The following is a 54584-nucleotide window of genomic DNA, read 5'->3' on the forward strand; positions in this document are numbered from 1 at the left end:
TCACGGTGCTGTCGACCATCCGAAGCTTGTCTGGCGCGATCCCCGCATGGTTCGAGCCGCGTCCAGGATATCCTCCCACAGCCCCGCGAGGGTCCAGCGACGGAACTGGCGGTAGACCGACGACCACCTGCCGAACTCCTGGGGCAGGTCACGCCAAGGCGCGCCGGTTCGCGTTCGGCGCGGCCTCGGACCGGTGGCGGCTCACGCCTCACTCCAGAAAACACCATCCCGAACAAGACGATGATCCGCAGGCTTCCGCCCATTCGGGTGCCGGACGGCACGAATGAAGCCCTCGAAGAAGGCCCACTCATCGTCGGATATCAGGTTGCGCGCCAAGATCATCTCCTACGGAGTGATGAGCTTGAAGCAGAGGTCGCAGGCCGGGGGAAGCCCTTTTGTCAACACGATGTAGATGGCGGCCCCTTTTCCACCATGGCTTCGATGAACGGACCGCCGTTCTTGCCTGCCTGTTCAACGATGGCCGAGACTTGCGTGCAGCCAAGCCGGGGCACCGCGACCCGTTGACGAGAATGAGACCCGCCTCATGGATGCCGATGCGCCCGGCGCTGCCGTGGTCGTTCACGACATGGCGGCTGGCCTGGAGACAGGGCGCCCGGTGGCTCGCCGCGCCGGCAAGAAACAGGGCGACGGTGCCCGCGCCGCAACGGGCCTCGACATGGCCGCGCCGCCGCCCCTGCGAGATCGACCGTCCGCCCGTTCGGAACCGTCCGCGATGGATGAATGCACAAGGATCGCCAGCGGTCTGCCGTCGCAGCCGTCGATGCGCAGCACGCCAAGCGCGGGATCGGAAAAAGCCCGCATCTTCCGTCCCCACCCACCAGCCATGCGGGGCCTCCAGGTCGCGGTTGTTGCTGACCCGGCTCGTGCCGGGGCAGATGATCCTGCCGCTGGCTTCGGACCCATTCGGAGCGGGGCATGAGCTGTTCGGTTGGGCGGGCCGCGATGTCGATCCGGATGTGGTGACATGCCGCTTGGCTGGATCATGGCGGGCGGCCGCATCGTTCTGGGCCGTGCGGCGGGCGTGCTGCTTGCCCCTCGCGCGGCGTTGGCGATGTCGGGCTGATCGCGCAGCCTCCACCGGTGATGCTGATGATCGGCCATACCATGAGGCGCATGTGGCTCCTGTCCCAGCCCATTGTTGCGCGTTCAGAGAACACCACACTGCCGTCTGTCCGCACTGCTGCTGGCAACTCCGCCCTGACGCAGGAGCAGGGGCGAGCAGGCCGCCCGCGCGCCTGTGAAACCCAACAGCGAATTCGCCGTGGCCTGCGGAGGGGGCATGGGTGCCCGCATGAGGGCCCACCGCATCCTTTACCCCGCGGTCGGACGGAGATCGGGCGCGGCGTCCTGAACCAACACCGCCCCGCCGCCAATGCGGTCAAGCGGCGGGGGCACACATGGGGTGAGGTTCTCGCCCCGCCCCTTCAACTCAGCCAGCGTTCGAACCAGTCGAGGGTTCGCTGCCAGGCCAGTTCCGCGGCTTCCTCGTCATAGCGCGGGGTGGAATCGTTGTGGAAGCCGTGATTGGTGCCCGGATAGACATGCGCCTCGTAGGTCTTGCCATGCGCCTGCAGCGCCGCCTCATAGGCGGGCCAGCCGGCGTTGACGTTCTCGTCATGCTCGGCGAAATGCAGGAGCAGCGGGGCGCTGATCCTCGGCACGTCCTCGACCGGGGCCTGCCGGCCGTAGAAGGGCACCGCCGCGGCAAGCTCGGGATAGGCCACCGCAGCCGCGTTCGACACCCCACCGCCATAGCAGAAGCCGGTGATGCCGACCTTGTCGGTGGTCATATCGCTGGCCAGCAGCCAGTCGATGGCGGCGAAGAAATCGTTCATCAGCAGCGTCGGATCGACCTGCTGCTGCAATTCGCGGCCGCGGTCGTCATTGCCGGGATAGCCGCCCTGCGAACTCAGCCCGTCCGGCGCCAGCGCCAGGAAACCCGCCTTGGCCAGGCGGCGGGCGACATCCTCGATATAGGGGTTCAGGCCGCGATTCTCATGCACCACGACCACGCCCGGCACCGGGCCCGCCGCGCCCGAGGGCCGCACCAGATAGCCGCGCACCTCTCCGTGGCCCTCGGGCGAGGGATAGGTGACGTATTCCGCGACGATATCGGGATCGGTGAAGGCGACCTGCTGGGCCAGCGCATAGTTCGGGCGCAGCATCCCCAGCAGCGCCGTGGCGGTCAGCCCGCCCACCGCGAACTTGCCGGCACGGTCCAGGAATTCACGCTTGGTGATACGGCCATGTGCGTAGAAATCGTAAAGCTCCAGCAGCTCCTGCGGAAAATCCTTCGCGGTCAATCTGGTCATCTCATCGCTCCCTGTTGTCCTGCGGCTGGGGCCATTCTGCCACAGAACCGCCCCGGCATGCGCTTTCGCGTCGCCGCTTTTCGGCCCATCCAGCCGGGAAGCCGATCATCATGCCGTGATCGGGGGCCGCGGCTCAGCCCTTCAGCGCGGTCAGCTGGCGCAGGTCCCGCTCGGCGCGGCCCGCCGCCAGCGCGTCCAGATCCGCGACACCGAAGGCCAGGCCGGATCCCAGGGCCGGGCAGGCCAGCGCCGGAACCGCCTGGTCCCGCGCCCGCTCGGCCAGCAGATGCCGGTTCAGCCGCGCCGAGGGCGCCGGGTCGCCGACCGGCAGCACCGGATGCGCCGCACCCGACCACAGCAGCGTCTGCAATGCCTGGTTCAAGAGGCCCGGACGGCCCGCGAAAGGCTGGATCCGCTCCAGCTCGGCAAAGCCGGCCGGGCCCTCGCCCAGCCGCGCCAGCAGCGGCCGGAAGATCCGCGCGTCGCCATCGACCGGGCCGATGCGGGTCTGGAAGACCAGCCCGCCCGGCGCGGGCGCACCCGGCAGCAGCCGCCAGCTCCAGCGCCGCAGCAGGTCCAGATGCGCGGGACCGTCCAGCGGCGCTGCAGGCCGGGCGAACAGGTCGTAGCGCAGCGCCTGGTTGCGGGCCATGTCCTTCAGCGTCTCGCGCAGCGCGATCTCTCGGATCGGGGCGATCACCTGGGCGGCATCAGCGGGCAGCGAGACCGCGTCGATATTCTCGATCGGGGTGGCGCTGCCGATCCAGCCCAGATCGGCGGCGGAAAACAGCCCGGCCACCTCGCGAAAGGACAGCGGGCGGAACACCGCGTTCAGATATTCATGCGCGACATAGGCGGGCGGATCGGCCAGCAGCTTGTCCAGCGTCGGGCCGGCATGGGGATAGAGCTGGAAGAAGCCGGCCCCGGCATCACGCATGGCGCTCAGCGCGCGCAGGCCCTCGGCCACCGGATCGGGCCTGTGGGCGACGGACCGGAAGACTTCGTGGAAGGCGCGGAAGGCGGCGCCTCCGGGCTCGCTCATGTAATGGACGGCGGCGATGCCCATGGGCGCCAGGTGCCGGGCGATGAAATCCGCGATGGCCGAGCGCACGGCATCGCCCACCCAGGACAGGACGCCATGCGTCACGATATAGTCGAATTCGCCCGCCACCAGGCCGGGATCGCGGATGTCGCCGCAGATGAAATCGAGATTCTCCAGCCCCGCCGCGGCGGCGCGGGCGCGGGCGGTCTCGATATGTCCGGGGTCGATGTCGATGCCGGTCAGGCGCATCCCCGGATTGGCCGCCGCCAGCACCGCCGCGGCATAGCCCTGCCCGCAGCCGATCTCGCACCAGCGCGCGCGGGCGGGATCGGGCGCGGCACGGCCCAGGGCGGCCGCGACCGAGGCGATCCAGGCCGGTGCCTGTTCGCGGTGGAAGAAGGCGGGATAGGCGGTCCCGCGAAAATAGTCCTGTGCGGGGTCGCGGGTCATGGGCGCTCCTGAAGGGAAACGGCGCTGTTCCGGGTGACGCGCCGGTCATGGGGCGTCATATCATAGAAAATCACTCGGAAACAAATGCCGGAATCTCCGGCCCCTGCGCTTGCCGTGGGTGCAGAAGCCGCCGGGCAGTCGGGCGGCTTCCGGCGGGATCGCCGCGTTCAGCCCCAGACCTCGACGAATTCCCGCCATTCCCGCGCGGCCATGCCGCTGTCTTCCTGCGTCACCACCTCGCCCGCCAGGCGGCGCTTCAGCACGGCGGCGGCCTGGGCGGACAGGCTGACCGCGTCCAGGCGATAGTCGCGGAAGGCGGCGAAGGCGGCGGGGACCCAGTCGGCGACGATGCCGCACAGCGCCTCGGCATAGGCGCGGATCTCGTATTGCGCATGGGGATCGGCGCGCAGACGCAGGAAATGCAGAAGATTGTGCAGATCCACCTTCCAGTACCACTGGGTATAGATATTGGCGGGCAGGTTCATCCGCGCCAGTTCGCGCGCCAGGCCCTGCTGGCCGTCCTGGCTCAGCATCGATTCGTAGTGGTCGTAGCTGCGCATCGCATCCTCGCGCAGCAGGGCCAGGACGCGCTGCGCCTCCTCGCCCTCAAGCACCTCGCCCCGGCCCTGGTTGTTGACGCTGGACTGGGCGGCCAGATGCTCGGGCGCGGGGATGTAGAATTCGCGGTCCAGGATCGAATAGCGCGCCGAATATTCGTTCACGTTCGCGGTGCGGTGGCGGATCCACTGGCGGGCGACGAAGACCGGCAGCTTGACGTGCAGCTTGACCTCGCACATCTCGAAGGGGGTCGAATGCCAGTGCCGCATCAGGTAGCGGATCAGCCCCTGATCGTTCTGCACCGACTTGGTGCCGCGCCCATAGCTGACCCGCGCCGCCTGGCAGATCGCCGCATCGTCGCCCATATAGTCGATCACCCGGACGAAACCGTGATCCAGCACCGGATGGGCGGTATAGAGATGCCGCTCCATCCCCTCGGACACCACGCGCAGGGTCTGGCCCGGCGCCTGGCGCAGCGCGTCGATTTCGGCCTGCTGTTCGGGGGTGACTGGCGTATTCATGGTGGTTCGTCCCTGAGAGTGCACATGATCTTGTGCCACCGCCTCCCGAGTCGTTCAACCCCGATCCGGCAGCCCGCGGTCGGACCTGCGGGTGGGAACGCCGCGCGGGGCGATGCGTTTGCCTGGGCTGCGTTTGCCTAGCGGGGGCGGCTGTGGCAGTCTGGCCGCCGGAACGAAGGAGAGCATGATGGAAATCCGCTATCTGCACACCATGGTGCGCGTGCAGGACCTGGACAGGACGATGGCGTTCTTCAGGCTGCTGGGGCTGGAGGAAACGCGGCGCATCGACAATGACAAGGGCCGCTTCACGCTGGTCTTCATGGCGCCTCCGGGCCAGCCGGAATGCCCGGTCGAGCTGACCTGGAACTGGGACGGCGACGAGGGCCTGCCCTCGGACAGCCGCCATTTCGGCCACCTGGCCTATCGGGTCGGCAATATCTACGAGCTGTGCCAGAAGCTGATGGATGCCGGCGTGACCATCAACCGCCCGCCGCGCGACGGGCACATGGCCTTCGTGCGCAGCCCGGACAACGTCTCGATCGAGCTGTTGCAGGAGGGCGATTCCCTGCCCCCGCAGGAACCCTGGGCCAGCATGGAGAATACCGGCCACTGGTAGCAATATCAGGGCGGCGCGCCCCCTCACACAAAGGCGCGCCGCCCCATCGCGGCCCCGGCAGCGCCGAGGGAACGGGGCAAGCCCCGCCGCGGGCCGCGATCAGTAGATATAGCGGATCTGCTCGGTCCAGAACCGTTCGATCCGGCGGGTCTGCAGGTTGACCATCTCGATCGGCGGGTCGTCCAGCACGCCGGACATCGACAGCCCCTCCGCATGGCGCATGAACAGCTCGCGCACGATGTCGCGCACCTCCTGCCCCTGCGGCGTCAGCCGGACCCGGACCGAGCGGCGGTCCATGTCGCAGCGTTCATGGCTGACATAGCCCATCGAGACGAGCTTCTTCAGGTTGTAGCTGACATTCGAGCCCTGATACATCCCGCGAGAGCGCAATTCGCCCGCCGTCACCTCGGCCGTGCCCAGGTTGTAGAGCAGCAGGGCCTGCACCGGGGTCAGGTCGTTGCGCCGCAGCCGCTCGAACTCGTCCTTCACCAGATCCAGCATCAGCCGGTGCATCCGCTCCAGCAGTTGCAGCGTTTCCAGATAGGCCTCGGTGGTTTCGGGCGCGTGGTCGGCTGCGGGCGCCTGGGTCGGCGCGCGGCTTGCCTGGGGGATGTGCGATAGCATGGCGGGTGTGGGTCCAGTCTTGCGTCTCATTCCAGGCACTATGGCCCAGAAAACCGAATCTTCGGTTAATGGCCGCGAAGATGGTCCCGCACCCCCCAACCTCAGGACCGGCGCGGCCCCCCGAAACGCTCGGCCGCATGGGCCGCGATCCGCTCCAGCAGCGCGGCAAGCCCGGCCGGGCCCGCCGGCTTGTCGCCCGCGCCGATGCGGGCGGTGATCCACAGATACAGGTCCTGGTCGTTTTCCTGCAGCAGCTGCTCATAGCCGTCCAGCTCGGCCGCCGACAGCTCGGCCAGGGGCCCGTCCGAGAACGGCCCCAGGATCAGGTCCATCTCCTTCATGCCGCGCCGCCAGCTGCGCATCCGCAGGCGCCGCAAGCGAATGTCCCGCGTCTCTTCCTCGGCCATCGCGACTGCTCCTTTCATCGCCGCGCCCTTGCTTGCCGATCCGGACCCGAGGGCTTATGCCTTCGATCGGGTTTTCATCAGCGGGGGCGCCATCATGGGCTTTCTTTCGGACAGGCTGGCGCGGGTCAAGCCGTCGCCGACCATCGCCATGACCACGCGCGCAGCGGAACTGCGCGCCGCAGGGCGCGACATCATCGGCCTGTCGGCCGGAGAGCCCGATTTCGACACCCCCGCCCATATCCGCGAGGCGGCGAAGGCCGCCATCGACCAGGGTCATACGCGCTATACCGCCGTCGACGGCACCCCCTCGCTGAAACGCGCCATCGCCGCGAAATTCGCGCGCGAGAACGGGCTGGACTACGCCCCCGCGCAGGTGACGGTAGGCACCGGCGGCAAGCAGATCCTCTATAACGCGCTGGTGGCGACGCTGAACGAGGGCGACGAGGTCGTCATCCCCGCGCCCTATTGGGTCAGCTATCCCGACATGGTGCTGCTGGCTGGCGGCCGGCCGGTCATCGTGGAATGCGGCATCGAGGACGGCTTCCGCCTGTCCCCCGAGGCGCTGGCCGCCGCGATCACGCCCCGGACGAAATGGCTGATCCTGAACTCGCCCTCGAATCCCTCGGGCGCGGGATATGACCGGGCGCAGATGCAGGCGCTGACCGATGTGCTGCTGGATCACCCGCAGGTCTGGGTGCTGTCGGACGACATCTATGAACACCTGGTCTTCGACGGGTTCGACTTCGTCACCCCCGCCCAGGTCGAGCCGCGCCTGAAGGACCGGGTGCTGACCATGAACGGCGTCTCCAAGGCCTATGCGATGACCGGCTGGCGCATCGGCTACGGCGCCGGCCCCGAGATGCTGATCCGGGCGATGGCCAAGCTGCAGTCGCAATCGACCTCCAACCCCTGCTCGATCAGCCAATATGCGGCCGAGGCGGCGCTGGAAGGCCCGCAGGACTATATCGCCGACAGCCGCGCCGTGTTCCAGCGCCGCCGCGACCTGGTCGTGGCCGTGCTGAACGAATGCCCCGGCATCGCCTGCCCGACCCCGCAGGGCGCCTTCTATGTCTATCCCTCGATCGCCGGGCTGATCGGGCGGAGCTCGGCCGCGGGCACGCGGATCGACAGCGACGAGGCCTTCGCCAATGCGCTGCTGGAAGAAACCGGCGTCGCCGTGGTCTTCGGCGCGGCCTTCGGCCTCAGCCCCCATTTCCGCATCTCCTACGCGACCGGCGACGAGCAGCTGGCCGAGGCGGTGGCGCGAATCCGCCGGTTCTGCGAGGGCTGCAACTGATCCGGGGCACGGGCGTTTCCCAAGGGCACGAGCAGACAGAAGGAGACGAGATGTTGTCCCCCCAAGCCCTTGCCCGGAACGCCCTGGTGGTGGTGGCCGACGGCCATTGCGCCATCCTGCTGCGCAACCGCGCCAGGCACGGCCTGGAGCTGGAAGAGACCCGCCGGCTGACCCAGCAGGACCTGACCGATGGCGAACTGGTCGAGAATTCCTCGCGCGACATCGACGAGGCGGCCTTCGCCGCGCGGCTGGCCGATCACCTGAACGGGCTGGTCCTCAAGCAGAAGGTCGAGGAACTGGCGATCATCGCCGACCCCTCGACCCTGGGCGAGATGCGCAAGAAATATCACAAGGAACTGGAACAGCGCCTGAAACGCGAAATCGCCAAGACGCTGACCAATGCCGACGTGAAGACCATCGAGGCGGCGCTGGCCTAGCCCCCCGATCCCCGCCTCCGGCCGCTTCTTCGTTGTCCAAATACCCGCGCCGCAGGCACGCCGCCCGAAACGGGCGGCGTTCGCCTATCGCGCGCCCCGGCCCCCATCTTCGCGCGGCGCCTGCCCCGCGCCCGGATCATCGCCAGGGGGCGGATGATCAGGATCCGAGGTCAGATGGCAGGGGATCTTGAAACGCCGGTTCTTCTCGGCCCGGCGTTGCGACCAGCGCTCCAGCCAGGCCGACCAGCGTTCGCGAAGCCCCCGCCCGCCCATGCCCGTATGCCCTACAGCGCCGTCCAGCCGCCATCGGCGCTGATCGTGGTGCCGGTGATCTGGGCCGCCGCCTCGCTGCACAGGAAGACGGCGGTGTCGCCCAGCTGCTCGACGGTGACAAAATCCTTCGAGGGCTGGCGCTCCAGCATCACCTTCTCGATCACCTCTTCGCGGCTCATGCCGTATTCCTTCATCGTGTCCGGGATCTGCGCCTCGACCAGCGGGGTCAGCACATAGCCGGGACAGATGGCGTTGCAGGTGATCGGCTCGCGCGCGCATTCCAGCGCCGTGACCTTGGTCAGGCCGACCACGCCATGCTTGGCCGCGACATAGGCCGACTTGTAGGGGCTGGCGGTCAGCCCGTGGGCCGAGGCGACGTTGATCACCCGCCCCCAGCCCGCCTTGCGCATCAGGGGCAGCGCCGCCGCCGTGCAATGGAAGGCCGAGGACAGGTTGATCGCGATGATCGCGTCCCATTTCTCGGCCGGGAAATCCTGGATCGGCGCGACATGCTGGATGCCGGCATTGTTCACCAGGATGTCGCAGGCGCCCGCCTGCTCGACCAGGGCGCGGCATTCGCCGGCATTCGACATGTCGGCCTTGATATAGCGCGCCGTCACGCCATGTTCGGCCGCCAGTTCCGCGGCAAGCGCGTGATCCTCGTCCCGGTCGGTGAAGCTGTTCAGCACCAGGTCCGCACCGGCCCTGGCCAGCTGCCGCGCCACCCCCAGGCCGATCCCGGAATTCGATCCGGTGACGATCGCGGTCTTGCCTTCAAGGAACTTCTCGAACATCGCACTCTCCCTGGCTGCGTGTCGGGCGGGCCGTCATCGGGGCCGCCATGCGGGGGCGAGGATGGGCAAAAAAAAGCGCCCGCACAAGGCGGGCGCAAGTCATGAGGCAGGTTTCATACAGGCAAGAAACCTATCGAGCAGTAAGGCATTTATACGCGAACGACCGTCCGAGTCCAAGGCTGTTCTTCGGGCCGCCATTGACGCCCCCGGACTCAGCCTGTTGAAATCGCGGCGAAATGAAGAACAACGAGGCAGCGGGCAATGCGAATCTTCAAAATCCCTAACAAAAGCGCGATCAAACGCAGGTTCTTGCGGATTTTCGCCGTCGTTTCGACTGTTGCAGCAATGCCGCTGACAAGCCTCGCCGAGCCCGCCCATGGCATTGCTATGTATGGAGAACCTGCCTTGCCAGCGGGCTTCGAGTCGCTTCCCTATGCGAATCCCCAGGCCCCGAAGGGCGGCACGATTCGCCTGGCCGAACCGGGGGGATTCGATTCCCTGAAGCCCTGGGTGCTGAAGGGAAACGCCGCCTGGGGCGTCGGCGTGCACCTGGCCGAGACACTGATGTATCGCTCTCTGGACGAGCCGTTCACGCTTTACGGATTGCTGGCCGAGTCGGTCGAAACCGATTCCGAACGCAGCTGGGTCGAGTTCACGCTGCGCCCTGAGGCCCGGTTTTCGGACGGTTCGCCCGTCACTGTCGAAGATGTGATCTGGTCCTATCAGACCCTGGGGACCCAGGGTCATCCGCGCTATCACGGCGCCTGGTCCAAGGTCGAGACGATCGAGCAGACCGGCGAACGCAAGCTGCGGCTGACCTTCAACACGAAGGACCGCGAATTGCCGATGCTGATGGGCCTGCGCCCGGTGCTGAAGAAGGCGCAATGGGAGGGCAAGGATTTCGCGCAATCGGGGCTGGAGGCGCCGATCGGCTCGGGGCCCTATGTCGTCGACCGCGTCGATCCCGGCCGCTCGATCACCTTCCGCCGCAATCCCGACTATTGGGGCAAGGACCTGCCGCTGAACCGCGGGCTGCACAATCTCGACGTGATCCGCTACGACTATTTCGGCGATGCCAATGCCATGTTCGAGGCCTTCAAGGCCGGCGAGGTGGACATCTGGCGCGAGCTGTCCTCGCGCAAATGGGAAACCGAGTTCAACTTTCCCCGCATCACCAGCGGCCAGGCGCTGAAGGCCGAGATCCCCAATCAGCGCCCCTCGGGCATCATCGGCCTGGTCATGAACAGCCGCAACCCGCTTTTCGCCGACTGGCGCGTCCGCCAGGCGATGATCGAGGCGTTCAATTTCCAGTTCATCAACAACACGTTGAACGGCGGCGTCGATCCGCGCATCACCTCGTATTTCTCGAATTCGGCGCTGGCGATGCAGCCCGGACCGGCCGAGGGGCGCGAGCGGGAATTGCTGGAACCCTTCGCCGAACAGCTGCTGCCCGGCACGCTGGAGGGCTATGCCCTGCCCGAGGGCAACGACCGCGCGCTGGACCGTCCCGGCCTGCGCCGTGCCCTGGCGCTGCTGGAGGAGGCGGGCTGGACCGTCCAGGACGGCCGCATGGCCGATGCCAACGGCCGGCCGCTGAGCTTCGAGATCCTGCTGAACCAGTCCGGCAGCGCGATGCGCACCGCCTCGGAAACCCAGCAGATCGTCGACATCTATACCGAAGCACTGCGCCATCTGGGCATCACCCCGCGCGTCACCCTGCTGGATGCCGCGCAATTCGTGGAACGGACCAACAATTTCCAGTTCGACATGACCTGGTTCGAACGCGGCCTGTCGCTGTCGCCGGGCAACGAGCAGTTGCTCTATTGGGGCGCGGCGGGCGTCGAGCAGCCGGGCAGCCGCAACTGGATGGGCATGGACAGCCCCGCCGCCGAGGCGATGATCGAGGCGATGGTGAATGCCGAAAGCGACGAGGATTTCACCGCCGCCGTCCGGGCGCTGGACCGGGTGCTGACCGCCGGGCGCCACGTGATCCCGGTCAGCTTTTCGCCAAACTCGCGTCTGGCTCATTCGGCCAAGCTGCATTATCCTGAACGGAAAACGCTATATGGCGACTGGCCGGGCTTCTTGCCCGAGACCTGGTGGCAGGAGGCAGAAAAATGAGAGCAGCAGTTTTGGTGGTTCTGGCATGCGCGATGCTTGCCGGGTGCAATACCGTCGCGGGGGTGGGTGAGGACATCACTGGCGTCGCGATGTGGGCCCAGAGGGGCATCGGAGGGGGTTATTGATGAAGTGGCGCCACGTTCAGGAGAATTGGCCCGCCTTCTATGAGGCGATCGCCGACAAATGGCCCGAAATCGACGAGGCCGAGCTGGACGAGATCGACGGCGATCAGCGCGCCTTCATCGCCTATCTGGCCGAAGTCACCGGCCAGGAAACCGACGAGGTGCGCGACGAGTTGCGCGAATGGCTGGCCGGAGAGATCCCCTCGGACGTCGTGATGGACCCGATCCACGACAATCACTCGATCGCGCTGTCCGCGAAATACGTCCCCGAGGGCGAGGACGAATATGCCAACGACGACCGCTTCGGCGGCGATGACGAGGACTGACGCCCCCGCGGCCCCGCGATGCCCAGGCGCCCGGTCCCGCGACCGGGCGCCGGCTTTTTGGGCCGTCGCGGGTGGTTGAAGCCGGGGCGCCGCTGCGGGTAAGACGGGGCAAGGCCCGCCGGCCTGGCTGAAACAGGCGGAAGGAACGCAATCCCTTGTCCATGACTCTCAGGATCGCCATCGGCAGCATCGTGGTCGGGCTGGTCGTGCTTGCGCTGAAGACGCTGGCCTGGTGGCTGACGGGATCGGTCGCGCTGATGTCGGATGCGCTGGAAAGCACGGTGAACGTGGCCACCGCCATCGCCGCCCTGATCGCCATCCGCGTCGCCGCGAAGCCCGCCGACCGGGGCCATCCCTACGGCCATCACAAGGCCGAGTTCTTCAGCGCCGTGCTGGAGGGCGTGATGATCATCATCGCCGCGCTGCTGATCATGCGCGAGGCCTGGCACGGTCTCATGGCGCCCCGCCCGATCGAGGCGCCGATGGCCGGGCTGATGATCAACGGCGCGGCCGGGGCGCTGAACGCGTTCTGGGCCTGGGTGCTGATCACGCGCGGCCGGGCGCTGAAATCGCCGGCCCTGAAGGCGGACGGGCACCATCTGCTCAGCGACGTGTGGTCCTCGGTGGGGGTGATCGGCGGCGTGCTGCTGGCGGTGGCGACGGGCTGGACGGTGCTGGACCCGATCCTGGCCGGGCTGGTCGGGCTGCATATCCTGTGGCAGGGCTGGAAGGTCACGGCGCATTCGCTGAGCGGGCTGATGGACGAGGCGGTCGAGGAGAAGACCCTGCAGCAGATCCGCGACATCATCTCGGACCGCGCGACCGGCGCCATCGAGGCCCATGACCTGCGCACCCGCCATGCCGGCCAGGTGACCTTCATCGACTTTCACCTGGTCGTGGACGGCCAGACCACGGTCGACGACGCCCATGCGATCTGCGACCGGATCGAGCAATCGCTGCAGGCGAAGCTGCCCGAGGCGCAGATCACCATCCATGTCGAGCCCGAGCACAAGGCCAAGCATTCGGGCGTCCTGGTCATCTGAGCGGCGGTTCAGGCCGGTTGCTGCAAGGGCCGGGCGTTCTTCGCGTGGCGCGCCAGCATCTGCCGCGCCTTCGGCCCCTCGACGATGGGCAGGCGCGGGCTGCGCGCGGCCTCGTCGCGAAAGATCATCCGGTATTCCCGCGCCAGCGCCGGGGGCAATGCCGCCATCGCCTGCCTGCCGGGATAGAAGCTCTCGCTCCAGCAGCCATTGGCGGACAGGACCTCGTGCCGGTCGAAGACCAGGTGCAGATAGCGCGTCCCGCCCTCGGGCCGGGGCTGGGTGACGCCGGGCAGCACCAGAAGCCGCCGGGCGGCCACCAGCGAGGGGCAGCCCAGCATCCGCTGCGAAATCGCGCTGTCCACCATCACCCGATGCTGGGGCGAGACCGCCAGATCGCGTTGCGGCACGCCCGGCCCCAGCGCGCCGGCGGCGATGACGACCGGCCACAGGTTGGGCCGGTCGCGCAATTCGTCATGCCCCAGCCGCCGGTCGCGAATCGCCCGCAGCGGGCGCGCCTGCCCGTCCAGCGTCAGCACCGGATCGCCCGGCTTCAACTCCTCGACCGGGCGCGGCCCGGCGGGCGTGGCGATCAGCGTGCCCGCCGTGAAGCAGACCACGTCCAGATGGATGCCGCGCAGGTTCTCCAGCGTCATGCCCGGCAGGTGGATCCGCCCGCTGCCCGCCGCTTCCGGCAGGGTGATGACCACCGATCCGTCCGACTCCTCGCGCGAGGCCGCGACCACCTCGTCCAGCGTCGCGAAGGAGGTGCCAAGGTCGATCACGTCGCCCTCGTCGGGGTTGAAATCGGTGATCAGGTCCACGCCGCCATTCACGCCCACGCCCGTGAAGCGGTCCGCCCCCGCCCCGCCGGTCAGCGTGTTCGAGCCCTCGCCCCCGTCCAGCGTATCGTTGCCGGCGCCGCCGAACAGCCGATCGTCGCCGCCGCCGCCCAGCAGCAGGTCGTCATTGACCCCGCCATAGATATCCTCGTGGAAGAACTGCCCCTGCACCGTGGTCAGCGCAGAGCCCGGCGTCTGCGCCGACATCAGCACCATGCGCCCGAAATCATCCGCCACCCGCGCCGCGTCGCCTTCCAGCCCCTCGATCGCCGCCGCCAGATCGGCGTAATGGGGCGAGAACGAGGTCGCGCTGGCGCTGAAGAACGGCTCCTGCCCCGGCAGGCGCAAGCTGCCGGCCCGCGCGATCGAGCCGATCAGATAGGTCTCGGTCGCCCCGTCGCCGTCGACGTCGAATTCCAGGAATGTCGCGCCGCCGCTCATGCCGCCCAGGATCTCGGCGCCGGTGATGTGGAAATAGCCGCCCTGATCCTCGCCGACCCATTGCTCGATATGCGCCCTCGGCGACAGCCAGCCGGTGGATTCGTGCAGGGTGCCGTTCTGCTTGTCCAGCGAAACGCTGGCATTGGGATAGCCGGTGACCGTGACCATCCCGAACAGGTCGTCGGGATCATTGGCGATCAGCAGCGGCGCCGAGGGCCCGGCATAGAATTCGCCCGAACTCAGCCGCGCGCCGACATGCAGGCTCATGTCGAACCCGGCCAGCACGTTGTCGGGCACCCCGTCGAAATTCGTGTCCTCGCGATAGGCGCCCCAGGTCGAGCTGTCGGCGGGCAGGGTATAGTCCAGCTCGGTGGTCAGGTGCCGCTCGGCCTGGCCGATCAGGCTGCTCTGGGGCACCGCGTCGGCGGCACCGCCCGGCGTCGGATTGTGGTTGGCGCTGAAATAGATCCCGCCGCCCAGATGCGCGCCCGAGAATTTCACGTCGACCGAGGCGAGATGGACCAGTTCCTGCGATGCAGGATCGACGATTCTGACAGCCATGTCGTTTCATCCGAGAAGGTGGTTCTGCGGATCGGAACAGCACTGGTTACCTGTCGAATCTGAACGCCAAGGTCCGATTACTCTCCTTGTGATTGTGTCACGGCGTTAACCATATCTCAATAGGTTAATATCGCAGACAAATAGAGCAAATAGTAAGGAAAACCATAGGTTACCCTGGATATCTCAGGCGAAAGATGGCAGGGAAACCGGCAGGCCGGGTCGGGCTTTCAGGCGTCCAGCCGCAGCCAGACCGGCACATGGTCGCTTGGCTTCTCGCCGGCGCGGGCTTCGCGGTCCACCTCGGTCTCGATCATCAGGTCCGCCGCCTGCGGCGACAGCAGCAGATGGTCGATGCGGATGCCGTCGTCGCGGCTCCAGGCGCCGCCCTGATAGTCCCAGAAGGTGAAGGGGCCGCGCGTGGCGTGGGGATCGCGGATGCGGATCGCGTCGGTCCAGCCCTGGTGCAGGATCCGCCGGAAGGCCGCGCGGCTTTCGGGCAAGAACAGCGCGTCCTCCACCCAGTTCGCCGGGTTGGCGGCGTCGCGGGGCTCGGGGATGATGTTGTAGTCGCCCAGCATCACCACCGGCATCTCGCTGGCCAGCAATTCGGCCGCGCGCAGCCGCAGCCGCTCCATCCAGGCCAGCTTGTAGTCGTATTTCGGCCCCGGCGCCGGATTGCCGTTGGGCAGGTAGAGGCCCGCGATCCGCACCGCGCGCTGGCCGATCACCGTGGCCTCGATATAGCGCGCCTGTTCGTCCGCGTCATCGCCCGGCAGGCCGCGGGTCACGTCCTCCAGCGCCAAGCGCGACAGGATGGCGACGCCGTTGAAGCCCTTCTGGCCATGGGTCTCGACCGTCCAGCCCAGGTCCTCGAAATGGGCGCGCGGAAAGCCCTCGTCGACCGACTTGATCTCTTGCAGGACCACGACATCGGCATTGGCGCCCGCCAGCCAGTGGCTCAGCGCCTCGATCCGCGCCTTGACGCCGTTGATGTTGAATGTCGCGATCTTCATTGCCGCCCCCGCCTGCCAGACATGGCGCAGGCATAGGGGATTTCGGCCCGCAAGGCCAGACGGGCCTCAGGTCATGGGCCTCAGATCGAGAAGGACGTCCCGCAGCCGCAGCTGGAGCTGGCATTGGGGTTGTCGATCACGAAACGCGCGCCGATCAGCTCGTCGGAGAAGTCGATCACCGCCCCGGCCAGATAGGGCAGCGAGACCGGGTCCACGACCACGGCCTGGCCGGCGCCTTCCAGCACCAGGTCGTCGGCCTCGGCCCGGTCCAGCCGGATGTCGTATTGGAAACCCGAGCAGCCGCCGCCGGCAACGGCCACCCGCAGGGGGCGCGTATCGCCGCCCTCGTTGATCTCGGCCAGGCGGGCAAAGGCGCGTTCGGTGACTTTCGGAGGCAGGTTCATGGGGCGTTCCCGTTTTCGTCCGTGCGCGGTGAATATAGGTTGCCCGCGCATCCCTCGCAAGGAACGGCCCTCAAAGGAGCTCCATGACCGCGCCCTATGCCTGCCAGCCCGACCACAGCCGCGGCCGCCTGCACGCCGAGCAGCTGTCCACCTTCCGCAGCCCATGGCAGCGCGACCGCGACCGGATCATCCATTCCAGCGCCTTCCGGCGGCTGAAGCACAAGACGCAGGTCTTCGTCGAGCATGACGGCGAGGCCTATCGCGGCGACTATTATCGCACCCGCCTGACCCACACGATCGAGGTAGCCCAGGTCGCCCGCACCATCGCCGGCGCGCTGGACCTGAACACCGACCTGGCCGAGGCGGTGGCGCTGGCCCATGACCTGGGCCACCCGCCCTTCGGCCATACCGGCGAAGACGCGCTGGCCGCGCTGATGGAGCCTTACGGGGGCTTCGACCACAACGCCCAGGCGCTGCGCATCGTCACCCGGCTGGAACGGCATTACGCCGATTTCGACGGGCTGAACCTGACATGGGAGACGCTGGAAGGCATCGCCAAGCATAACGGCCGGGTGCTGGAGCGCGACGCGATGGGCCAGCCGATCCCCGCCCCGCTGCCCTATGCCCTGGCCGAGGTGAACGCGGCATGGGACCTGGAGCTGCACACCAATGCCAGCGCCGAGGCGCAGGTCGCCGCCGTGGCCGACGACGTGGCCTATAACCATCACGACCTGCATGACGGGCTGCGCGCCGAGCTGTTCACCGAGGAGGAACTGGCCGAGCTGCCGGTGATCGGCCCGGCCTTCGCCGAGGTGGACCGGCTGCATCCCGGCCTGGACCGGATGCGGCGCCGCCACGAGGCCTTGCGCCGCGTCTTCGGCGTCATGGTCGAGGACGTGATCGCGGTGGCCCAGAACCGGCTGGCCGGGCTGCAGCCGCAATCCGTCGACGAGATCCGCGACATGGACGGGCCGATCATCCGCTTTTCCAAGCCGCTTTATCAGAACATCAAGGCGATCAAGTCCTTCCTGTTCACGCGCATGTATCGCGCCCCCTCGGTCGTGGTCGAGCGGCGCAGCGCCACCGCCATGCTGAACGATCTGTTCCCGCTGTTCCTGGACGATCCCCGCAAGATGCCCCCCCAGTGGCATTCCATCGCCCTGGCCGCCCCGGACCGGACCCAGCGTGCCCGCGTGGTGCTGGATTACGTGGCGGGGATGACCGACCGCTACGCCATTGCCGAACATCAGCGCCTGTTCGGCGCGCAGCAGGCGCAACCCGGCTGATAAATGGCAATGACCTGAACCGTCGCCGCCCCGGCCGCGTTAGGCTGGAGTCAACGGAACAGGAGGATTGCACCATGATCACCCGCAAGGGCTCGGCGCATTGGGAAGGCGGGCTGAAGGACGGCACCGGGCGGGTCTCGACCCAGTCGGGGGCGCTGTCCGAGCAGCCCTATGGCTTCAACACCCGCTTCGAGGACAAGCCCGGCACCAATCCCGAGGAACTGGTCGGCGCCGCCCATGCCGCCTGTTTCTCGATGGCGCTGTCGATGATGCTGGAACAGGCCGGGATCACCGGGGCGCGGATCGACACGGTCTCGGCCATCTCGCTGGACAAGGAGGGCGAGGGCTTCGCCGTCAAGAAGGCGCATCTGACCACCACGATCAGCGCCGAAGGCGACAAGGCCGAAATCGAGGAACTGGCGCGAAAGGCCAAGGAGGGCTGCCCGATCTCGAAGCTGCTGAATGCGGAAGTCACGATGGACGCCACGGTCTCGTGATGCTGATCCGGATCGGGCACGAGATCACCATCGAGGCTGAGCAGGACACGCCGCTGATCTGCCTGGTGACGCCGCATGTCGCGCGGCATGGCGATTTCACCGGCCCCGAGCTGGTCCAGACCGATCCCCAGGTCCCGGTCCACAGCTATTTCGACCTTTACGGCAATATCTGCCGGCGCATGATCGCGCCGGCGGGCCGCTTCACCCTGCGCGGCGACGTCACCCTGCAGGACAGCGGCCGGAAGGACCCGGCCGACGAAGCCGCCGCCGAATGGCCGGTCGAAGCGCTGCCGGACGATGTCCTGCTGTATCTCAACGGTTCGCGCTATGTCGAAACCGACCTGCTGAGCCAGGAGGCCTGGGACCGTTTCGGCAATCTCGATCCGGGCTGGAACCGGGTCGGCCAGGTCGTGGACTATGTCCACCAGCGGCTGCGCTTCGACTATCAGCAGGCCTGCGCCACCCGCACGGCCGCGGATGCCAATCGCGAATGCGTCGGCGTCTGCCGCGACTTCGCGCATCTGGCGCTGGGGTTCCTGCGCGCGCTGAACATCCCGGCGCGCTATGTGAACGGCTATGTGGGCGATATCGGCGTGCCGCCCGTCCCCGACCCGATGGATTTCGCCGCCTGGATCGAGGTGTTCCTGGGCGGCAGGTGGTGGACCTTCGATCCGCGCAACAACCAGCGCCGCATCGGCCGCGTCGTCGTTGCGCGCGGGCGCGACGCCACCGACGTGCCGCTGCTGAACAGCTTCGGCCAGCACCGGCTGGAGGAATTCACCGTCTGGTGCCACCCGGTGGACGAGGCGGGCAACCAGCTGGACGGAATGCGCCTTGCCTGATCCCCGCCGGGCGCCCGTCGCGGATCCGCATCTTTCAGACCATCATTTCCTTGGTCGCCGTCAGCTTCAGCTCGGGATGGTCGCGCTCGATCCGGTCGATGTCCCATTGCAGCCGGGTCAGATAGACCAGATCGCCGTCATGGTCATGCGCCAGGTGGCCCTTGTTGGCATTGGCGAAGGCGTCCAGCTTCTCCTTCGGTCCCGTCACCCAGCGCGCGCTGGTGAATTGCGAGGATTCGAACCGCACCGGGATGCCGTATTCCAGCTCGATCCGGCTGGCCAGCACCTCGAATTGCAGCGCGCCCACGACGCCGACGATGAAGCCCGAGCCGATGGCGGGCTTGAAGATCTTGGCCGCGCCTTCCTCGGCGAATTGCATCAGCGCCTTTTCCAGGTGCTTGGCCTTCATCGGGTCATTCGCGCGCACCGCCTGCAACAGTTCCGGCGCGAAGCTGGGAATGCCGGTGAAGCGCAGCGCCTCGCCCTCGGTCAGCGCGTCGCCGATGCGCAGCTGGCCGTGGTTCGGAATGCCGATGATGTCGCCCGCCCAGGCCTCTTCGGCCAGCTCGCGGTCGGCGGCCAGGAACAGCACCGGGTTCGTCACCGCCATCGGCTTCCTGCTGCGCACATGGGTCAGCTTCATGCCGCGTTCGAAATGGCCGCTTGCCAGGCGCACGAAGGCCACCCGGTCGCGATGCTTGGGGTCCATGTTCGCCTGCACCTTGAAGACGAAGCCGGTCACGGGCGTCTCCTCGGGCGCGATCTGGCGGGTGGCGCTGTTCTGGGGCTGCGGGGCGGGGCCGTAGGTGCTGATCCCCTTCATCAACTCCCGCACGCCGAAGCTGTTGATCGCGCTGCCGAACCAGATCGGGGTCATGTGCCCTTCCAGGAAGGACCGGCGGTCGAATGCCGGCAGCAGCTCGCGCGCCATCTCGACCTCTTCGCGCAGCTTGGCCAGCAGGTCGGCGGGCACATGCTCGGCCAGCTTCGGATCGTCGAGGCCAGAGATGCTGACCGATTCCGCCACCCGGTTGCGGTCGGCGCGGTCCATCAGCTCCAGCCGGTCGTTCAGCATGTCATAGCAGCCGATGAAGTCGCGGCCCACGCCGATCGGCCAGCTGGCCGGGGCGACGTCGATGGCCAGGTTCTCCTGGATCTCGTCGATGATCTCGAAGGTGTCGCGGCTTTCGCGGTCCATCTTGTTGCAGAAGGTCAGGATCGGCAGGTCGCGCAGCCGGCAGACCTCGAACAGCTTGCGGGTCTGGCTTTCCACGCCCTTGGCGCCGTCGATGACCATGATCGCCGCGTCCACCGCCGTCAGCGTGCGATAGGTATCCTCGGAAAAATCGCTGTGGCCGGGCGTGTCGACCAGATTGAAGCGGTGGCCGTCGAAATCGAACGACATCGCCGAGGCCGAGACCGAGATACCGCGATCCTGCTCCATCTTCATGAAGTCCGAGCGCGTGCGCCGCGCCTCGCCCTTGGCGCGCACCTGGCCGGCCATCTGGATGGCGCCGCCGTAAAGCAGGAACTTCTCGGTCAGCGTCGTCTTGCCCGCATCGGGATGCGAGATGATCGCGAAGGTCCGGCGGCGGGCGATTTCGGGCGGAAGATCGGGGCGGTTTGTCATGGCGCGCGATGTAGCGCGCCCTGCGCCCGCGCGCAATCGCCCGCACCGCCGAATCGCCGCCCCATGGGTCCGCGGCCCCGTCCCGTATGGCGTTGGCAGGCAGAAATCGCTAAAGATTGACATGAATTTGTTAAAAACAGCATTATCGGGTGTATCCAAAAAGGCTACATTTCAGAGAGTTTAGGCATTAAGATGAAGACCAGCCCTTTGCAGCGCTGTGCTTCGATTTGCATGAAGTGAAAATGACCATGGCCCTTGACGCGACATATGATCATCTTTTGCGCCTGCTTGCCAATCGTGGCCTGGCCTGGCTGAGGGACCAGATCCAGTCCCTGCCCGCCCGACTTTCCCCCGCCGATCCCGCCCTTCCGCCGCTGGCGATGGCCGCGCGGCTGGCGCCGGTCCTGTCGGGGCTGCGCGGCACGCCCTCGCCGCTGGAAGATATCGTCGGGCAGCGCCTGGACGCCGCGCTGGCCCGTCGCGTGGCCGGACTGGCCTGGCGCGACGAAACCGATGCCGAGCGGCTGGCGCCCTTGCTTGCCGGCTGCCGGGCCGCGGCGGGCGGAGAACCGCTGTGGCAACTGGCCCGCCAGCAGCTGGCCGCCCATCCCCCGCGCGACCTGGCCGAACGGCTGGAACTGGCGGATCCCCCCGATCCGGCCCTGATCGCCGAGATCGAGGAACTGCTTTCCCGGCCGCTTCCCAATTCGGACCTGACCGATTCCCAAATCGATCTCTTTTATCGCACATTAACCCGCCTGTATTGTTTCGGCGCCCGCAGGCCGCGATTTATTTCGGCAAGGATATTCGGAAAGGCTTTTGAAAATTGTCTGCACATTTCCGAATGGGCAAGGACGAACAAGAGCCTGACCGCCATCGCCCAGATGGTCACCTGTCTGCGGCTGATCGATCCCGACCATGACGTTTCCGAATTGCTGGCCGAGGTGATTCCCTGCCAGCGCCCCGACGGCTCTTTCCCGGCGCGCTGCGGCTGGTCGGACCGCCCGCAGGATTTCGAGACGGGCGCGGCGCCGACCCTGGCGGTGGTCGCGGCGCTGCACCTGGTCACCTGGCGCCGCTGGCACAGCGCCCTTCCCGCCCCGGCCTCCACGCAGCCCCTGCACGCCTGCCGCGACCAGATCGCCGCGCGGGTCGTGGAGCGCCGGGCCGAGGCGGAGGCTTTCCCCCGGTCCGACCGGCTGATCGCCGCCGCCTCGATCAGCCGCGCGACCGGGCGCAACGGCTTTGCCCTGCTGGGCCTGCAGGGCCATGCGCCGGGCCGGGCCGACATGCGGCTTCTGGCGCTGCGGCTGTCGGGCTTCCCCGAGGCCATCCGCCATGCCCGCCGCACGCTGTCGCTTGGCGCGCCCCTGCAGGACCTGCTGTCCCTGGCTCCGCGCCCCGAGGATTGCCCGCGCCTGCCCGCCGCCCTGCGCTGGCTGCAGCAACCCCAGGTCCCGCAGGCCGGCGATCTGCCCGGCGATCTGTTGCGGCAATGGGACCGGGCCGCGGCCGGGCGCGACGAAACCGGGTTCCTGCGGCATTGCGAACTGGCCCTGCAGCACCGCCCGGCCCGGCCGACCGCCCGGATCAGGGCCATGGCCAGCTATCTGGCGCAGCGCGAGTTGCGCGCCTTCCTGGCCCGCCCCCGCGCGCCGCTGCCCGAATTGCTGCACCGGCTGGACCGGCTGAGCCTGCTGGCCCCGCTGTTCGAACCCGAGGCGCGGCTGGCCGCCGCCGCCTGAGCCGCCGCCTGAACCCGGCGCGACCTCAGAACAGCCCTTCGACCTGCCCCAGATCGTTCAGCCCGATACTCTCGGCCGCCGGGTGGCGCGGCAGGCCGGGCATGGTCATGATCTGCCCGCAGATCGCCACCACGAACCCCGCGCCGGCCGCCAGCCGCACCTCGCGCACCGGGACGACATGGCCCTCGGGCGCGCCGCGCAGGTTCGGATCGGTCGAGAAGGAATATTGCGTCTTGGCGATGCAGACCGGCAGGGCGCCGTGGCCCGCCGCCTCCCAGGCCGCCAGCTGCTCGCGAATGCCGGGCGCGGGCTCGACATGGGCGGCGTGATAGATGCGGCGGCTGATCGTCTCGATCTTGCCAAACAGCGGCATATCGTCGGGATAGAGCGGCTGGAAATCGGCCCGCCCGCCCTCGGCCAGCGCCACCACCTCCTGCGCCAGCTCCTCGGCCCCCGCGCCGCCCTCGGCCCAATGCCGCGCCAGCACCGCGCGCACGCCGCGTTCGCCGCAATAGTCGGTCAGCGCCGCGATCTCGGCCTCGCTGTCGCTGGCGAAATGGTTGATGGCCACGACCACCGGCAGCCCGTATTGGCGCATGTTCGCGATATGGCGGCCCAGATTGGCGCAGCCGCGGCGCAGCGCATCGACATCCTCTTGCCCCAGGTCGGCGCGGGCGGTGCCGCCGTTCATCTTCAGCGCCCGCACCGTCGCCACCAGCACCACGGCCGAGGGCGTCAGCCCGGCGATCCGGCACTTGATGTCCAGGAATTTCTCGGCCCCCAGGTCCGCGCCGAAACCGGCCTCGGTCACGACGTAATCGGACAGGCGCAGGGCGGCGCGGGTGGCGATGGCGCTGTTGCAGCCATGGGCGATATTGGCGAAGGGCCCGCCATGGACCAGCGCCGGATTGTTTTCCAGCGTCTGCACCAGGTTCGGCTGCAGCGCGTCCCGAAGCAGCACCGTCATCGCGCCATCCGCCTTCAGGTCGCGCGCGGTCACCGGCTGGCCGTCGCGCGCATAGGCGACGACGATCCGGCCCAGCCGTTCCTGCAGATCGGCCAGGTCGCGGGCCAGGCACAGGATCGCCATCACCTCGGAGGCGACGGTGATGTCGAAGCCGCTTTGCCGGACAAAGCCGTTGGCCGCGCCGCCCAGGCCCAGCACCACCTCGCGCAGCGCCCGGTCGTTCATGTCCACCACCCGCCGCCAGGCGATCCGGCGCATGTCGATGTCCAGCGCATTACCCCAGTGGATATGGTTGTCGATCAGCGCCGCCAGCAGGTTGTGGGCCGAGGTGACCGCGTGGAAATCACCGGTGAAATGCAGGTTCATGTCTTCCATCGGCACGATCTGGGCCATGCCGCCGCCGGCCGCCCCGCCCTTCATGCCGAAATTCGGCCCCAGGCTGGCCTCGCGGATGCAGATCGTGGCGCGCTTGCCGATCCGGTTCAGCGCGTCGCCAAGCCCGACCGTGGTGGTGGTCTTGCCCTCGCCGGCCGGGGTCGGGTTGATCGCCGTGACCAGCACCAGCCTGCCGTCGGGCCGGCCCTCCAGCGCGGCCAGCGCGTCATGCGAGATCTTCGCCTTGTCGTGGCCATAGGGCAGGATCTCGGCCGGCGTCAGCCCCAGCTTCGCCGCGATTTCGGCAATGGGTTGCTTTTCCGCCTCGCGTGCGATCTGGATATCCGACTTCATGGCTGCCCCCCTCTGGCTTGTCCCTTCTCCGGTCTAGCCGATCCGGCCGGCCGATGCCACGCCGCTGGCATCTTGGCCATCGGCCAGCACTTCGGCCACGCCTTGGCGCAGGTCGGGCAGCAGCTCGGTCTCGAACCAGGGGTTGCGGCGCAGCCAGCCGGTATTGCGCCACGAGGGATGCGGCAGCGGAAAGACCCGCGGGGCGTGTTCGCGCCAGGCGGCGACGCTGGCGGTTACGTCGCGGCCGCCCAGATGCCAGCGGATCGCATGGCCGCCCACCAGCAGCACCATGCGCGGGCGCAGCAGCGCCATGATCTGGTCGCGCCATGTCTGCGCGCAGATCGGCGGCGGCGGCAGGTCGGCGCCCTTGGCGTCATAGCCCGGAAAGCAGAAGGCCATCGGCACGATGGCGATGCGGTCGCGGTCGTAGAAAGTGGCCTCGTCGACGCCCATCCATTCGCGCAGCCGCTGGCCCGAGCGGTCGGTGAACGGCCGGCCGCTGTGATGGACGCGCAATCCGGGGGCCTGCCCGGCCACCAGGATCCGCGCGCCCGGCCTGAACCAGACCACCGGACGCGGGGAATGCGCGGTGGCGGTCGCGGCGAAACGCTCGGCGCAGAGGCGGCAGGCGGAAATCCGGGCTTCAAGCTGGGACATGTCTCTGATTTAGTGCAAATGCCGCGCGAAAAAATCCCCCCTCGTCAAGGTTTGCTTGGTCAATCGGGACGAAACTGGACAGAATGCCGGCAGCGACCTATGTTCCGCCGGGGCAGGTCGGGGCAACCGGCATGGCGTGCCGGTCAGTATGTTACGGGTGAAGGCGATCAGCCATGCTGGAATTCGACAATGTCTCGAAGTCCTTCTGGACCGGGACGCGGCACAAGGTGATCCTGGAGCGTGCCTCCTTCCGGGTCGAACTGGGCCGCTCGCTTGGCATCCTGGCCCCGAACGGCACCGGCAAGACCACGCTGATCAACATGATGTGCGGGCTGGAGAAACCCGATGAGGGCAATATCCGCAGCACCTGCCGGGTGTCCTTTCCGCTGGGGTTCATGGGCGGGCTGGTCAGCCGCCATTCCGCCAATGAAAACGCCCGCTACATCGCCCGGATCTATGGCCTCGACCCCGATTATGTCGAGGCGTTCTGCCGCTGGCTGACCGATATCGGCGAATATTTCGACATGCCGGTCGGCACCTATTCCGCCGGGATGCGGCAGCGTTTTTCCTTTGCGCTGCTTCTGGCGCTCGAATTCGACATCTACCTGATCGACGAGGGGATGCCGCAGACCACCGATGTCGAGTTCAACCGCAAGGCCGGTTCGGTCCTGTTCGAGCGGCTGCGCAATGCGACGGTGATCGTGGTCTCGCACCAGGCCTCGACGATCGAGAAATTCTGCCGCACGGCCGCGATCATGCGCGACGGCAAGCTTTACATGTTCGAATCCCTTGATGAGGCCAAGCAATATTATGACTACACCGCCTAAGGCGCGCCGCTTCCACGCCTCGCCCGACGAATCCGTCCGCCCGGCCCCGGCCAGCGCGCCGCAAGGCACCGCCGCCCCGCAGATCCGGGTCGAGATTCGCAAGAAGGCGGACCTGCCCCCCCGCTTCGGCGAAGGCCCCGTGACCGGTCCGAAACCGGCATCCGAAACCCCGCCGCAGGCGCCCGACAGCGACGAAGCCCTGCGCGAACGGATGATGCGCACCGATCCGACCGATGACGGCTTCGGCGACGTGCGTTTCCCGACCGCGGGACCCGAGCAGCCGAAGCAGCAACCCACCCCCGCGGCGCCCGCCGCCGATTCCGGGCTGGAGGCGCAGCTGGCGGCGATCCGGGCCGAAAAGCTGACCGACAGGCAATTGCGCATCGCCCGCCGCATCGCCGCCCTGCACCAGATCCCGGTCGATTCCGACGAAGAGGCCGTGCTGCGCCTGCGCGAACGCGGCATCGACCCCTCGCAGCGCGCCGCGCTTGGCCAGATCCTGTCCAGCGAGGGCAGCCGGGCGCAATCGGCGCCCTCGGCCAATGCGCCCGCCGTCGTGCCGCGCCCGCCCCTGCCCACCGCGCGCGGCACCGAGGTCGGCCCCGCCCTGCCCTCGCGCGAGCAGCTGACCGAGGACAAGCGCGCCGCCGAGATCTATCGCATCCAGCGCGACATCGCCCGCCGCCGCCGCCGCCGCCTGACGATGCTGGCCGCGCGGTTGCTGCTGTTCGTCATCCTGCCGACCGCGCTGGCGGCCTGGTATTACTTCCGGGTGGCGACGCCGCTCTACGCCACCCATTCGCAATTCCAGATCCAGATGGCCGAAGGCGGCGGAAGCTCCAGCCTCGGCGGGCTGTTCAGCGCCTCGCAGCTGGCCACGAACCCCGATTCCGTCGCCGTGCAAAGCTATCTGACCTCGCGCGATGCGATGCTGCGGCTGGATGCGGACAAGGGCTTCAAGCGCGCCTTCCAGGACCCGGCGCTGGACCCGATCAAGCGCCTGGCCCCGGACGCCACCAACGAGGCCGCCTACGAGGTCTATCTGAAATCGGTCAAGATCAGCTACGACCCGACCGAAGGCATGATCAACATGGAGGTGATCGCCCCCGATCCCCAGCTCAGCCAGGAATTCTCGCTGGCGCTGATCAACTATGCCGAGGGGCAGGTGGACCAGATGACCGCGCGGCTGCGCGACGACCAGATGCGCGGCGCGATCGAGGTCTATCAGGATGCCGAGGACAAGGTGCTGGCCGCGCAGCGCCGGGTGCAGGAACTGCAGCAGAGGCTGGGCGTCCTGGACCCGGTGGCCGAAGGCACGGTGGTGATGAACCAGATCGCCGAGCTTGAGATGCAGCTGACCACCAAGCAGCTGGAACTGGGCCAGGTCCTGTCCAATCCCAGCCCGCTGCAAAGCCGCGTCGCGGCGCTGCGCGGCGACATCTCGCGGCTGGAGGAGATGATCGCCCGGACCCGCCTGCAGCTGACCGAGGGCAACGAGACCCGCAGCTCGCTGGCCTCGATCTCGGGCGAGTTGCGCATCGCCGAGAGCGACCTGGCGACGCGGCAGGAATTGCTGGCCGGGGCGGCGGCGCAGATGGAGACCGCGCGGATCGAGGCCAACAAGCAGGTCCGCTACCTGTCGCTGTCGGTGGCCCCGGTGCCCCCGGACGAGGCGACCTATCCCAAGGCCTTCCAGAATACGCTGGTGGCCTTCATGATCTTTTCGGGTATCTATCTGATGCTGTCGCTGACAGCCTCGATCTTGCGCGAACAGGTGTCCACATGACCAGCCCCCGACATGTTTCCATCGGCCCGCTTTCCTGCGGCAACGACCTGCCGCTGACGGTGATCGCCGGCCCCTGCCAGCTGGAATCGCTGGATCACGCCCTGATGATCGGCGAGAAGATGGCCCAGGCCTGCCGGGCGGCGGGCGCGGGGTATGTCTTCAAGGCCAGCTACGACAAGGCCAACCGCACCTCGCTGAAGGGCCGGCGCGGCGTCGGCATCGACGAGGGGCTGGAGATCCTGGCCGCCCTGCGCGACCGCCTGGGCTGCCCGGTGCTGACCGACATCCACGATGCCGAACAGGCCCGCCGCGCCGCCGGGGTCGTGGACGTGATCCAGATCCCCGCCTTCCTGTGCCGCCAGACCGACCTGCTGCTGGCGGCCGGCCGCACCGGCGCGGTCGTGAACGTGAAGAAGGGACAGTTCCTGGCCCCCTGGGACATGGCCAATGTCGCCGACAAGGTCGCCTCGACCGGCAACGAGAACATCCTGCTGACCGAACGCGGGGTCAGCTTCGGCTACAACACGCTGGTGGCCGACATGCGCGCGCTGCCGATCATGGCCCGGACCGGCTGGCCGGTGATCATGGACGCCACCCATTCGGTGCAGCAGCCGGGCGGCCAGGGCGGTTCCTCGGGCGGGCAGCGCGAATTCGCGCCGGTGATGGCGCGCGCGGCGGTGTCGCTGGGGGTCGCGGGCGTCTTCATCGAGACGCATGAGGATCCCGACAACGCACCCTCGGACGGGCCGAACATGATCCCGCTGGACCAGATGCCGGCGCTGATCGCCTCGCTGATGCGCTTCGACGCGCTGGCCAAGGCCGAGCCGCTGCAGGTCTAGGCCGCCCTGGCCGCCGCATCGGCCGAGGCCCAGGCCCACTGGAAGTTGTAGCCGCCCAGCCAGCCGGTCACATCGACGCATTCGCCGATGAAATGCAGCCCCGGCACCGTGCGGGCCTGCATGGTCTTCGCGTCCAGGTCGCGCGTGTCGACGCCCCCCAGCGTCACCTCGGCGGTCCGGTAGCCCTCGGTGCCGACCGGCCGCAGGCGCCAGGCGTTGATCCGCGCGCCCAGGCGATCCAGGACGCGGTTCGGCTGATCGGCCAGCCGCGCATTCGCCAGCCCCTGCTCGGCCGCGATGGCCAGGGCCAGGCGCTCGGGCAGCAGGCGCGACAGCGCGGTCGCAACCGCCACCCGCCCCGCCTGGGCCCGCGCCGATTTCAGCTCGGCCGCGACATCGCGGCCGGGCGACAGGTCGATGGCCAGCTCCTCTCCCGGCCGCCAGAAGCTGGAGATCTGCAGGATCACCGGCCCGCTGAGCCCGCGATGGGTGAACAGCAGCGCGTCGCGGAAATCGCCGCCGCCATGCACGATCCGCGCCTCGACCGAGACCCCGGCCAGGGGCCGGCACAGCGCCAGGTCCTGTTCGGCGAAGGTCAGCGGCACCAGCCCCGCCCGCTGCTCGACCAGCCGCAGCCCGAAGCTGCGCGCGATCTCGTATCCGATGCCGGTCGCGCCCATCTTCGGGATCGACTTGCCCCCCGTCGCGACCACCACCCGGCCCGCCGAGATCGCGCCCGCCTCGGTCTGGACGACGAATCGCTCGCCGCCCTGGGCGACGCCCTGCACCGCCGTTCCCAGCCGCAATTCCGCGCCCCGCATCCGGTGCAGCAGCAGGTCGGTGATCTGCGTCGACTTCCCGTCGCAGAAAAGCTGGCCCTGCGTCTTCTCGTGCCAGGCGATGCCGGCCCGGTCGACCATCTCCACGAAGGCCTCGGGCCGGAACCGCGCCAGCGCCGAGGCCGCGAAGCGCGGGCTGTGCGACAGGAAGCGATCCGGCGCCGTCGCCAGGTTGGTGAAATTGCAGCGCCCCCCGCCCGAGATGCGGATCTTCTCGCCCGGTTTCGCCGCGTGATCCAGGACCAGGATCCGCCGCCCCGGCCGGACGGCCGAGCCCGCGCAGAACAACCCCGCCGCCCCGGCGCCCAGAATGATCAGATCGACATGTTCCATCCGCGCGACATATCGGCAGGCCGTTGTCGCGGCAAGTTTTCGTCATTTTGGCCCTTGCACCGCCGGAACGCCTTGGCTAAATACGCCCGCACAGTTGGGGCGTGGCCAAGTGGTAAGGCAACGGTTTTTGGTACCGTGTACCGTAGGTTCGAATCCTACCGCCCCAGCCAGATCCATCAAACTCCTTGTTTTCAGGCGGATTTCGATGCGTTCGGGCGGTCGAGAGGCTGATGTCCTCCACGACTGTCCAATCGGATGCGCTGCACCTCGACCGTGAGAAGTTGCCGAACGGGCATCGTCGATCTCGTCTTCCGCCAAGCCGCGATCCGTGCATGGCGCCGCCGCAGGCGGGCGCAAATCCGGTACGGCGCGATCCCCGAGAGCTTCTTCCCGCGCGCCGCACGCGCAGCGCCAGCGAGGCGGCCAGGACGAGCGGCATCACGTCTTCTCCGGCCGGAAGCGCAGCAGGCGCAGGGCGTTCAGCGTCACCAGCACCGTGGCGCCGGTATCGGCCAGGATCGCGATCCACAGCCCGGTGATGCCCAGGACCGAGGTCACCAGGAAGACCGCCTTCAGCGCCAGCGCGATGGCGACGTTCTGGCGGATATTGCCCATCGTCGCCCGCGCCAGCCGGATCAGGGCGGGCACATCCGTCACCCGGTCGCGCAGGATCGCCGCATCGGCCGTCTCCAGCGCCACGTCGGTGCCCGAGCCCATGGCCACGCCCACCTGCGCCTGTTTCAGCGCCGGCGCGTCGTTGATGCCGTCGCCGACCATCATCACCGCGCCCATCTCGCGGATCGCCGCCAGCTTGCCCTCGGGCAGCATCCCGGCGCGGTAATCCATGGCCAGCGGGCCGGCGATGGCCGCGGCGGTGCGCGGGTTGTCACCGGTCAGCATCACCGCGCCGACCCCCAGCGCGCGCAGCTGGGCCACCGCCTCGGCGGCATCCGTGCGCGGCTCGTCCTGCAACCCGATCAGGCCGATCAGCCGGTCCGGCCGGTAGACCGCGACAACGGTGCTGCCCCCGGTTTCCAGCGCGGCCGCATGCTGCATGTCCCTGTCCGTCAGCACGCCCGCCTCCAGGGCCGCGGCGGGCGAGGCGACGAAGGCCGGGGCGCCCGCGACGATGGCCGTCGCGCCCCTGCCCGGAATCGCGCGCGCATCCGTCGCGGGCGGCGGTGCGATGCCCTCTTCCGCGGCGCTGTCCAGAATGGCGCGGGCCAGGGGGTGGCTTGATCCGGCCTCGACCGCGGCCGCCGTCGCCAGAAGCTCGGTCCTGATGGACGCCGTCAGCTCGACCTGCCCGGCGGGCGGCGTCAGGCCGGTGACAGCGGGACGGCCCATCGTCAGCGTGCCGGTCTTGTCGAAGGCGACATGGGTGATATTGGCCGCGGCCTCGATCACCGCGCCGCCCTTCATCAGCAGCCCCCGCCGCGCCCCGGCCGAAAGCGACGAGGCGATGGAGGCGGGCACCGAGATCACCAGCGCGCAGGGGCAGCCGATCAGCAGCAGCGCCAGGCCGCGATAGATCCAGGTCCCCCATTCCGCGCCGAATGCCAGCGGCGGCACCAGCATGACCAGCGCCGAGACCGCGACGATGGCGGGCATGTACCAGCGGCTGAAGCGGTCGATGAAGCGTTCGGTGGGCGCGCGGGCCTCCTCGGCCTCCTCGACCAGGCGGATGATGCGGGCGATGGTGTTGTCCGAGGGCGCGCGCGTCACTCGCAGCCGCAGCGCCGCCTCGGTATTGATCGAGCCCGCGAAGACGCCCTCGCCCGGCCCCTTGGTGACCGGCACGCTTTCGCCTGTCACCGGGCTGTCGTCGATGCCGCTGGTGCCCTCGGTGATCTCGCCATCGGCGGGGATGCGGTCGCCGGGACGGACCAGCACGACCTGGCCGATCCGCAGGCTGTCGGCGGGCACCTCGCGCGTGGTGCCGCCGACTTCCAGCAGCGCCGTCTTGGGCACCAGGTCGGCCAGCGCCCGGATGCCGTCGCGGGCGCGGCCGGCGGCGACGCCCTCCAGCACCTCGCCCACCGCGAACAGGAACACGACCAGCGCCGCCTCCTCGGCCGCGCCGATGAACAGCGCGCCGATGGCGGCGATGGTCATCAGGCTTTCGATGGTGAAGGGCTGGCCCATGCGCAGCGCCTCGACGGCGCGCTTCGCCACCGGGGCGACGCCGATCGCGCAGGCCAGCAGGAAGGCGGGATAGCCCCATCCGGCCGGGGCCAGCAGCTCGAAGGCCCAGGCCAGCGCCAGCAGCGCGCCGGTCAGGATCACCAGCCGGCCCTTGCCGCTGCGATGCCAGCTTTGGTCGCGTTCGGCAGGGCCCTGCATCACGGGCGCTGCATCGGGCGGCGCCGCCTGCCCGCGCGGTTCGATCCCGTAACCCAGCCGGCGCACCGCATCCTCGATCTGGTCGCGGCTGGCCCCGCCCGGCTGCAGGGTCAGCGCCAGCTTCTCGGCCATCAGCCCGACCGAGACCTCGCCGACCCCCGGCATCCCGCCAAGCGCCGCCGAGATCTTGCGGCTGCAGGCGGCGCAATCCATGCCCGTCACCGTCCATTCGACCCGTTCGGCCCGTTCGTCACGCATCGCTCATCTCCTGCCCGCACCGATCGCGGGCCCTTGTCCTCGATGATTCGGGACCCTAGGTCCTCTAGCGACTAGAGCTTCAAGGGGTTTCTCATGCTCTCCATCGGAAAACTCAGCGCGGCGACCGGGGTGAAGGTGCCGACCATCCGCTATTACGAACAGATCGGCCTGCTGCCCGAGGCCGAGCGCAGCGCCGGCAACCAGCGGCTCTACGGGCCGAAGGCGCAGGAGCGGCTGGGCTTCATCCGCCATGCCCGCGATCTGGGCTTCCCGCTGGAGGCGATCCGGGAGTTGCTGAGCCTCTCCGACCGCCCCGACATCCCCTGCGCCGCCGCCGATCAGATCGCCAAGCGCCAGCTTGCGGCGGTCCATGCCCGCATCAGCCGGCTGCAGGCGCTGCAGGCCGAGCTTGAGCGGATGATCGTGCAATGCGCGCATGGCCGGATCTCGGATTGCCGCGTGATCGGGGTCCTGGGCAATCACCAGCTGTGCCTGCATGACGATCATGGCGAGGCCGGGCAAGGCTAGGCCGGCGCCGACCGGCAGGGCGGTGGCCGTTCAGAGAGCAAGGCCATCCACGCATCCTGCCCTTCTTTGCCGGGAAATCCGGCAGCGCGCGGACGCGCTACGGCAACGGACCGACATGGACGGCGAAGGCTTCCGTCAGGAAATCCTTCAGAACGGTGTTGAACCGCGCCGCCGATTCCAGGTTCACGATGTGCCGCCCCGGCAGGGACAGGTGACGTCCGCGCTGCACCTCTCCGGCGATCGCGGCCAATTCGGCGGGCGGGCAGACCGGATCGTCACGGCCGGAAATCGCCAGCAGCGGATTGGCGATCTGGTGAAGCCGGCCGCGCAGATCCGCCCCGGCAAGCGCCGCGCAGCATCCCGCATAGCCATCGACCGAGGTTGCGGCGAAGCTGGCCAGGATCGCCGCGACGCTGGCCGGATCGGCCGCGCGAAAGCCCGGCGTGAACCAGCGCTCCGCCGTCGCGGGAAGAAGACCGCCTAGGCCCCCCGCCCTGACCTCGTCGATGCGGACGTTCCAGCTGTCGGCGGTGCCGATCCGGGCAGCCGTCGCGCAGAGAACGACGCGCCCCAGCCGCGCGCCCGCGTGGATCGCCAGCCATTGCCCGGTCAGCCCGCCGATGGACAGGCCGCAGAAATGGCTGCGCGCGATCCCCAGCGCATCCCACAGCGCGATCACGTCGCCGCCCAGATCGGCCAGGCCGTAGGGCGGCAGCGGCGTGCCGGACCGGCCGTGACCGCGGCGGTCATAGCGCAGGATGCGGAAATCCCGGCAAAGGCTCTCGATCTGGGCGTCCCACATGTGCAGGTCAGTGCCCAGGGAATTGCAGAAGGTCAGCCACGGCTTCTCCCCCGCCTCGCCGTCGATGCGATAGTGAAGGCGGTGGGTGGGCAGGTCCAGGCAGGGCATGGGCGGCCTTTCATGCGAATGCGGCGCGCGGCGAGGGGCCGCGCGCCTTGTTGCGGGGAGGCTCAGGCGGCGGCAAGCCGCGCCGTGTCGCGGGCGCGCCCGTTGGCAAGCGCGAAGACCAGCATCGCCAGGGCCGAGACCGCCGCCGGGATCGCGAAGAGCAGGAAGTTCTGCTCCAGCGGCAGTTCCCGCGCCAGCAGCACCCCGCCGAAGGTCGGCCCGACGATGGCGCCGATCCGGCCCACGCCCGAGGCCCAGCCCAGCCCGGTCGAGCGCACCGACAGGTTATAAAGCTGCGCGACGCTGGCATAGAGCAGGATCTGCGTGCCGATGGTCGTGGCCCCGGCGACGAAGACCAGCAGGAACAGCACCGTCGGCGCCGGGTTGAAGCCGATCAGGGCGATGGATGCCCCGGCCGCGGCGAAGAAGGCGACCACCACCTTCGGCAGGCCGAAACGGTCGCCCAGCCACCCTCCGGCGATCGCCCCCGCCATGCCGCCGAAATTCAGCGAGAACAGCGACAGAAGGCTGGCCCGTTCGGCATATCCGGCCTCTTGCAGCACCTTGGGCAGCCAGGAGGACAGCAGGTAGACCAGCAGCAGGCAGCAGAAGAAGGACAGCCACAGCATCAGCGTGCGCAGCGTCCGGCCGTGGCGGAACAGTTCCGCGACCGAGGCCGAGGCGCCCTTGGTCTCGCTGAACACCAGCCGGTCATCGGCCGCCAGCTGGATCGAGGGATTGATCTTCGCGAAGATGCGCCGCGCCTCGTCCTGCTTGCCCTGGCGGATCAGGAAACCCAGCGATTCCGGCAGTTTCCACAGCACCAGCGGCAACAGCAGCAGCGGCACCGCGGCGACGAAGAACATCGGCTGCCAGCCGAAGGAGGGGATCAGCCCGACGCCCAGCCCCGCCGCGACCATGCCGCCGACCGAATAGCCCGAGAACATCAGCGCCACCATCGTGCCGCGCAGGCGCTTGGGCGCATATTCGTTCATCAGCGCCACGGCATTCGGCATCAGCCCGCCGCAGCCCAGGCCGGCGATGAAGCGGAAGATCTTGAACTGTTCGGGCGAGGTGGCGAAGCCGGTCAGCACGGTCGCGGTGGTGAACAGCACGAAGCTGATCGCGACGCCCTTCTTGCGGCCGATCCGGTCGGCCATCGGGCCCAGGATCAGCGCCCCGAACATCATCCCGAACAGTGCCCAGGCCTGCAGCGCGCCGGCCTGCGGCTTGGTCAGGCCCCATTCCGCGATCAGCGTCGGCAGCACCGTGCCCGCCACGAAGACATCATATCCGTCGACGACCAGCAGCGTGCCGCACAGCGCGACCACCATCCATTGGAACCGTCCGAACGGGCTCTGGTCTATCGCCTCGCTTACATCCAGGTTTCGCATGTCGTTCCTCCCTTGTTTTGTCTGAAAATCCGGTCAGCCGGCATCGCCCCCCGCGACGTTCAGCCCGTGTCGCCTCCGGCGACGGGCAGGACGGATCCGGTGATGTAGGATGCCTCGTCCGAGGCCAGGAACAGGATCGGTGCGACCTGTTCCTCGATGGTGCCGTAGCGCCTCATCGGGGCCGATTGCGTCACCTGCTCCACGACCTCGGCCATCCATTGCCGCTCGGCCGGGCTGTCGCCCTCGGCATTGCGCGGGATGCGGCGCGGCGGCGCCTCGGTCCCGCCGGGGGCGGTGGCGACCACGCGGATATTCTGCGCCGCCAGTTCCATCGCCAGGGATTGGGTGATCGCGTTGACGCCGCCCTTGGCCGCCGAATAGGGCACGCGATGGATGCCGCGCGTGGCGTTCGAGGAGACGTTGACGATGGTGCCGCCGCCGCGCGCCGCCAGATGCGGCAGGACCGCCCGGCAGCAATAGAGCGTCGGCATCAGGGATCGACGGATCTCGGCGTCGATCTGGGCGGGCTCGAATTCGGCGAAGGGGCGCATGCGGATCGCGCCGCCCACGTTGTTGATCAGGATGTCGATGCCGCCAAAACTGTCGGCCGCATGGCGCATCGCGGCCTCGGCGCCGTCCCAGGTCTCCAGGTCGGCAGTGAAGGCGGCGGCATCGCCGCCCGCCTCGGCCGCCACCTCGGCCACGAAATCGGCGCGGTCCACGAACAGCACCCGCCCCCCTTCGGCCGCCGCGCGCAGCGCCACGGCGCGGCCGATGCCCTGCGCGGCCCCGGTCACGACCAGCACCTTGCCCGCGAAACGCCCGGCAAAGACGGCCCCGGTCATGCGATGGCCTTCAGGGGCGCGTTGGGGGTGAACTTCTCGTAATGGAAGCTGGCGGGGCGGATGCCGTTTTCGTCCAGGTAATCGCGCACGGCATCGACCATGGGCGGGGGACCGCAGAGATAGACATCGACCCCGCCCGCCGCCAGCATGTCGCCGGGCATGTGCTGCGTGACCCAGCCCTTGCGCGGATGGGCGGAGGCAGGATCGGCCACGACCGTCGCGAAGGTGAAATTCGGCAACCGGCCGGCATAGGCGGCAATCTGGTCCACCAGCACCAGGTCCAGGTCGCGCGTCACGCCATAGACCAGGTGGATCTGGCGCTGCGACCCGACGCGGGCCAGGACCTCCAGCATCGACAGGAAGGGCGCAAGGCCGGTGCCGCCCGCCAGGAACAAGAGCGGCCCGTCGCCGTCCCGCAGATAGAAGCTGCCCATCGGGCCGGTCAGCTCCAGCCGCTCGCCCGGCTGCGCACGGGCCAGCCAGCCGCCCATCAGCCCGCCGGGGATCTTCTTGATCAGGAAGCCCAAGGTGCGTTCGCCCGGCGCGGAACTGAAGGAATAGGCGCGGTGATCGCCGCTGCCCGGCACGCCGATATTGACATATTGCCCCGGCAGGAAGGCGGGGGCGTCCTCCACCTCAAGCTCCAGCACCACGGCCGCGTCCTGATGCGGCTCGATCCGGGCCACGGTGGCGGCGAAGACCTGCTGGCCGGTCTTGCAGGCCTGCGACGTCACCGGCACCGACAGCACGCAATCCGAGGACGGCACCATCTGGCAGGTCAGCACCAGCCCTTCCGCGGCCTCGTCCTCGGTCAGGGCGTCGTCGATATAGTCCTCGCCCATGTCGTAGGAGCCGCTTTCGGCGCGGCACCTGCAGGTGCCGCAGACGCCGTCCGAACAGTCCATCGGCAGGTTGATCTTGTTGCGGAACGCGGCGTCGAGAACCTTCTCGCCCGGCTTGCAATCGACGAAGCGGGTCACCCCGTCCTCGAAGTTCAGTGCGATGCGATAGCACATGGTCGCCTCCTCCTTGCGGTTGTGCGGGGTCCGGCGGCGGTCAGACGTGATAGACGTCGATGACCTGGCGGATATAGTCGTTCTTCAGGACGATCTTCTTGGCGGCGATGGCCAGGCCGTCGCCGGTCCGTCGCAGGGTCACGAAGATGGTCCCGAAGAACTGGTCGGTGACCTTGTAGCGGTGGTTCAGCGTGTGGAAGTTGTAGCGGACATCCACCTCGGCCCCGCGGTCCTCGACCACTTCGACGTTCAGGACGGCGTGGCTGGTGCGCGGCTCGGGCGTCGAGGCGCCCGACCGTTCGGTCTTGATGCGGAAGACGCGATCCTCCAGCCCCTCGCGGTTCGGGTAGTAGATCAGCGAGATCTGGGATTGCGGATCCTCGGTGATCTGGTCGTTGTCGTCCCAGGCGGGCATCCAGTAGGTGACGTCGGGCGCATAGCAGGTCAGCCATTCGTCCCATTGCCGGTCATCGAGCAGGCGCGCCTCGCGATAGAGGAAGGCGCAGATGGCGTTGTAGCCCAGGCTGGTGCCGGTGGTGTCGTGATCCAAGCTCATGCCGCGGCCCCCCTTTTTTCGGCGGCAAGCGCGTCGCGCATCACCCCGGCCCAGTATTCGTGCTGGCAGACGAACAGCCCCTCGTCCTCGCTGCGTTCGCCGGACAGAAGCGGCTTCAGCCCCATGCGCCGGGCGTTCTCGTCCGGCCCGTCGATCCACAGCGGCGCGCCGCGCGACATGTCGTTCCACAGCGTCACGCTGCCCAGATAGGCCGTCTGGCAGGCGCGGAATTCTTCCAGGTCATCCGAGGTGCCCATGCCCGAGACGTTGAAGAAATCCTCGTATTGGCGGATGCGATGGGCGCGATCCTCGGCGCTTTCCCCCTTGGGGGCGAAGCAGAAGATGGTGACTTCGGTCTTGTCCACGGAAAGCGGGCGCACGACGCGGATCTGGGTGCTGAACTGGTCCATCAGGAACACGTTCGGATAGAGGCAGAGGTTGCGCGTCTGGTTGACGATGAAGCCCGCCTTGTCCTCGCCCAGCCGGGCCACAAGGTCCTCGCGGCGGTTCCAGACGGGCCGGACCTCGGGGTTCTTGGTGTTGGTCCACAGCAGGATATGGCCGTTCTCGAAGCCATAGACGCCGGCAACCGACTTCGACCAGCTGTTGGCGTCCACCGCCTTGGTGCCGGTCTCGCTGCGCCGGTCCATGGTGGTGGCATAGTTCCAGTGGACCGTGCTGACGTGATAGCCGTCGCAGCCATTCTCCATCTGCAGCTTCCAGTTGCCGTCATAGATGTAGGAGGAATTGCCACGCAGGACCTCCAGCCCCTCGGGGGCCTGGTCGACGATCTGATCGATGATGATGGTGGTCTCGCCCAGGAACTCCTCCAGCGGCGCGACATCGGCATTCAGGCTGCCAAACAGGAAGCCGCGATAGCTTTCGAACCGGGCCACGCGGGTCAGGTCGTGCGAGCCGTCCTTGCCGAACTGCTCGGGATATTGCGTCGTCTTGGCGTCCTTGACCTTCAGCAGCTTGCCGGTGTTGGAAAAGGTCCAGCCGTGGAACGGGCAGGTGAAGCTGCCCTTGTTGCCCTGCTTGCGGCGGCACAGCATCGCGCCCTTGTGGGCGCAGGCATTGATGACCGCGTTCAGCGTGCCGGTCTTGTCGCGGGTGATGACCACCGGCTGGCGGCCGATCCAGGTCGTGTAATAATCGTTCGGTTCGGGGATCTGGCTTTCATGCGCCAGATAGACCCAGTTGCCTTCGAAGATGTGCTTCATCTCCAGCGCGAACAGGTCCTCGTTGGTGAAGATGTCGCGGCGGCAACGGTAGAGGCCGGCCTCCTTGTCGTCCTGCACGGCGGTCGCCAGAAGATGATCCAGGTCGCGTGCCTTCTCGATGATCGCGGACATGAGCTTTCCTCCCCAGGGGATGCGCCTTTCGGGCCGGCCCCTGCCAGATGTCGGTGATGGTTGATCGGGTTCGGAACGGGGCGGCCTGCGGCGGCCGCCCGCAAGCGTCGATCAGGCCGCGGCCCGGCGGCGCTGTTCGTTGGCCTGGTTGTCGACGCCATCAACCAGGGCGGTCAGGTGGATGTCGAATTCGATCTCGGCGAAGGGGCCGTTCAACCCGTTGGCGTGAATGCTGTCCTCGTCGCTGCGCTCGACGACATGCGGCACCAGCCCCTCGCGGGTCGCATAAGCGAAATCGTCGTCGATCAGCGGATCGCCCTCGATATTGATCTGCGTGGTCAGCTTGCGGTGGCCATCGGCGCTGACGAAGAAGTGGATATGCGCCGGCCGCTGGCCGTGGCGGCCAAGCGCCGACAGCAGCGCCTCGGTCGGGCTGCCGGGGGGCACGCCATAGCCACTGGGCAGGATGCTCTGGAACCTGTAGCGGCCGTCCTGATCCGCGATGATCGTGCGGCGCATGTTGAAGGGCGCCTGCTTGCCGGTCGGGTCGAAATGCGAATAGAAGCCGCGGGTGTCGCAATGCCACACCTCGACCTTGGCGCCCGGCAGCGGCTTGCCGTCCGATCCGTGGACCGTGCCATGCATGATCAGCGTGTGGCCGTCGGTGTCGGTGCCGTCATCCAGCCGCGCGAAGCCCACGGATTCCGGGGCGCCCGCGACATAGAGCGGCCCCTCGATGGTGCGCGGCGTGGGGTTCTCGATCCCCAGCGAGGCGTCGATGGCGTCCAGCCGCTCGTCGATGAAGTGGTCGACCCCCAGGCCCGGCGAGACCAGCCCGGCCTGCCCGGCCGCGCCCAGATCGTTCAGCCAGGCAACGCCCATCCAGTATTCGTCGGGGGTGATGTCCAGGTCGTCGATGGCCTTGAACAGGTCGGACATCAGCCGATGCACGATCTGTTTCATGCGCGGATCGCCGTTGTCGTTGTTCAACCCGCTGAGTTCCTTCAGGAACTCCTGCACATCGGGTCGGTCGAAAATCTTGACGGTCATGGTTTCTCCTCCTGGATTCGCTTGGAAACTGGGCGGGCAGGCTTCCTCGGGCCTGCCCGTTGGGGATTAGCTGTCATCCTCTCGGATGGCGGATGGGTGGCGCAGAAGCGGCGTGACCTCGATCTCCATGAAGGGAAACAGGGGCAGGCCGGACAGGATCTGGTGCAGCTCGTCGTTGTCGCTGACGTCGAAGATGCTGACATTCGCGTATTGCCCGGCGACCCGCCAGATATGGCGCCACTTGCCCTGGCGCTGCAGGTCCTGCGCATAGGCCTTTTCGCGCGCGATGATCCCGGCGGCTTCCTCGGCCGGCAGATCGCGGGGAAGCTTCACGGTCATGGCGACATGGAACAGCATCGTCACACCCTCCCGCCGGGCAGGCTGATCGTCTTGCGGATCCCGTCGCGGGCGAAGAAGGCCAGGCGATCCTCGTCCAGCGCCACCCCCAGGCCGGGGCCGGCGGGGACGGTCAGCTCGAACTCGCTGTAATCCAGCGGCTCGGCCAGGATCTCCTCGGTCAGCAGCAGCGGGCCGAACAGTTCCGTGCCCCATTGCAGATTGGCGAAACAGGCGAAGGCATGGGCCGAGACCACGGTGCCCACCGCGCCTTCCAGCATGGTGCCGCCGTAAAGCCCGATCCCCGCCGCATCGGCGATGGCCGCGACGCGCAGCGCGTTGAAGGCGCCGCCGCTCTGCTCCAGCTTGACGGCAAAGACATCCGCGCCCTGCAGGCGCGCGATCTCGAAGGCGCTTTCGGGGCCGGTCAGGGATTCATCGGCCATCAGCGCCACGGGCCAGCGCCGCACCAGCCGCCTCAGCGCCGCGGTCTGCGCGACCGGCTGCTCGACCAGCTCGCAGCCCGCATCGGCAAGGGCAGGAATGCCGAAGGCGGCCTCGCCCTCGGACCAGGCCATGTTCAGGTCGACCCGCACCGCACCGCGGTCGCCAAGCGCGGCCTTGATCGCGGCCACATGGGCGATGTCGTCACGGATCGGCCGCGCGCCGATCTTCAGCTTGAAGACGCGGTGGCGGCGCAGGTCCAGCATCCGTTCCGCCTCGGCGATGTCGCGCGCGGTGTCGCCCGAGGCCAGCGTCCAGGCCACCGGCAGCCGGTCGCGCCGCCGCCCGCCCAGAAGCTCGCTGACCGGCAGGCCGACCCGCTTGCCCTGGGCATCCAGCAGCGCCGTTTCCACGGCCGACTTGGCAAAGCGGTTCTCGCGCACCATCCGGCCGATCCGCGCCATCAGCGCCTGCACCTGCGTCGCGTCCTGGCCGATCATCACCGGCGCGAACCAGCTGTCGATATTGGTCTTCATGCTTTCGGGGCTTTCGCCGCCATAGGCCAGGCCGCCGATCGTGGTGCCCTCGCCGATGCCGACGATCCCGTCGCTGCAATGGACGCGGACCAGCATCAGCACCTGCCCGTTCATGGTCGCGACCGACAGCTTGTGCGGCCGGATCGTCGGAAGATCGAGGATCACCGTCTCGACCCTCGAGACGACGGGGCGAATATCGGTGCGCGGGGCGAGGGGGGCGAATGACTGGTTCATGACGCCAAATTGCGGCGGCGGCCCCTTTCTGTCCAACACCATTTCGGTTTGAAAGAATACCCGGAAGGTATTATGTTGAAGAAAATATGGCCATGCGGCCAGTTACCGCGCTACAGAATACCAAAAACAATCGTCGTTTTTGCTCTTGCACGCCCAGAGGACGGCCATGGATCTGCGACAGCTGCGCTATTTCACCGCCGTCGCGCGGGAACGAAACTTCACCCGCGCGGCTCAGACCCTGAACATCGCCCAGCCGCCGCTGAGCCGCCAGATACAACTGCTGGAGGAAGAGCTGGGCGTCGCCCTGATCATCCGCACGTCCCGGCCGATCCGGCTGACCGATGCGGGACGGCTGTTCTATGAACAGGCGCTGCAGGTGCTGGGGCGGGTCGACCAGATGAAGGACGCGACGCGCCGGGTCGGGCTGAACCGCAACCGGGTGCTGTCCATCGGCTTCGTGGCCTCGACCCTTTACGGCGGCCTGCCGGTGCTGGTCAGGAAACTGCGCCAGAACGTGCCCGAGCTGGACATCCAGCTGCTGGAAATGCTGTCGATCCAGCAGATCCCCGCGCTGAAGGAAGGCCGCATCGACATCGGCTTCGGCCGCCTGAAGCACAGCGACCCGAATGTCGTCGGCACCGTCCTGCGCGAGGAACGGCTGGTGGCCGCCCTGCCCCAGGACACGCCCCTGGCGCGGGATCCCGCGCCGCTGCCGCTGGCTGCGCTGGCCGGGCAGACGCTGATCGTCTATCCCAAGGAGCCGCGGCCCAGCTATGCCGACCAGGTCCTCAACCTGCTGCAGGACGAGGGCATTCGCCCGGCCGACGTGCTGGAGGTGCGCGAAATCCAGACGGCGGTTGGTCTGGTCGCGGCAGAGTCGGGCATCTGCATCATCCCCTCCTCGGCCCGGCAGATGCGGTCGGACGTGCGCTATCGGCTGATCGACAGCCCGCGGGCGACATCGCCGGTCATCCTCAATCACCGCGCCGGCGACGCCTCGCCCTATCTCGACCTGGTCCGGCAGCTGATCCGCGACATGTATGCCGAAAACCCGGTCTGGCTGGAGGCCAACAATCTTCGCCCAACCCCTCCCGACGACCGCAAGCCGGACCGCGCGTAAGGTCCTGGCGATCTGCCTCGCCGCGTCAGGCGCGGCACGATTCCGTCAGCGCGGCCGCGAAACTGCGGGCGGCGGGACCGAAGGGCTGGTCCAGGCGGCGGGCGAGATAGCTCTGGGCCTGGACCTGGCCGTCGCGGCCAAGCGCGGTGGTGGGCAGCCGCACCAGCCTGCCGGAACTCAGGTCGTCCTCGACCAGCCACAGCGGCAGACGTCCCCAGCCGACGCCCGACAGGATCAGCGCGTGCTTGGCGTCCTGGCTGGTCACGCGGCAGGATTGCGGCGACAGGACGCCGAAATCGCGGCCCTCGGACAGCGCGGTCGGATCCGACAGCACGATCTGGACGTGATCGGCAAGATCGGGAACGCCCAGCCCGCGCCCCGCCGCCAGGGGATGCCCCGCCGCGACCACCGCCACCTGCGAGACCGGCGAGAGCGCCTCGAAGCTGATCCGGGGGTCGCGGAAATCCTCGCCCACCATGATCGCAAGCGTGCACCGCTGATCCGTCAGCGCCTGCAAGGGACCGCCGAGCGGCTGGACCTCCAGCCGGATCGCGACCGAGGGATAATGCGCGCGCATCCCGGCCAGCGCGGCCCCCACAGCCGAAAGCGGAAACAGCGTATCGACCACGATGGACAGCCGAAGCTCGACGCCGTCGCCGAAACCGCGCGCGCGGGCGCGCATCGCGTCGACCCGCAGCAGGATGTCGCGGGCATCGGCAAGCAGCGCCTCGCCCTGCGGCGTCAGCACCGGGCGGTGGCCCGAGCGGTCGAACAGCAGCAGGCCCAGCTGCGCCTCCAGGTTGGCGACGGCGACGCTGACGCCGGATTGCGCCCGCGACAGGCTGCCCGCCCCGGCGCGGAAGCTGCCGCTGTCGGCGACCGCGACGAAGGTGCGGATCTGGTCCAGGGTCAGGGCGTCCAGCATGATCGCTTCCGATGATCGAAACCATCGGAATTATATCACTCCTTCCGGTCATCCGTCACCCCTACCCTGCAGATGACGGGAAACAGGAAAGGAGAAAACGATGATCAATGTGCTGGTGCTGTATTATTCGTCCTATGGCCATGTCGAGACCATGGCCGGCGCGGTCGCGGCGGGCGCGCGCGAGGCGGGCGCGACGGTCGCCCTGCGGCGCGTGCCGGAACTGGTGCCGGACGCGGTCGCGGACAAGTCGGGCTACAAGCGGGACCAGCAGGCCCCGGTCGCGACGGTCTCGGAACTCGCCGATTACGACGCCATCATCCTGGGCACGCCGACCCGCTTCGGCAACATGGCCGCGCAGATGAAGAACTTCCTGGACCAGGCCGGCGGGCTGTGGTTCGAGGATCGGCTGGTCGGCAAGGTCGGCAGCGTCTTCACCTCGACCGGCAGCCAGCATGGCGGGCAGGAAAGCACCATCCTGTCCGCGCATGTGGTGCTGCTGCACCTAGGCATGGTCGTGGTCGGCCTGCCCTACAGCTTCAAGGGCCAGATGCGGATGGACGAGATCACCGGCGGCTCGCCCTATGGTGCCTCGACGCTGGCCGATGACGGCCATGGCGGCGACCGCCAGCCAAGCGAGAACGAGCTGGAGGGCGCCCGTTTCCAGGGCCGGCACGTGGCCCGGATCGCGGCCGCGCTGGCCGGGCGGCACGAGGCGGCGTGATGCAAGCCCTGTCATCCGCCACGGCGCCGACAACGACCCGCTGGGGCGCCGTCCTGCTGATCGTCGCGGCGGGGGTGGTCGCGGCCCTGCAGGTCGGCAAGGGGGCGATCGCCGCGCCCATGCTGCGGGCCGATCTGGGGCTGGGCCTTTCCGCCATCGGCTGGCTGACCGGGGTCTTCGCCATCCTGGGACTGGTCGGCGGCATTCCCACCGGCGCGCTGGTCGCCCGCATCGGCGGGCGGCGGGTCCTGATGGCGGGGCTGGTGACGGCGGCGCTCGGCGCAGCAGTGGGCGCGGGTGCCGGAAGCTTCGCCTGGCTGCTGGTCTTTCGCATCGTCGAGGGGGCGGGCTTTCTGCTGATCGTCGTCGCGGCGCCGTCCATCCTTGAAGATGTCGCCGACAGGCCGCACCGCAACCTCGCCTTCGCGCTGTGGAGCTGCTTCATGCCGGCGGGCATGGCCATCGCGATGCTTGCCGGCCCGATGTTCCAGGGCTGGCGCGCGATCTGGTGGGCCAGCGCCCTGATGGCGATACTGGTCGCCGTCGCGGTCCCCGCCCTTGTCCCGTCCCGGCGACGCGGCCTGGGCGCATCGCGCGGCAGGCTGGGCGCGGACATCGCCGCAACCCTTCGCGCGGGCGGGCCGCTGGCACTGGCGGCGATCTTCGCGCTCTACAGCCTGATGTTCTTCGCGCTGTTCAGCTTCCTGCCGATCCTGCTGATGGAGCGGATGCAGGTCTCGCACCAGGTCGCGGGGCTGCTGAGCGCGCTTGCAACGGCGGCGAACATCATCGGCAACCTGGCCGCAGGGGTGCTGCTGTCCCGAGGCGTCGGGCGGACCCTCTTGCTGGCGGGCGCCAGCCTGGTGATGGGGCTGGCGGCGCTTGGCATCTTCCTGCCGCTTCTGCCAGAGGTGCCGACCTTCCTGCTCTGCGTGCTGTTCTCGGCCGTGGGCGGGCTGGTCCCGGCGGTTCTGCTGGCCTCTGCCCCGCTTGCCGCGCCGGGGGCCGGGCTGGTGCCCATCGTCCTGGGGCTGATCGTGCAGGGCAACAACCTGGGCCAGATCGTCGGGCCGGTCGCGGTCGGCGGCGTCATCCAGGCAGGCGGATGGGCCTGGGCCGCCCTGATCGTCGCCGTCGCGGCGCTGCTGGCGGCCGCCATCGCGGCCGTGCTGGGCCGCATCCTCAAGGACGACGGATCGCCATGACGCCCCGCCTGACCCGCGCATGACGCCGGCGGGATCTGCGCCCCAGCCACATGACCATGGCGCAGCGCCGTTCCCTCGGCAGCCCGGCGCGCGCCTCATCGGCAAGGATGCGGCGCAGATGACCGGAGGGCGCCTGCAGCGCGACGAAGCCAAGCCGCCGGTAATACGGCTCGTTCCAGCTCACCTCGCGGAAGGTGGTCAGCGTCATCGCGTGCAGCCCCCTCGCCGCTGCCTCGCGGATCGCGCGGCGCAGAAGCCGCGTGCCGATTCCCTGCCCCTGATGGTCGGCATGAACGGCGATCTGCCACAGATGCAGCCGGTTGCCGAAAACCTCGGCGTTCAGAAACCCGACCGGCCGGCCCGACAGCTCGGCGACAAGCGCCAGCCCGGCGGCGATGAGCTCGCGGTGGCGGCGTGCCGATTGAACCTCGTCATCGGCGATCCAGGCCAGATCCGGGAGGGCACGAAACGCCTCGCCCGCCGAGCGTTCGATGGCGGGAAGCGCGCCGGCATCGCCAGGGGCGGCGCGGCGGATCGTCGGCATGGCCAGGCGCCGCGGCGGTATGGGCGTTGCATCGTTCATGCCGCCAATCTGCCCATGCCGAAGCCGCGCGTCCATGCAGGGGCGCGACCCGGCAGCCCCGTCGGCCGGATCATGCCTTACGTGATCGCCAGCACCACATCGCCGAACCCGGCGGCGACATGCCTGAATGCCGGGCTAATCCTCATCCCTCGTCTTCTCGACCAGGAATTCGACGAAGGCGCGGACCTTCGGCAGCAGGTAGCGGCGCGAGGGATAGATGGCGTGCATCACCGTCTGCACCGGCGTCCAGTCGTCCAGCGCGGTGACCAGGCGGCCTGCGCGGATATCCTCGGCGACATATTGGCGGGGGATCAGGTTCAGCCCGAAACCCGCCAGCAGCGCGTCGCGGATCGCCAGCCCGCTGGTCACGCGGTAGCGGCCGTCGATCGGCACGCGGACGGTTTCGGCCCCGCGGGTGAATTCCCATTCGCTGACATGACCCGACAGCGTGAAGCGGATGCAGTCATGCGCCCGCAGGTCCTGCGGCACGCGCGGCTTGCCGTGGCGGGCGAAATAGCCGGGCGAGGCGCAGATGACATGGTGCAGGGTCATCAGGCGTCGGGCGATCAGGCTGGAATCCTCCAGCCGATCGCTTCCGCGGATGGCCAGGTCGAAGCCCTCCTGCACGATGTCCACCCGCCGGTCGTCCAGCTGAAGGTCCAGCGACAGGTCGGGATGGCGCGCCAGGAAATCGGGGATCGCGGCGGAGAGCCGGGTCAGGGTGAAGGTCATCGGCGCGCTGACCCGCAGCAGCCCGCTTGGCTGGCGCTGCAACGGGCCAAGCGAATGGTCCGCCTCGGCCAGGTCGTCCAGGATGCGGGCGATCTGGTCGTAATAGCGCTGACCCGGCTCGGTCAGGCTCATCCGGCGGGTGGTGCGGTTCAGCAGCCGGGCGCCCAGATGGGTCTCCAGCTCGGCGATGTTCTTGCTGATGGCGGCGGGCGACAGCTTCATCCGCCGCGCGGCCGCGGCGAAAGAGCCCTGCTCGACCACGGTTCGGAACACGCGCAGGGCGGTGATCTGGTCCATCATTCACCATTGGTTGCGAGTATCGCCATCAATTAGCCGATTATTGCAAAACGAGAAAGCAATTAGATCGGAAGGGCAAGCCACAGGAGGCCCCAATGAACGCGATCATCGCCGGGATCACGACCCGCATCTCCGCCAACCGCTTCGACCCCGCAAGACCGCTGCCCGATACGCAGATCCGCGACCTGGCCGAGCTGGCGACGCGCGCGCCCACTGCCTACAACCTGCAGAACTGGCGGCTGATCGCGGTCCGCTCGGCCCCGGCCAAGGCGCGGCTGCGCGAGATCGCCCATGGGCAGCGGAAGGTGAGCGAGGCGGCGGTGGTCTATATCCTCTGCGGCCAGGCGCCCTCGCATCGCGCGCTGGCCGAGCGGCTGCGGCCCTCGGTCGCGGCCGGGATCATGACGCCCGAGACCGCGGCGGCCTGGACCCACGCCGTCAGGGACGGTTATGGCGACGCGCAGGCGCAGCGCGACGAGGCGATCCGCTCGGCCAGTCTGGCGGCGGGGTTCCTGATCTTCGCGGCCCAGGCGCATGGGCTGGCCTCTTGCCCGATGGTCGGCTTCGACGCGGAGAGGCTGGCGCGGGAATTCGCGCTGGCCCCGGACGAGGTCCCCGTCATGCTGCTGGCGGTCGGCCATGCGGGCGCGGGCAACTGGCCGCAAAAGCCGCGCCTGCCGGTCGCGCAGATCCTGACCACGCTCTAGCCCCCCGAGGCCGCCATGCCGAAAGCATCCGACATCCTGCCGACCGCGCTGGCCCCCGCCATCTGGGGCAGCACCTATATCGTCGCGACCGAGCTGCTGCCCGGCGCCCCGCCGCTGAGCGTCGCCGCGATCCGCGCCCTGCCTGCGGGGCTGATCCTGCTGCTGATGGTGCGACGGCTTCCCCAGGGCGAATGGCTCTGGCGCAGCCTCGTCCTGGGGGCGCTGAACTTCACCATCTTCTGGGCGCTGCTGTTCGTCGCGGCCTATCGCCTGCCCGGCGGCATCGCCGCGACGGTGGGCGCGGTGCAGCCGCTGATCGTGGTCCTTGCCGCCGGTGCCGTCCTTGGCACGCGGGTGACGGGCCGGGCGCTGCTGGCCGCCGTCATGGGCATGGCGGGCGTGGCGCTGCTGGTGCTGCAAGGCGGCGCGACACCGGACATGGTGGGCATCGCCGCGGCGCTTGGCGGCGCCTTCTCGATGGCTTTCGGCACGGTGCTGACACGCAAATGGCGGCCGCCGGTCTCGGCGCTGGTGCTGACCGCCTGGCAGTTGACGGCGGGCGGGTTGCTGCTTCTGCCGCTGGCGCTGCTGCTGGACCCGCCGATGCCGGTGCCGGACGGGGGCAGCGCGGCGGGCATGGGCTATCTCGTGCTGTTCACCGCCCTGACCTATATCCTGTGGTTTCGCGGCGTCGCACGGCTGGAGCCCGCCGCCGTATCGTCGCTGGGTTTTCTCAGCCCGCTGACGGCGATCCTGCTTGGCTGGGTCATTCTCGGCCAGTCGCTGTCCCTGTCGCAGGCCATTGGCGCGGTGGTCGTCATCGTCAGCATCTGGCTTGGCCAGCAGGGCGCGCCGGCGGCAAAGGCCGTCACCTTGCCGGCGCGTTGACGCCCGGCCTGCCATGTCAGCTGCTCAAGCATCTTGCCGAGCGGTCCAGACGTTCCGGCCTGCCGGATCGGGCGCGAGCTGGAAAATGTCGCGGCGGCGAAGCAATGTTGCGACGCGGCGGAAGGCCGGGCAGATCAACGACGACAAACGGAGAGAACAGATGAGCGAGGCGATAAACCTGGCGGCCAAGCTGGCAAGTTTCGACCAGAAATGGTCGCCCCGGACCGTGGCGACATTCAACGGCCATGACGTGATGGTGGTCAAGGTCGAGGGGGAATTCAACTGGCATTCCCATCCCGACACCGACGACTTCTTCCTCGTCCTGCAAGGCGAGATCGAGATCCGGCTGCGCGACCGGGTGGTCGAGCTGAAGGCCGGCGAGATCTTCGTGGTCCCGAAAGGCGTCGAGCATTGCCCGCTCGCCCGCAAGGAAGCCCACCTGCTGCTGATCGAGCCGACCGGTACGCCCAATACCGGCGATCCCGCCACGGCCGCCGGGCGCAAGCTCATCTGAGCGACGAGCTGCCCGAGCGAAGCAAGGTGGCGGTCAGGCGGCCGCCTGCAGGGCGCAGGGCGCGGGTTGTCTGCCGCCGGCCATGGCGACGTAACTGGACAGATAATCCCCGGCATTGCCGGTCAGCGATCCGCCAAGCCGGGGGTTGATCTCGAATATCCTGGGCGTTCCGTCCACTTCGCGGAAGTCGATGCAGCAGGTGCCGTCGTGGAACCCCGCGACGTTCAGGATCCGTTCGAAAAGATCGCCATGGTCGGAACCGTCCTGCCATTCCAGCCCGCGATATCCGGTCTGGATGCCCTTCACATGCGGGATGTCCGGCATGTCGAACCGGGCGGTGCGGACGAAGGCGATCCTGCCCTGGCGCATCAGGATATGCGCCGACAGCTCGATATTTCCGGGGACGTATTCCTGCACGAATTCCTCGGCCGGATCGCAGCAGAGCGGGCTGCCGGGGCGGGCGACGGCCACGCGCGACAGCTTGCCCCATTCGTCGCGGCGCCGCTTGATGATGACCGGCTCTCCGGCCGGGACCTCGGCGGGATCGGCGAACAGCCTGGGCACGACATGGCCGAAGCCGGCAGCGACCATCAGCCGGTTGAACCTCAGCTTGTCGTCGCAGTTTTCCTGGGCGGCGGCGTCGGGGAACAGGGCGTTGAACGTCTCGCCGTCCTCGCGCCGCCGGGCCAGGAAACCGCGATCCCACAGGGTCAGCGGCACGACGGCATCATAGGCCGACAGGTCCGCGACCCTCAGATCCGCCATCTCGCTGCGGATGCCCACGGCGCGGGCGCTTTCCGCCAGGGCCTTCGCCCAATCCGCCTTCATGCCGAACAAGACACTCGTCACCCTTCGTCCCCCTCGTTACACACGCGCCGGTGGTGGTATTCCCCAGCGGAACTCTCTCAACGGGAGAGAGACTGCGTTAAATATGAACATATGCAAACCTGCCATTTCAGGCAGGTCAGGTCCTTGTTCATCGGGGTTCCACCTGTCCTGCCACGCAAGGCGTGGCACCTCGATATTCCAAGTAATAATTTGATTTTACTGGATAATGCTAGAATTTCTGCGCCGTTCCGCGAAACAACCCAAGGAAGAGTTCAGGACCCGGCGCTGCAATCCAGCCTGGCGACAGCGGTTGCCGGCGCGTGAAATTCGGGCAATCTTGCCCCGTTCCGGCAGCGTCTGCCTGCCCATGCCATTTCCATCACCCTGCGGGATCCGCTTCCGCCATCCGCATTGATCGACATATTGGAGTGCCCTGATGACAGGCGGGATTTGCGAGCGGCGCTGGGATGCCATCGTGATCGGAACCGGGATCGGGGGCGGGACCATCGGACGGCGGCTGGCCGAGAAGGGCCTGTCGGTGCTGTTTCTGGAAAAGGGCCTGGCGGGATGCCGCACCGAAGAGAACGACCTGGACACCGGCAGCGTCACCGATCCGGCCGCCCGGATGCGGCGCGGCGCCTGGCCCGACCCGGTCCGCGGACGAATCGCCGGGATCGAGCGGCATTTCTATGCGCCGATCGGGGCCGGGGTCGGCGGATCCTCGGTCTTCTATGCCGCGACGCTGGAGCGGCCCGAGCCGCATGACCTGGATCACAGCGCCGAGCGGCCCCATCCCACCACCGGCTGGCCGGTCAGCTTTTCCCAGATGCTGCCCTATTTCAACGCCGCCCAGGCCGTGTTTCATGTGCGCGGAGAGCCCGACCCGCTGTCGGCGCATCCCTCGCCGCGCCTGGCGGTCGCGCCCGCGCTGTCCCAGGGCGACGCGGGGATGATGGCGCGAATGCGCGCCTCGGGGCTGCATCCGTATCGATTGCACAGCGCATTGCGCGACCTGGAAGGATGCCGGTTCTGCCTGGGCCGGAAATGCCCGCGCGTCTGCAAGATGGATGGCCGCTCGGCCGGGGTGGAGCCGGCGCTGGCGACCGGGCGCGCCGCGCTTGTGGAGGATTGCGAGGTGACGGAATTGCGCGGCGACGCCGGCCGCGTCACCCATGTCCTGGCCCGCCGAAAGGGCGAAACGCTGCGTTTCACCGCGGATCGGGTCATCCTGGCGGCGGGTGCGCTGTCCTCGCCCCGGTTGCTGCTGGCCTCGCGCACGCCCTATTGGCCGGAGGGCTGCGGCAACGGGCGCGGGCAGGTCGGCCGGCACCTGATGTTCCACCTCAACGAGATGTTCGCGCTCTGGCCCCGGCGGGGCGAATCCTTTGCCGAAGCCGCGAAAGCCGTCGGGTTCCGCGACCTGTATTTCGTCGAGGGCCAGAGATTCGGCATGGTGCAGGCGATGGGGCTGAACCTGGGCAAGCACGAGATCCTGCACCATCTGCGGATGCGCCTCGCCCGTTCGGCGCTGGGGGCGGTGCCCGGAACGCCGCAATTCGCGCGGCTGCCCGCCGCCCTGGCGGCGCGGGTCCTGGGCCAGGCGAAGGTGTTCGTCGGGCTGCTGGAGGACATGCCCGATGCCGAAAACCGGGTGTGGCCCGATCCGCAAAGGCCGGGTGGCATCCTGATCGACTATCGCTTCGCGCCCGAGCTTCTGCAGCGCCGCCAGCGTTTCCGGCAGCTGATCCGGGGGGCGCTGAAAGGGCAGCGGACGCTTTTCCTGAACTATGAGCCCGAGCCGAATTTCGGCCATCCCTGCGGCAGCCTGCGCATGGGCCTTGATCCCGCCAGCAGCGTGACGGATGCCGGCTGCCGCGTCCACGGGATCGCCAATCTGTGGGTGGCGGACGCCTCTTTCATGCCGACCTCGATGGGCGTGAATCCCAGCCTGACGATCGCCGCCAACGCCTTGCGGGTGGCCGACCTGATGACCGGGAAGCGATAGGCAACGGGCCGTCGCAGACCGGCCGGTTTCGCCGCCGTCATCTCCTCACGCGGATGTGAGCCGCGCAGCCCCGCGCCGCGCCTGATCCTGGGCTATCATGGCCGCGCAGCCGGAGGTTTGATGATGCCGTTCGGGGCCGTCCTTGCGCTTGTCCTTGCCGCCGTCGCCTGGCTTGCGGCCGGTCCTGCCGGCGCGCAGCAATGGCGGCCGAGCAACTGCATCATCATCGCCGATGCGGCGCCCGGCACGCGCGATCTGCACCGGGCCGCCTGATCCGACCCGGTGCCCCAGCGCACGGTCCGGCTCAGCTATGTCGCGCATTCGATGTTCCTGCTGCAGACCGAGGGCGGCTTCAACCTGGTGACCGACTATAACGGTCATCTGGGGCCGACCGTCTTCCGCCCCGATGCGGTGACGATGAATCGTGCCCATTCAAGCCATTGGAGCGACAATGTCGACGGGATCGAACATGTCCTGCGCGGCTGGAGCGAACAGTTCGGCATCGCCGCCGATCACTATCTGGACCTGGGCGAGATCCTGATCCGCAACGTCACGACCGACATCCGTTCCTGGGGCACGGTCGAGGAGGACGGCAATTCGATCTTCGTCTTCGAGACCGCCGGCCTGTGCATCGCCCATCTGGGCCATCTGCATCACGAGCCCACCGACGCGCAATATGCGGCGCTGGGGCGGATCGACGTGCTGATGGTGCCGGTCGACGGCGGCTATACGATGGAGCTGCCGACGATGATCCGCGTGGTGCAGCGGCTGCGCAGTTCCATCGTGGTCCCGATGCACTGGTTCGGACCCGCCAATCTGGAGACCTTCCTTGGCGGCATGTCCTCCAGCTTCGCCGTCACCCGGCCCGGCGTCAGCGAAATGCTGCTGTCGCGCGAGACATTGCCGTCGCAGCCGACCGTCGTGGTGCTGGAGCCGCAGCCCCTCTCGGACTGACGCCGCTGCGCCTCACGGCCTGATGCTGTCCCGGTCGGCAAGGATCGTCGCCGGATCGCAATGCAGCCGGACAAGTTCGGTATGCCTTGTCTCGCTGGTGAAGGCCTCGGCCGAGCCATAGACCCGGACCTCGGCCTCCCGGATGCCGCCGGGGGTGCGACTGTCCTCGGTCACCACGAAGGCATAGATGTAATCGCCGCGCGCATAGCCAAGCGCCATGGTCAGATCGAACGGATGGTCGATATCGGTATCCTTGGTCGAGAACCAGATGCTGTCGGTCTGGAAATACAGCTCGGCCGGATTGGTCCCGGCGGCATAGCTGTAATAGGCCTCTTTCAAGCCGGGGTGATCGGCCGGATCGGCAAGCCTGCAGAATTCGGCGCGGGCGTCGCGTGCGGGGATATGGCAGGCGAACTGCACCTGCCAGGGCGGAATGCAATTCGCCATTCCCGGCAGCGGCAGGAACATGGCCAGAATAAGGCCCAGGCTTGTTTTCACGGTATTGTCCCCGGCTTTCGTCTTCACGTCGCAGAACGGCCGCGAAACAATCCGGCGTTTTCGCGGAACACGCTCATTCACCCGTCGCAATGCTGGCGAAACACCGGGCCAATTCCGGCGGCGCCCCCTGGTCGGTCGCCCATGTGGCAACCTCGCCGGATTCCGAGGGATCGGCCATGCCGCCCCAGATCCCGTAGAACAGCTGTTTCGTGCCCTCTGCCTGATAGAGGAAATAGCCAACCCCATCGGCATCGGGAATTTCCGCGCCGACGATGGTCCAGGGCGCCTGTTGCAGCACGTCGGTGATCGTCACCTGTGCCGGATTCGGCGGCTGGGTCAGGGCGCCGGTGACATAGGCGCGAAATGAATTCCTTTCGGTGGCATCGCCGATCCGGCTGACATGATCGCAGGCATCGGAGGCATGGGCGGCCGGCAGGAACAGGAAAGAAATGGCGAGACAGGCGGAAAAGACCTTGAAGAATGTCATGACGTCCATCCTTTGACGAGCGTTGAAAAGCGTCGCGGCGATCCTACGACATTTTTCGGCCAAGGGGTCTGGAAAATTTCCGGCGCGCCTTGAAGGTGACAGGCAGAGCAGGCTTGGTCCAGGGCAACGCTTCTTATAGTTGTCGCGCCGCGACAGATGTCTTGCCGGTCCGCGCTTTTTCCTGATACATCACCGAACATCTGTCGCAACGAAACAATAAACAGGCTAGACAATGGCAAATCCCGACCTCGATCAACTCGACCTCAAGGAACTGCGCCAACTTCAACGCGAGGTTGCGAAAGCAATCGAAACCTATGAGCAGCGCGCCAAGGCGAAGGCGCTTGCCGAGTTGAATGACCTCGCGTCGCGACACGGATTCAAGCTGCAGGAATTGCTGGGCACCAAATCGTCCCGCCAGGTCGGGCCGAAATACCGGCACCCGGAAAACCCCGATCTGACCTGGTCGGGACGCGGCCGCCAGCCGCGCTGGATCTCGGAGGCGCTGAAGGCCGGAAAATCGCTGGACGATTTCGCAATCTGAATGGCGATAGGGCGGCAAATGCTGCAGCCCTGTCGCGGCCTGTCCGGCAATCGCGAATGCCTGGCCGCATCCGTCGCCGCGCCGATGATCCGCATGGACATGCGCAACCGCCGTGGATGAATTCCACCCGGCGCGGCGATCCTCATCGCCGCGCCGACAAGACACCCGCCCCCGGCATTCGCGCCTGCGGGCGGGCGCCGATCCTGACGCGGCACGAAGCGGTCAGGCCGCCGGGGATCAGCCCTCGGCAGCCATGGCTTCGACCGAGATCGAGACCTCGACCTCGTCCGAGACGGCCGGGGCGAACATCCCCAGGTCGAAATCGCTGCGTTTCAGCGTGGTGGTCGCGTCGAAGCCCAGCCAGGGCTTGTTCTCCATCGGGTGATCCCCCTGCTGGTTCAGGACCGTGTCCAGCACCGTTTCCCTGGTCACGCCGTTCAGGGTCAGGTCGCCGGTGATCAGCGCGCTATTGTCGCCCGTCACCTCGATCCCGGTCGAGACGAAGGTCACGGTCGGTTCGCCGGCCTCGCCGAAGAAGTCGTCGGACAGGAAATGCTTGTTGCGCTCGTCATCGC

55 protein-coding genes, 1 tRNA gene and 1 pseudogene (1 of these 57 running past the window's edge) are annotated in these 54584 nt (G+C 68.0%); 25 read left to right on the forward strand and 32 right to left on the reverse strand.

Features of this window, described 5'->3' with window-relative positions; translation table 11 throughout:
• The 4 genes and pseudogenes from C9E82_RS18350 to thyX all read right to left on the reverse strand — a co-directional run.
• Positions 1-342: pseudogene (locus C9E82_RS18350) on the reverse strand (transposase); the annotation flags it as partial.
• A 1103-nt stretch (positions 343-1445) separates the two neighbouring features.
• On the reverse strand, positions 1446-2333 hold the full coding sequence (gene yghX / locus C9E82_RS18355; protein WP_119898905.1) for a YghX family hydrolase: 888 nt from the start codon (positions 2331-2333) through the stop codon (positions 1446-1448).
• A 133-nt stretch (positions 2334-2466) separates the two neighbouring features.
• Complete coding sequence (locus C9E82_RS18360; RefSeq protein ID WP_119898904.1) at positions 2467-3825, reverse strand: class I SAM-dependent methyltransferase; 1359 nt, start codon at positions 3823-3825, stop codon at positions 2467-2469.
• 167 nt (positions 3826-3992) lie between these two features.
• On the reverse strand, positions 3993-4904 hold the full coding sequence (gene thyX, locus C9E82_RS18365) for an FAD-dependent thymidylate synthase (protein ID WP_119898903.1): 912 nt from the start codon (positions 4902-4904) through the stop codon (positions 3993-3995).
• Positions 4905-5091: 187 nt separating this feature from the next.
• Here thyX and C9E82_RS18370 point away from each other — a divergent pair, with 187 nt between their 5' ends.
• Positions 5092-5520 (forward strand): VOC family protein, encoded by a 429-nt coding sequence (locus C9E82_RS18370; protein ID WP_119898902.1) that lies wholly within the window; start codon positions 5092-5094, stop codon positions 5518-5520.
• Between the two features lie 99 nt (positions 5521-5619).
• Here the strand turns inward: C9E82_RS18370 and C9E82_RS18375 are convergent, their stop codons facing one another.
• On the reverse strand, positions 5620-6144 hold the full coding sequence (locus C9E82_RS18375) for a MarR family winged helix-turn-helix transcriptional regulator (RefSeq protein ID WP_119898901.1): 525 nt from the start codon (positions 6142-6144) through the stop codon (positions 5620-5622).
• Between the two features lie 101 nt (positions 6145-6245).
• Positions 6246-6569, reverse strand: a complete 324-nt coding sequence (locus C9E82_RS18380) for an FAD assembly factor SdhE (RefSeq protein WP_240643592.1) — start codon at positions 6567-6569, stop codon at positions 6246-6248.
• A gap of 76 nt (positions 6570-6645) precedes the next feature.
• Here C9E82_RS18380 and C9E82_RS18385 point away from each other — a divergent pair, with 76 nt between their 5' ends.
• Together C9E82_RS18385 and C9E82_RS18390 are read left to right on the forward strand one after the other, a co-directional pair.
• On the forward strand, positions 6646-7848 hold the full coding sequence (locus C9E82_RS18385) for a pyridoxal phosphate-dependent aminotransferase (RefSeq protein ID WP_119898927.1): 1203 nt from the start codon (positions 6646-6648) through the stop codon (positions 7846-7848).
• A gap of 50 nt (positions 7849-7898) precedes the next feature.
• Positions 7899-8285, forward strand: a complete 387-nt coding sequence (locus C9E82_RS18390; RefSeq protein WP_122449350.1) for a baeRF12 domain-containing protein — start codon at positions 7899-7901, stop codon at positions 8283-8285.
• A gap of 284 nt (positions 8286-8569) precedes the next feature.
• Here the strand turns inward: C9E82_RS18390 and C9E82_RS18400 are convergent, their stop codons facing one another.
• Together C9E82_RS18400 and C9E82_RS25095 are read right to left on the reverse strand one after the other, a co-directional pair.
• Positions 8570-9352: a 3-hydroxybutyrate dehydrogenase gene (locus tag C9E82_RS18400; RefSeq protein ID WP_119901071.1), complete on the reverse strand. Its 783-nt coding sequence runs from the start codon at positions 9350-9352 to the stop codon at positions 8570-8572.
• Between the two features lie 212 nt (positions 9353-9564).
• Entirely contained in the window at positions 9565-9735 is a 171-nt protein-coding gene (locus tag C9E82_RS25095) for a hypothetical protein (protein ID WP_244936044.1), read from the reverse strand.
• On the opposite strand from C9E82_RS25095, the gene C9E82_RS18405 reads away from it, so the two are divergent.
• The 3 genes from C9E82_RS18405 to C9E82_RS18415 all read left to right on the forward strand — a co-directional run bounded on the left by C9E82_RS18405 (position 9698) and on the right by C9E82_RS18415 (position 12964).
• The gene (locus C9E82_RS18405; RefSeq protein WP_240643709.1) at positions 9698-11473 is read left to right on the forward strand and encodes an extracellular solute-binding protein; all 1776 of its coding nucleotides are present in this window, start codon (positions 9698-9700) and stop codon (positions 11471-11473) included. The genes C9E82_RS25095 and C9E82_RS18405 overlap by 38 nt on opposite strands.
• 124 nt (positions 11474-11597) lie before the next feature.
• Positions 11598-11921 (forward strand): hypothetical protein, encoded by a 324-nt coding sequence (locus C9E82_RS18410; protein ID WP_119901069.1) that lies wholly within the window; start codon positions 11598-11600, stop codon positions 11919-11921.
• Between the two features lie 155 nt (positions 11922-12076).
• Positions 12077-12964, forward strand: a complete 888-nt coding sequence (locus C9E82_RS18415) for a cation diffusion facilitator family transporter (protein ID WP_119901068.1) — start codon at positions 12077-12079, stop codon at positions 12962-12964.
• Between the two features lie 8 nt (positions 12965-12972).
• Here the strand turns inward: C9E82_RS18415 and C9E82_RS18420 are convergent, their stop codons facing one another.
• The 3 genes from C9E82_RS18420 to C9E82_RS18430 form a co-directional block, all read right to left on the reverse strand.
• Positions 12973-14805, reverse strand: a complete 1833-nt coding sequence (locus C9E82_RS18420; RefSeq protein ID WP_122449352.1) for a Hint domain-containing protein — start codon at positions 14803-14805, stop codon at positions 12973-12975.
• A gap of 227 nt (positions 14806-15032) precedes the next feature.
• Positions 15033-15818 (reverse strand): exodeoxyribonuclease III, encoded by a 786-nt coding sequence (gene xth / locus C9E82_RS18425; protein ID WP_119897990.1) that lies wholly within the window; start codon positions 15816-15818, stop codon positions 15033-15035.
• 80 nt (positions 15819-15898) lie between these two features.
• On the reverse strand, positions 15899-16222 hold the full coding sequence (locus C9E82_RS18430) for a HesB/IscA family protein (protein WP_119897989.1): 324 nt from the start codon (positions 16220-16222) through the stop codon (positions 15899-15901).
• A gap of 83 nt (positions 16223-16305) precedes the next feature.
• Between C9E82_RS18430 and C9E82_RS18435 the strand changes: the two genes are divergently transcribed.
• From C9E82_RS18435 to C9E82_RS18445, 3 genes are all read left to right on the forward strand, one after another.
• Positions 16306-17508 (forward strand): deoxyguanosinetriphosphate triphosphohydrolase, encoded by a 1203-nt coding sequence (locus C9E82_RS18435; RefSeq protein ID WP_119897988.1) that lies wholly within the window; start codon positions 16306-16308, stop codon positions 17506-17508.
• A gap of 74 nt (positions 17509-17582) precedes the next feature.
• The gene (locus C9E82_RS18440; RefSeq protein ID WP_170162062.1) at positions 17583-18005 is read left to right on the forward strand and encodes an OsmC family protein; all 423 of its coding nucleotides are present in this window, start codon (positions 17583-17585) and stop codon (positions 18003-18005) included.
• Positions 18005-18847 (forward strand): transglutaminase-like domain-containing protein, encoded by an 843-nt coding sequence (locus C9E82_RS18445; RefSeq protein ID WP_119897987.1) that lies wholly within the window; start codon positions 18005-18007, stop codon positions 18845-18847. The genes C9E82_RS18440 and C9E82_RS18445 overlap by 1 nt, the downstream gene beginning before the upstream one ends.
• Before the next feature lie 34 nt (positions 18848-18881).
• On the opposite strand, the gene C9E82_RS18450 is transcribed toward C9E82_RS18445, so the two are convergent.
• Positions 18882-20477 carry a peptide chain release factor 3 gene (locus C9E82_RS18450; RefSeq protein ID WP_119897986.1) on the reverse strand — a complete coding sequence of 532 codons (1596 nt, stop codon included), beginning with the start codon at positions 20475-20477 and terminating at the stop codon, positions 18882-18884.
• A gap of 242 nt (positions 20478-20719) precedes the next feature.
• On the opposite strand from C9E82_RS18450, the gene C9E82_RS18455 reads away from it, so the two are divergent.
• The gene (locus C9E82_RS18455; RefSeq protein WP_119897985.1) at positions 20720-22222 is read left to right on the forward strand and encodes a hypothetical protein; all 1503 of its coding nucleotides are present in this window, start codon (positions 20720-20722) and stop codon (positions 22220-22222) included.
• A gap of 25 nt (positions 22223-22247) precedes the next feature.
• Here C9E82_RS18455 and C9E82_RS18460 read toward each other — a convergent pair whose 3' ends face one another.
• Entirely contained in the window at positions 22248-23918 is a 1671-nt protein-coding gene (locus C9E82_RS18460) for a formate--tetrahydrofolate ligase (protein WP_119897984.1), read from the reverse strand.
• Positions 23919-23951: 33 nt separating this feature from the next.
• Positions 23952-24575 carry a uracil-DNA glycosylase family protein gene (locus C9E82_RS18465; RefSeq protein WP_119897983.1) on the reverse strand — a complete coding sequence of 208 codons (624 nt, stop codon included), beginning with the start codon at positions 24573-24575 and terminating at the stop codon, positions 23952-23954.
• A 173-nt stretch (positions 24576-24748) separates the two neighbouring features.
• Here C9E82_RS18465 and C9E82_RS18470 point away from each other — a divergent pair, with 173 nt between their 5' ends.
• From C9E82_RS18470 to kdsA, 3 genes are read left to right on the forward strand one after another with little or no spacing between them, the layout of a single operon-like run.
• Positions 24749-25402, forward strand: coding sequence for an ABC transporter ATP-binding protein (locus C9E82_RS18470; protein WP_119897982.1), 654 nt, complete (start codon positions 24749-24751; stop codon positions 25400-25402).
• A complete protein-coding gene (locus C9E82_RS18475; protein WP_119897981.1) occupies positions 25386-27188 on the forward strand; it encodes a capsule biosynthesis protein in 1803 nt (600 codons plus the stop codon). The genes C9E82_RS18470 and C9E82_RS18475 overlap by 17 nt, the downstream gene beginning before the upstream one ends.
• Positions 27185-28027: a 3-deoxy-8-phosphooctulonate synthase gene (gene kdsA, locus C9E82_RS18480; protein ID WP_119897980.1), complete on the forward strand. Its 843-nt coding sequence runs from the start codon at positions 27185-27187 to the stop codon at positions 28025-28027. Before C9E82_RS18475 ends, kdsA begins: the two co-directional genes overlap by 4 nt.
• On the opposite strand, the gene C9E82_RS18485 is transcribed toward kdsA, so the two are convergent.
• On the reverse strand, positions 28024-29199 hold the full coding sequence (locus C9E82_RS18485) for a BaiN/RdsA family NAD(P)/FAD-dependent oxidoreductase (protein WP_119897979.1): 1176 nt from the start codon (positions 29197-29199) through the stop codon (positions 28024-28026). The genes kdsA and C9E82_RS18485 overlap by 4 nt on opposite strands.
• A 95-nt stretch (positions 29200-29294) precedes the next feature.
• On the opposite strand from C9E82_RS18485, the gene C9E82_RS18490 reads away from it, so the two are divergent.
• A tRNA-Gln gene (locus tag C9E82_RS18490) sits at positions 29295-29369 on the forward strand.
• Between the two features lie 268 nt (positions 29370-29637).
• Here the strand turns inward: C9E82_RS18490 and C9E82_RS18495 are convergent.
• A complete protein-coding gene (locus C9E82_RS18495; protein WP_119897978.1) occupies positions 29638-31800 on the reverse strand; it encodes a heavy metal translocating P-type ATPase in 2163 nt (720 codons plus the stop codon).
• A 93-nt stretch (positions 31801-31893) separates the two neighbouring features.
• On the opposite strand from C9E82_RS18495, the gene C9E82_RS18500 reads away from it, so the two are divergent.
• Positions 31894-32328, forward strand: coding sequence for a MerR family transcriptional regulator (locus tag C9E82_RS18500; protein ID WP_119897977.1), 435 nt, complete (start codon positions 31894-31896; stop codon positions 32326-32328).
• 97 nt (positions 32329-32425) lie between these two features.
• Here C9E82_RS18500 and pcaD read toward each other — a convergent pair whose 3' ends face one another.
• The 9 genes from pcaD to C9E82_RS18545 all read right to left on the reverse strand — a co-directional run bounded on the left by pcaD (position 32426) and on the right by C9E82_RS18545 (position 41004).
• Positions 32426-33238, reverse strand: coding sequence for a 3-oxoadipate enol-lactonase (pcaD, locus tag C9E82_RS18505; protein WP_119897976.1), 813 nt, complete (start codon positions 33236-33238; stop codon positions 32426-32428).
• A gap of 62 nt (positions 33239-33300) precedes the next feature.
• Positions 33301-34632, reverse strand: coding sequence for an MFS transporter (locus tag C9E82_RS18510; RefSeq protein WP_119897975.1), 1332 nt, complete (start codon positions 34630-34632; stop codon positions 33301-33303).
• Positions 34633-34691: 59 nt separating this feature from the next.
• The gene (benD, locus tag C9E82_RS18515) at positions 34692-35477 is read right to left on the reverse strand and encodes a benzoate diol dehydrogenase BenD (RefSeq protein WP_119897974.1); all 786 of its coding nucleotides are present in this window, start codon (positions 35475-35477) and stop codon (positions 34692-34694) included.
• The gene (benC, locus tag C9E82_RS18520; protein ID WP_119897973.1) at positions 35474-36493 is read right to left on the reverse strand and encodes a benzoate 1,2-dioxygenase electron transfer component BenC; all 1020 of its coding nucleotides are present in this window, start codon (positions 36491-36493) and stop codon (positions 35474-35476) included. The genes benD and benC overlap by 4 nt, the downstream gene beginning before the upstream one ends.
• Before the next feature lie 40 nt (positions 36494-36533).
• Positions 36534-37049, reverse strand: a complete 516-nt coding sequence (gene benB / locus C9E82_RS18525) for a benzoate 1,2-dioxygenase small subunit (protein WP_119897972.1) — start codon at positions 37047-37049, stop codon at positions 36534-36536.
• Positions 37046-38404 (reverse strand): Rieske 2Fe-2S domain-containing protein, encoded by a 1359-nt coding sequence (locus C9E82_RS18530; RefSeq protein ID WP_119897971.1) that lies wholly within the window; start codon positions 38402-38404, stop codon positions 37046-37048. The genes benB and C9E82_RS18530 overlap by 4 nt, the downstream gene beginning before the upstream one ends.
• A gap of 111 nt (positions 38405-38515) precedes the next feature.
• Complete coding sequence (gene catA, locus C9E82_RS18535; RefSeq protein ID WP_119897970.1) at positions 38516-39454, reverse strand: catechol 1,2-dioxygenase; 939 nt, start codon at positions 39452-39454, stop codon at positions 38516-38518.
• Between the two features lie 66 nt (positions 39455-39520).
• Positions 39521-39811: a muconolactone Delta-isomerase gene (gene catC / locus C9E82_RS18540; RefSeq protein ID WP_119897969.1), complete on the reverse strand. Its 291-nt coding sequence runs from the start codon at positions 39809-39811 to the stop codon at positions 39521-39523.
• Positions 39812-39813: 2 nt separating this feature from the next.
• Positions 39814-41004: a muconate/chloromuconate family cycloisomerase gene (locus C9E82_RS18545; protein WP_119897968.1), complete on the reverse strand. Its 1191-nt coding sequence runs from the start codon at positions 41002-41004 to the stop codon at positions 39814-39816.
• A 166-nt stretch (positions 41005-41170) separates the two neighbouring features.
• Here C9E82_RS18545 and C9E82_RS18550 point away from each other — a divergent pair, with 166 nt between their 5' ends.
• Positions 41171-42124 (forward strand): LysR family transcriptional regulator, encoded by a 954-nt coding sequence (locus C9E82_RS18550; protein WP_119897967.1) that lies wholly within the window; start codon positions 41171-41173, stop codon positions 42122-42124.
• Positions 42125-42149: 25 nt separating this feature from the next.
• Here C9E82_RS18550 and C9E82_RS18555 read toward each other — a convergent pair whose 3' ends face one another.
• A complete protein-coding gene (locus C9E82_RS18555) occupies positions 42150-43049 on the reverse strand; it encodes a LysR family transcriptional regulator (RefSeq protein WP_119897966.1) in 900 nt (299 codons plus the stop codon).
• Positions 43050-43149: 100 nt separating this feature from the next.
• Between C9E82_RS18555 and wrbA the strand changes: the two genes are divergently transcribed.
• Together wrbA and C9E82_RS18565 are read left to right on the forward strand one after the other, a co-directional pair.
• On the forward strand, positions 43150-43770 hold the full coding sequence (wrbA, locus tag C9E82_RS18560) for an NAD(P)H:quinone oxidoreductase (protein WP_119897965.1): 621 nt from the start codon (positions 43150-43152) through the stop codon (positions 43768-43770).
• Positions 43770-44975: an MFS transporter gene (locus C9E82_RS18565; protein WP_119897964.1), complete on the forward strand. Its 1206-nt coding sequence runs from the start codon at positions 43770-43772 to the stop codon at positions 44973-44975. Before wrbA ends, C9E82_RS18565 begins: the two co-directional genes overlap by 1 nt.
• On the opposite strand, the gene C9E82_RS18570 is transcribed toward C9E82_RS18565, so the two are convergent.
• Together C9E82_RS18570 and C9E82_RS18575 are read right to left on the reverse strand one after the other, a co-directional pair.
• Positions 44953-45558: a GNAT family N-acetyltransferase gene (locus C9E82_RS18570; RefSeq protein WP_221036002.1), complete on the reverse strand. Its 606-nt coding sequence runs from the start codon at positions 45556-45558 to the stop codon at positions 44953-44955. The genes C9E82_RS18565 and C9E82_RS18570 overlap by 23 nt on opposite strands.
• 135 nt (positions 45559-45693) lie before the next feature.
• Positions 45694-46587, reverse strand: a complete 894-nt coding sequence (locus C9E82_RS18575; protein WP_119897963.1) for a LysR family transcriptional regulator — start codon at positions 46585-46587, stop codon at positions 45694-45696.
• A gap of 95 nt (positions 46588-46682) precedes the next feature.
• Here C9E82_RS18575 and C9E82_RS18580 point away from each other — a divergent pair, with 95 nt between their 5' ends.
• From C9E82_RS18580 to C9E82_RS18590, 3 genes are all read left to right on the forward strand, one after another.
• Positions 46683-47294, forward strand: coding sequence for a nitroreductase family protein (locus C9E82_RS18580; RefSeq protein ID WP_119897962.1), 612 nt, complete (start codon positions 46683-46685; stop codon positions 47292-47294).
• 15 nt (positions 47295-47309) lie between these two features.
• On the forward strand, positions 47310-48182 hold the full coding sequence (locus C9E82_RS18585; RefSeq protein ID WP_119897961.1) for an EamA family transporter: 873 nt from the start codon (positions 47310-47312) through the stop codon (positions 48180-48182).
• Positions 48183-48342: 160 nt separating this feature from the next.
• Entirely contained in the window at positions 48343-48696 is a 354-nt protein-coding gene (locus C9E82_RS18590; protein WP_119897960.1) for a cupin domain-containing protein, read from the forward strand.
• Positions 48697-48729: 33 nt separating this feature from the next.
• Here the strand turns inward: C9E82_RS18590 and C9E82_RS18595 are convergent, their stop codons facing one another.
• A complete protein-coding gene (locus C9E82_RS18595; RefSeq protein WP_147393075.1) occupies positions 48730-49545 on the reverse strand; it encodes an ATP-grasp domain-containing protein in 816 nt (271 codons plus the stop codon).
• 415 nt (positions 49546-49960) lie between these two features.
• Between C9E82_RS18595 and C9E82_RS18600 the strand changes: the two genes are divergently transcribed.
• The 3 genes from C9E82_RS18600 (at position 49961) to C9E82_RS18605 (ending at position 52483) form a co-directional block, all read left to right on the forward strand.
• Complete coding sequence (locus C9E82_RS18600) at positions 49961-51529, forward strand: GMC oxidoreductase (protein ID WP_119897958.1); 1569 nt, start codon at positions 49961-49963, stop codon at positions 51527-51529.
• Between the two features lie 123 nt (positions 51530-51652).
• On the forward strand, positions 51653-51802 hold the full coding sequence (locus C9E82_RS25385; RefSeq protein ID WP_342354326.1) for a hypothetical protein: 150 nt from the start codon (positions 51653-51655) through the stop codon (positions 51800-51802).
• 9 nt (positions 51803-51811) lie between these two features.
• Positions 51812-52483, forward strand: coding sequence for an MBL fold metallo-hydrolase (locus C9E82_RS18605; RefSeq protein WP_338068111.1), 672 nt, complete (start codon positions 51812-51814; stop codon positions 52481-52483).
• Between the two features lie 12 nt (positions 52484-52495).
• Here the strand turns inward: C9E82_RS18605 and C9E82_RS18610 are convergent, their stop codons facing one another.
• Together C9E82_RS18610 and C9E82_RS18615 are read right to left on the reverse strand one after the other, a co-directional pair.
• Positions 52496-52981 carry a hypothetical protein gene (locus C9E82_RS18610; RefSeq protein WP_147393074.1) on the reverse strand — a complete coding sequence of 162 codons (486 nt, stop codon included), beginning with the start codon at positions 52979-52981 and terminating at the stop codon, positions 52496-52498.
• Positions 52982-53054: 73 nt separating this feature from the next.
• The gene (locus C9E82_RS18615) at positions 53055-53468 is read right to left on the reverse strand and encodes a hypothetical protein (protein WP_119897956.1); all 414 of its coding nucleotides are present in this window, start codon (positions 53466-53468) and stop codon (positions 53055-53057) included.
• Positions 53469-53700: 232 nt separating this feature from the next.
• On the opposite strand from C9E82_RS18615, the gene C9E82_RS18620 reads away from it, so the two are divergent.
• Positions 53701-54009 carry an H-NS histone family protein gene (locus C9E82_RS18620; protein ID WP_119897955.1) on the forward strand — a complete coding sequence of 103 codons (309 nt, stop codon included), beginning with the start codon at positions 53701-53703 and terminating at the stop codon, positions 54007-54009.
• A 237-nt stretch (positions 54010-54246) separates the two neighbouring features.
• Here C9E82_RS18620 and C9E82_RS18625 read toward each other — a convergent pair whose 3' ends face one another.
• Positions 54247-54584 carry the 3' portion of a YceI family protein gene (locus tag C9E82_RS18625; protein ID WP_119897954.1) on the reverse strand. It continues 241 nt past the right edge of the window, so 338 of the gene's 579 nt are visible here — the last part of the coding sequence; its start codon lies off the right edge, out of view; it ends in the stop codon at positions 54247-54249.

Origin of the sequence: Paracoccus sigandri (assembly GCF_003709565.1) — a bacterium.
Lineage (GTDB): Bacteria > Pseudomonadota > Alphaproteobacteria > Rhodobacterales > Rhodobacteraceae > Paracoccus > Paracoccus siganidrum.

What these genes read in the sequence shown, in the direction of transcription:
- yghX (WP_119898905.1), bottom strand. Translation starts at nt 2,333, where the DNA reads ATGACCAGATTGACCGCGAAGGATTTTCCGCAGGAGCTGCTGGAGCTT.
- C9E82_RS18360 (WP_119898904.1), bottom strand. Translation starts at nt 3,825, where the DNA reads ATGACCCGCGACCCCGCACAGGACTATTTTCGCGGGACCGCCTATCCC.
- thyX (WP_119898903.1), bottom strand. Translation starts at nt 4,904, where the DNA reads ATGAATACGCCAGTCACCCCCGAACAGCAGGCCGAAATCGACGCGCTG.
- C9E82_RS18370 (WP_119898902.1), top strand. Translation starts at nt 5,092, where the DNA reads ATGGAAATCCGCTATCTGCACACCATGGTGCGCGTGCAGGACCTGGAC.
- C9E82_RS18375 (WP_119898901.1), bottom strand. Translation starts at nt 6,144, where the DNA reads ATGCTATCGCACATCCCCCAGGCAAGCCGCGCGCCGACCCAGGCGCCC.
- C9E82_RS18380 (WP_240643592.1), bottom strand. Translation starts at nt 6,569, where the DNA reads ATGAAAGGAGCAGTCGCGATGGCCGAGGAAGAGACGCGGGACATTCGC.
- C9E82_RS18385 (WP_119898927.1), top strand. Translation starts at nt 6,646, where the DNA reads ATGGGCTTTCTTTCGGACAGGCTGGCGCGGGTCAAGCCGTCGCCGACC.
- C9E82_RS18390 (WP_122449350.1), top strand. Translation starts at nt 7,899, where the DNA reads ATGTTGTCCCCCCAAGCCCTTGCCCGGAACGCCCTGGTGGTGGTGGCC.
- C9E82_RS18400 (WP_119901071.1), bottom strand. Translation starts at nt 9,352, where the DNA reads ATGTTCGAGAAGTTCCTTGAAGGCAAGACCGCGATCGTCACCGGATCG.
- C9E82_RS18405 (WP_240643709.1), top strand. Translation starts at nt 9,698, where the DNA reads ATGCCGCTGACAAGCCTCGCCGAGCCCGCCCATGGCATTGCTATGTAT.
- C9E82_RS25095 (WP_244936044.1), bottom strand. Translation starts at nt 9,735, where the DNA reads ATGCCATGGGCGGGCTCGGCGAGGCTTGTCAGCGGCATTGCTGCAACA.
- C9E82_RS18410 (WP_119901069.1), top strand. Translation starts at nt 11,598, where the DNA reads ATGAAGTGGCGCCACGTTCAGGAGAATTGGCCCGCCTTCTATGAGGCG.
- C9E82_RS18420 (WP_122449352.1), bottom strand. Translation starts at nt 14,805, where the DNA reads ATGGCTGTCAGAATCGTCGATCCTGCATCGCAGGAACTGGTCCATCTC.
- xth (WP_119897990.1), bottom strand. Translation starts at nt 15,818, where the DNA reads ATGAAGATCGCGACATTCAACATCAACGGCGTCAAGGCGCGGATCGAG.
- C9E82_RS18430 (WP_119897989.1), bottom strand. Translation starts at nt 16,222, where the DNA reads ATGAACCTGCCTCCGAAAGTCACCGAACGCGCCTTTGCCCGCCTGGCC.
- C9E82_RS18435 (WP_119897988.1), top strand. Translation starts at nt 16,306, where the DNA reads ATGACCGCGCCCTATGCCTGCCAGCCCGACCACAGCCGCGGCCGCCTG.
- C9E82_RS18440 (WP_170162062.1), top strand. Translation starts at nt 17,583, where the DNA reads ATGATCACCCGCAAGGGCTCGGCGCATTGGGAAGGCGGGCTGAAGGAC.
- C9E82_RS18445 (WP_119897987.1), top strand. Translation starts at nt 18,005, where the DNA reads ATGCTGATCCGGATCGGGCACGAGATCACCATCGAGGCTGAGCAGGAC.
- C9E82_RS18450 (WP_119897986.1), bottom strand. Translation starts at nt 20,477, where the DNA reads ATGACAAACCGCCCCGATCTTCCGCCCGAAATCGCCCGCCGCCGGACC.
- C9E82_RS18455 (WP_119897985.1), top strand. Translation starts at nt 20,720, where the DNA reads ATGACCATGGCCCTTGACGCGACATATGATCATCTTTTGCGCCTGCTT.
- C9E82_RS18460 (WP_119897984.1), bottom strand. Translation starts at nt 23,918, where the DNA reads ATGAAGTCGGATATCCAGATCGCACGCGAGGCGGAAAAGCAACCCATT.
- C9E82_RS18465 (WP_119897983.1), bottom strand. Translation starts at nt 24,575, where the DNA reads ATGTCCCAGCTTGAAGCCCGGATTTCCGCCTGCCGCCTCTGCGCCGAG.
- C9E82_RS18470 (WP_119897982.1), top strand. Translation starts at nt 24,749, where the DNA reads ATGCTGGAATTCGACAATGTCTCGAAGTCCTTCTGGACCGGGACGCGG.
- C9E82_RS18475 (WP_119897981.1), top strand. Translation starts at nt 25,386, where the DNA reads ATGACTACACCGCCTAAGGCGCGCCGCTTCCACGCCTCGCCCGACGAA.
- kdsA (WP_119897980.1), top strand. Translation starts at nt 27,185, where the DNA reads ATGACCAGCCCCCGACATGTTTCCATCGGCCCGCTTTCCTGCGGCAAC.
- C9E82_RS18485 (WP_119897979.1), bottom strand. Translation starts at nt 29,199, where the DNA reads ATGGAACATGTCGATCTGATCATTCTGGGCGCCGGGGCGGCGGGGTTG.
- C9E82_RS18495 (WP_119897978.1), bottom strand. Translation starts at nt 31,800, where the DNA reads ATGCGTGACGAACGGGCCGAACGGGTCGAATGGACGGTGACGGGCATG.
- C9E82_RS18500 (WP_119897977.1), top strand. Translation starts at nt 31,894, where the DNA reads ATGCTCTCCATCGGAAAACTCAGCGCGGCGACCGGGGTGAAGGTGCCG.
- pcaD (WP_119897976.1), bottom strand. Translation starts at nt 33,238, where the DNA reads ATGCCCTGCCTGGACCTGCCCACCCACCGCCTTCACTATCGCATCGAC.
- C9E82_RS18510 (WP_119897975.1), bottom strand. Translation starts at nt 34,632, where the DNA reads ATGCGAAACCTGGATGTAAGCGAGGCGATAGACCAGAGCCCGTTCGGA.
- benD (WP_119897974.1), bottom strand. Translation starts at nt 35,477, where the DNA reads ATGACCGGGGCCGTCTTTGCCGGGCGTTTCGCGGGCAAGGTGCTGGTC.
- benC (WP_119897973.1), bottom strand. Translation starts at nt 36,493, where the DNA reads ATGTGCTATCGCATCGCACTGAACTTCGAGGACGGGGTGACCCGCTTC.
- benB (WP_119897972.1), bottom strand. Translation starts at nt 37,049, where the DNA reads ATGAGCTTGGATCACGACACCACCGGCACCAGCCTGGGCTACAACGCC.
- C9E82_RS18530 (WP_119897971.1), bottom strand. Translation starts at nt 38,404, where the DNA reads ATGTCCGCGATCATCGAGAAGGCACGCGACCTGGATCATCTTCTGGCG.
- catA (WP_119897970.1), bottom strand. Translation starts at nt 39,454, where the DNA reads ATGACCGTCAAGATTTTCGACCGACCCGATGTGCAGGAGTTCCTGAAG.
- catC (WP_119897969.1), bottom strand. Translation starts at nt 39,811, where the DNA reads ATGCTGTTCCATGTCGCCATGACCGTGAAGCTTCCCCGCGATCTGCCG.
- C9E82_RS18545 (WP_119897968.1), bottom strand. Translation starts at nt 41,004, where the DNA reads ATGAACCAGTCATTCGCCCCCCTCGCCCCGCGCACCGATATTCGCCCC.
- C9E82_RS18550 (WP_119897967.1), top strand. Translation starts at nt 41,171, where the DNA reads ATGGATCTGCGACAGCTGCGCTATTTCACCGCCGTCGCGCGGGAACGA.
- C9E82_RS18555 (WP_119897966.1), bottom strand. Translation starts at nt 43,049, where the DNA reads ATGCTGGACGCCCTGACCCTGGACCAGATCCGCACCTTCGTCGCGGTC.
- wrbA (WP_119897965.1), top strand. Translation starts at nt 43,150, where the DNA reads ATGATCAATGTGCTGGTGCTGTATTATTCGTCCTATGGCCATGTCGAG.
- C9E82_RS18565 (WP_119897964.1), top strand. Translation starts at nt 43,770, where the DNA reads ATGCAAGCCCTGTCATCCGCCACGGCGCCGACAACGACCCGCTGGGGC.
- C9E82_RS18570 (WP_221036002.1), bottom strand. Translation starts at nt 45,558, where the DNA reads ATGAACGATGCAACGCCCATACCGCCGCGGCGCCTGGCCATGCCGACG.
- C9E82_RS18575 (WP_119897963.1), bottom strand. Translation starts at nt 46,587, where the DNA reads ATGGACCAGATCACCGCCCTGCGCGTGTTCCGAACCGTGGTCGAGCAG.
- C9E82_RS18580 (WP_119897962.1), top strand. Translation starts at nt 46,683, where the DNA reads ATGAACGCGATCATCGCCGGGATCACGACCCGCATCTCCGCCAACCGC.
- C9E82_RS18585 (WP_119897961.1), top strand. Translation starts at nt 47,310, where the DNA reads ATGCCGAAAGCATCCGACATCCTGCCGACCGCGCTGGCCCCCGCCATC.
- C9E82_RS18590 (WP_119897960.1), top strand. Translation starts at nt 48,343, where the DNA reads ATGAGCGAGGCGATAAACCTGGCGGCCAAGCTGGCAAGTTTCGACCAG.
- C9E82_RS18600 (WP_119897958.1), top strand. Translation starts at nt 49,961, where the DNA reads ATGACAGGCGGGATTTGCGAGCGGCGCTGGGATGCCATCGTGATCGGA.
- C9E82_RS25385 (WP_342354326.1), top strand. Translation starts at nt 51,653, where the DNA reads ATGCCGTTCGGGGCCGTCCTTGCGCTTGTCCTTGCCGCCGTCGCCTGG.
- C9E82_RS18615 (WP_119897956.1), bottom strand. Translation starts at nt 53,468, where the DNA reads ATGACATTCTTCAAGGTCTTTTCCGCCTGTCTCGCCATTTCTTTCCTG.
- C9E82_RS18620 (WP_119897955.1), top strand. Translation starts at nt 53,701, where the DNA reads ATGGCAAATCCCGACCTCGATCAACTCGACCTCAAGGAACTGCGCCAA.